Source organism: uncultured Tenacibaculum sp. (genome assembly GCF_947494125.1).
Lineage (GTDB): Bacteria > Bacteroidota > Bacteroidia > Flavobacteriales > Flavobacteriaceae > Polaribacter.
Genome location: NZ_CANLTU010000001.1, coordinates 461,371 through 519,041 on the forward strand (window position 1 = coordinate 461,371; position 57,671 = coordinate 519,041).

Below are 57,671 nucleotides of genomic sequence, written 5' to 3' on the forward strand. Positions count from 1 at the left end.
ATTGTGCAGGTTACTAAAAATGGAGGAGGTAGTTGGGAGAAAATCTCAAATACTTTACCACAAAATTTATGGGTAAGTAGAGTAATAGCTTCAAAGCATAAAAAAGAAAGAGTGTATGTTACTTTAAATGGCTATCGTTGGGATGATTTTAATACATACGTATACATGTCTGATGATTATGGAAAGACATGGAAAAATATAAGTAGCAACATTCCAGTTTCGCCAGCAAATGTAATTAAAGAAGATCCAAAAAAAGAAAATATAGTGTATTTGGGTACAGATAATGGTTTGTATGTATCATTCAATAACGGAACTGAATGGCAGTCATTCAAAAAAGGATTGCCAAATGTAGCCGTACACGATTTGGTAATTCAACCAACAGCAAAACATTTAATTGTGGGTACTCATGGTCGTAGCTTGTATAAAGCAAACGTAGCACCGCTGCAAGATTTTAAAAATGAAGAAACATTATTTTCGATAAATAAAATTAGAAAAAGTAATTTTTGGGGAAGTTCATGGAGTAAATGGTTAAAACCAAATACACCTAAAATATCGATTCCTTTTTATGTAAATGAAAATAAAAATGTTACAATAAACATTTATGCAGGCGATATCTTGGTAAATACACTAAAAAAGGATGTTGAAAAAGGATTTAATGAGGTGATTTATGATGCTTCTTTTTCTAAAAAAGGAAGAAAAGAGTATACAAAAAAGCATAAAGATGCTATTATAAAGAAAGCTAAAAACGGAGTTTATTATTTGCCAAAAGGAAAGTATTCATTAGAGTTTTCAGGAAAAAAGCAGATTTTAGAAATAAAATAAAGTGTAACATTTTTTAACTTCACTACTCTAATAAGTATAAAAAACAAAAGAAAATGAACAAACCATTAAATTACACCTGTCCAAAATGTAACAATCATACCTATGATGTAAGCGAAATGAGAGCTACGGGAGGAACGTTGTCTAAAATTTTTGATGTACAAAATAAAAAATTCACGAGTGTAACTTGCCAAAGATGCAGTTATACAGAATTTTATAAAGCAAGTACAAGTGCATTAAGTAATGTTTTCGATTTCTTTACAAATTAAGAAACAATAGTATCTTTGCCCGCATGGGAATTATAAGAGTAAACAATATTCGTTTATTTACCAATCATGGATGTTTAGATGAAGAAGGTAAAATAGGTTCAGAATATAGAGTAGACATTGAGGTAAAAGCAGATTTACAAAAATCGGCAAAAACAGATGAATTAGTTGATACAGTAGACTATGTTCATTTAAATCATATAGTAAAAGAAGAAATGGCTATTCGTTCTAAGTTATTGGAGCATGTAGCACAAAGAATTCTTGATAGAATCTTTAAAGAGATACAACTGGTTGAAGAAGCGGAGGTTAGCGTTTCAAAAATTAACCCGCCAATAGGAGGGAATGTAGGCGAAGTTGTTATCGTTTTAAAAGATGTGCGTAAAAGTTAAAAAAAGCTTGCAAAAAAGGATAAAAACTGTAAATTTGCAGTCCTTATCAATATAAGGTGTCGTGGCCGAGTGGCTAGGCAGTGGTCTGCAACACCATCTACAGCGGTTCGAATCCGCTCGACACCTCAAAAAAAGCGTATCTATTATAGGTACGCTTTTTTGTTGTTTTTATATGAATGTTTGTTGAGTATTAGGAAGTTATTTGTGTTTTAATATAATTGTTATACATTTGTATTGCTAAATGAAAAAATAAATTGCTAATTCAATAATAAACTTTATGAGAATATTAATCATAAGCATTTTTACAATGCTTTTATGTGTATTTGTTAATGCACAAGAATTACCTAAAATTATTCCACCTTCGCCAAACGCATCGTCATTGGGAGAATATGGTAAAATTCCAGTAGGACTGTTTTCAGGTACTGCTCAAGTAAATATTCCAATTTGTGGGCTTAAAGAAGGGGGATTATCAGTCCCAATATCTTTAAGTTATAGCTCCAATGGTGTTCGAGTTGACCAAACAGCTTCTAACGTGGGTTTAGGATGGAATTTGAATGCAGGAGGAGTTATTACAAGAGTTGTAATGGATGATGCAGATGAATCCCTAACAGCTACCATACCTAATAATTTTCCAGGTGGAGGAACCCAAGAAATACTTACTTATTTGGAAAATGCTTCAAATTCTGAAGATGGATATGATACTCTTTCTGATATTTATTCTTTTAATTTTACTGGATATACGGGGAAGTTTTTTTTAGATGAAAACAGAATACCTGTATTAATAAATCCCTCACCATTAAAGATAGAAAAAACGCCCAATTCAACTTATGCTTTTAAAATTACTGATCCAAAGGGAACAGTTTTTTGGTTTGGTAATGAAAATTCTACAGAAACAACTATGCAAAGATCAATAGGAGGAGGGCATAGTTTTTGGAGTTTAGAAAGTGCTAGTAGTTGGTATTTAAGTAAGATAGAGTCAATTTCTGGCGAAGAAATAAACTTTAATTACACCAATTTTAATAAAATATATTATGCAGGCTTGTCACAAAGTGTTAGTGCTTCTGGAGATGGGAACACTAATGTATTTCCAGGGCAAGGATTAATATTTTCAGAAGTAAATACCCGATTTGCCCAATTATCATCAATTATTAGTACAACAGGAAAAATAGATTTTACTTATTCTACAAATGTAACTGGGTTTAATAAGTTAGATATTATTGAATTAAGAAATTCCAATAATGATTTAATAAAAAAGCAGCAATTAGCTTATGATATTATAAGTTCAACATTATTGACTTTAAAAAATCCAGATAAACCATATGAAGATCGATATGGGAAGAGATTATTTTTAAAGTCTGTTACCGAAGTTAGTACACAAGGAGTATTAAAGAAACCTTATTTATTATCTTATTATGCCCCAGATAAAATTCCGCCTATGTTTTCATATGCTCAAGATTATTGGGGGTTTTATAATGGAGTTATAACAAATAGGTACTTAGTAAGCGAAGATGATTATTATCTTTATTCGGCAACGAATAATACACTTTTAAAAAATATATTTGAAAATGTTCAAGGAAATAAAAAACCTAATGGAACTTTTGGATTGAATGGAATATTGAAAAAAGTTATATACCCTACAGGTGGATTTAATGAACTTTTATATGAACCACATTCTTATTATGGAACTAAAACTGTTTACCCCCCAAAAACAAATAAAGCACTTAATATCCAAAATGGTGAAGATGGATTTGGAGGGGCTGCTAAAGTTATAACGACTAATGAAATTCCTTTTGCACAAGAAAAAACACCACTTTATTTTAGTGTAGGAAGAGCACCATGTTGGGAGAATGGTTGGCCTGATCATCATATAAAAGGAAGCTTAAGCGTTGAAGTGGCTGATGAAGGTTCAAGTATTTTTCAACCAAAAAATGTTTTATATAATGTGGCAGCAGATGGAAATATAGTTAATATGACTAATAGCATTAATATTTCAGAGAATAATGGTTCTAGTCAATTCTATATAAATTTAAAAAAAGGGGAAAAATATAGGTTTTCTTTACGAGTTACTTTTGAGTGTGTTCGAGGAGATTTTAATTTTTCATATTACGATCAGCCATTAACAGAAGTTGATGCAAATATAGAAGTTGGAGGACTAAGACTAAAACAAGTGATTACTAAAAATGGAGAAGGCAAAGAGGAAGTAAAAAAATATCATTATGGTGGTTTATCTTGTTTAAATTGTTCTAGTGGAAAGGCTGAAAATCCAATACCAGCTATTACTTATAATAGTAATTATTCTATAGAAACTGGACCTCTAGGTGGTACAACAGCTAAAGTTGTAGATCGTCTTACACTTTCATCATCAAATATGTATAATTTATATACAAAACAAGGTGGGCATATAGGTTATGAATCTGTCATTGAAGAATATGGAGATAATTTTGAAGGTGGAGGGATACTTCATAAATACAAAATATCTCCAATAATTAATGCTAACCCTATTCAAGGTACTGTGGTTGTAGGCACTCCTTTTACAAATAATTTTGGAACTGGTCAAGAATTAGAAACATTACAATTTAAAAAACTTGGAGATAATTATATACCGAGTCAAAAGATAAAAAATTTTTATACTACTAACCCTATTTTAAATAAACAGTACTCTTTTTATAATATTAATTTAAGAATAACATTTTCAGGAGGAATACATACGATAGGTGACAGGGTTTCTTATTATAATGTAACAGAATATTATAAAAAATCTCAATGGCATTATTTGAACAGAACCGTTAATACACAATATGATGTAAATGGTTTGAATCCAATCACGAGTACCACAAATTATTTTTATGAGAATACGAGTCATTTACAGCCAACAAGAATAGAAGTGACCAATAGTAAGGGAGAAGTTTTAAAAACAGAAACCGAGTATGCTCATGATGTAAATGACACAAGGTTAATAAATGAACACCGTATCATTGAGCCATTAGAAACGAAGTCTTATAAAAATGGGACACAGTTATCCTATCAAATAACGAAATATGCGAGTAATCATAATCCGTTAAATTTATACTTACCCAGTAAAGTACAAACATTAAAAGGAGTTGAAAATTTAGATAATCCTATAGAAGACCGTATAGTATATCATACATATGATGCTAAAGGGAATCCAACCGAAGTAAGTAAAAAAGACGGAACTCATATTGTGTATATCTGGGGGTATAACCAAACCCAGCCTGTAGCCAAAATAGAGAATGCAACTTTAGCAAATATTCCAAGTGCTACCATTACAAGTATACAAAATGCTTCGAATTTAGATAAAGATGCAGCAAGTGAAAATACTTTACGTACAGCTTTAAATGGGTTACGCGGAGTATCAGCCTTGTCAAAAGCACAGATAACAACTTTTACGTATGATCCATTAATAGGAGCTACGAGTATCACGGATCCGAGAGGACAAACGATGTATTATGAGTATGATGATTTTAATCGTTTACAATTTGTAAAAGATAAGGATAGAAACATATTAAAAGAAACCAAATACAACTATAAAAACTAGTAAGCTATGAAAAGACTAGAAAAACAATTATTCCTATTCTTATTGCTATTAGGGGGAGTAATTTACGGACAATTTGGAGGAGATCCAGGAATAGATCCAGGAGGCTCAGGATTTGGAGGGGGTATCGAATTAATACCTATAACAGGAGCTACTAATGTAGATTTAAACAGTACTCATATCTATACAGTAACAGCTCTTGGAGGCGACCAGCCCAGTACAGGAAGTTGGGAAGTGCCAGGAGCAACGATAATAAGTAGTTCAGCAACACGAGCAACTATAAAGTGGACGAGTGTAGGAAGTAAAGAAATGACTTATAGAGGAAGTTTAGGAACGCGTAACTTTTTGAGTCCATATTTTGTTACCGTAAATGCTTTACCAGTGGCTCCACCCACACCATCAGTACCTACCATATCGCAAAATAATTGTGGAAGTATGGTGTTATCTAGAGCAACACCACCAAGTGGAATAACATGGTATTGGCAAGGGACAAATGGAAATGGAACAGGAGCAGGTTATTCTAATAGTACTTATAATGTATCTAACTCAGGGCGTTATTATTTGAGAGCACGAGATAATAGTAGTGGACTATGGAGTGCAGCCTCTTCATCTATACAGGTGAGCGTAAAAACCATTCCATCAGTACCACCAACAGCATCAGTGGTAAATAATTGTGGAAGTTCAGTATTAACCAAAGGAAGTCAGCCAAGCGGCATTACTTTTTACTGGCAATCAAGCGCAAGTGGTACCTCTACTAGTAATTCAAGTACAAGCATTAATCGTACTAGTGGTTCGGTATACTATTTAAGAGCAAGAAATAACAGTAGTGGATGTTGGAGTTCAGCACGAAGTGTAAGTTATAGTATCAAAACAGTGCCATCAGTGCCACCAACAGCATCGGTAGTAAATAATTGTGGAAGTTCGATATTAACCAAAGGAAGTCAACCAAGCGGCATTACTTTTTACTGGCAATCAAGTGCTTCAGGTACGTCAACGAGTAATTCATTAACAAGTTTAACCAGAACCAGTGGTTCGGTATATTATTTAAGAGCAAGAAACAACAGTACAGGCTGTTGGAGTTCATCACGAACAGTGAGTTATAGTATTAAAACAATCCCATCAACACCAACCACACCATCAGTAGTCAATAATTGTGGAAGTTCAGTATTAACCAAAGGAAGTCAACCAAGTGGGATTACTTGGTATTGGCAGTCAAACGAAAGAGGTACATCAACAAGTAATTCATCAACGAGTATTACCAGAACTAGTGGTTCGGTATACTATTTACGTGCAAGAAACAACAGTACAGGCTGTTGGGGAGGTTCACGAACCGTAAGTTATAGTATAAAAACCATTCCATCGATACCGCCAACAGCATCAGTGGTAAATAACTGTGGAAGTTCGGTATTAACTAAGGTTAGTCAACCAAGTGGCATTACTTTTTACTGGCAGTCAAGTGCAGGAGGAGAATCAACGAGTAATTCAGCAACAAGTATTACTAGAACCAGTGGATCGGTATATTACCTAAGAGCACGAAACAACAGTACAGGCTGTTGGGGAAGCTCACGAACGGTAAGTTATAGTATAAAAACCATTCCATCGGTGCCAGCAGCTGCCTCGGTAGTCAATAACTGTGGAAGTTCGGTATTAACTAAGGTTAGTCAACCAAGTGGCATTACTTTTTACTGGCAGTCAAGTGCAGGAGGAGAATCAACGAGTAATTCAGCAACAAGTATTACTAGAACCAGTGGATCGGTATATTACCTAAGAGCACGAAACAACAGTACAGGCTGTTGGGGAAGTTCACGAACCGTAAGTTATAGTGTAAAAACCATTCCATCGGTGCCAGCAGCTGCCTCGGTAGTAAATAACTGTGGAAGTTCAGTATTAACCAAAGGAAGTCAACCAAGTGGCATTACTTTTTACTGGCAGTCAAGTGCAAGTGGTACCTCTACTAGTAATTCAGCAACAAGTATTACTAGAACCAGTGGATCGGTATATTACCTAAGAGCAAGAAATAATAGTACAGGCTGTTGGGGAAGCTCACGAACGGTAAGTTATAGTATAAAAACCATTCCATCGGTGCCAGCAGCTGCCTCGGTAGTAAATAACTGTGGAAGTTCGGTATTAACCAAAGGAAATCAGCCAAGTGGGATTACTTTTTACTGGCAGTCAAGTGCTTCAGGTACATCAACGGGTAATTCAGCAACGAGTTTAACCAGAACCAGTGGTTCGGTATACTACTTACGAGCAAGAAATAACAGTACAGGCTGTTGGAGTTCATCAAGAACCGTAAGTTATAGTGTAAAAACCATTCCATCGGTGCCAACAGCTGCCTCGGTAGTCAATAACTGTGGAAGTTCGGTATTAACCAAAGGAAGTCAACCAAGTGGGATTACTTTTTACTGGCAATCAAGTGCAGGAGGAACATCAACGAGTAATTCAGCAACAAGTCTTAGCAGAACTAGTGGTTCGGTATATTACTTACGAGCACGAAATAATAGTAGTGGTTGTTGGGGAAGCGCAAGAACAGTAAACTATACCATTCAGCAACCTTCAACATGGTATGCAGATACAGACGGTGATGGTTATGGAAATTCAACAAGCACCACAAGTGCATGTTCAAAGCCATCAGGTTATGTAGCAAACTCAAGTGATTATAACGATAGTACGACAAATATTACGAATATAGCCCCACAGACCTTTTATTTAGATGCGGATAATGATGGATTTGGAGACCCAAACACGAGTGTTTATTACAGTGTGAAACCATCAGGTTATGTAACCAATAATACAGATGCTTGTCCAAATACAGCAGGAGCAAATAACGGATGTAACTATACAGCATCAGTTTTTAGTAATGAAAATTATGTGTTTACTAGAGGGTATAGAAAAGCAATGACCAGCCCATCAGGAATAACAGATGCAAGCGATGTAGTAGAGAGCATTGTATATTTTGATGGTTTAGGAAGAGCCAAACAAAGTATAGGAATTCGTCAAGGAACCAGTGGTAAGGATATTGTAACCCATATGGAGTACGATGCTTTTGGAAGACAAACCAAAGAATATTTACCCTATGCAACAACGAGTCAAAACGGTTTAATAAGCACAGGAGATATCGCAACAGCTACCAAAACCTATTATCAAACAGCGTATAGCGAAGATTTTGCAGGAGTTCCATTACCAGCGATAAATGCCTATTCAGAAAAAGTATTAGAGAGCTCGCCATTAAATAGAGTGTTTGAACAAGCAGCACCAGGAAAGGATTGGGCAATAGGGAGTAGTTTCTCATCAAAAGGGTATACCAATAATAGTCATAGTATTAAGTTTGAATATAATGCGAATGAAGCGAATGAAGTAAAAATATTTGGAGTTACAACTACATATGCAAATAAAACCTATACCCCAAGTTTAACAGGAGGAGTTACGTTTTATCCAGCAGCAGTTTTGTATAAGACAATCACTAAAGATGAGAATTGGACAACAGGTTTAGATCATACCACAGAAGAGTTTAAAAACAAACAAGGACAGGTAATCCTAAAGAGAACCTATGATAATAGTCAAAAGCACGATACTTATTATGTATATGACGATTTTGGAAACCTAAGCTATGTATTACCACCAAAAATTGATGCTTCTGAAGTAGCGAATACTTTAGCAGTAATACAAACAAAATTAAACGACTTAGGCTACCAATACAAGTACGATGATAGAAACCGATTGATAGAAAAAAGAATACCAGGTAAAGGAAGGTGGGAGAATATTGTATATGATCGATTAGATAGACCTGTAATGACTTATGATGATTCAAAAGGTGAAGAATATTGGTATTTTACAAAATATGATCAATTAGGAAGAGTTGCATGCACAGGATTATGGGAAAATGAAGATGGTTTATCACGAAATGAAATTCAAAGAGATCTTATTGATAACTATCCTTTATATGAAACAATAGTTTTAGGATCTTATTCAGATGTAGCATTTCCAAATAATTCAGTGCCAAGTTCATCTATATTAAAATTATATACTATTAATTATTATGATACTTATGTAGATGTACCAGTAGGATTAAACCCAACGGTAACTACAAGCTATGGAGCAACATCAACAGCAACTACCAAAGGATTAGCCACAGTAAGTAAAGTGCGCGTATTAGGAACCAATAACTGGATTACTACCGTAAGCTATTATGATGAAAAAGCACGACCAATATATGTGTATTCAAAGAATGATGAATTACAAACAATAGACATTCTAGAAAGTAAGTTAGATGACTTTACAGGAAGAGTCTTAGAAACAAAAACTACGCATACAAAAGATGGAAAAGCAGCTATTGTAACGGTAGATAAATTCACCTATGATAATTTGGATAGAATCACCAAACAGACTCAAACTATAGGAGGAACTACCGAAGTAATCGCAGAAAATAGCTATGATGAATTAGGGCAGTTAACAGAAAAGCAAGTAGGAGGAAAAACAAATCAGTCTAGACTACAAACCGTAGATTATAAATACAATGTACGCGGTTGGTTAAAAAACATAAATCAAGATGCAAATAATGATAATGATTTATTTAACTTTACGTTAAAGTATAACGATGTAACCGATGCTAATAAACGTTTGTATAATGGAAACATCAGTGAAACAAATTGGAATACTTTAAGTGTAAACAATACACCAAACTCTGTAAGTAATAAGTATGTGTATACTTATGATGCTTTAAATAGAATTACAAGAGCAGATGATAATACAGGGAGATATGATATATACGGAATTAGTTATGATAAGAATGGAAATATTATCAATTTAAGAAGAGATGGACATACCGACCTAGGAGGAACCAGTTTTGGAGTCATGGACAATTTAGTATATTATTATAACGGAAACCAATTACACTCTGTTACAGATAGTGGAAATGTTACCTATGGATTTAAGGATGGAAATATATCAGATAGTAATTACAGTAATGGTGATGGCGATGATGATTTTAAATATGATGATAATGGTAACATGATTAAAGATGCAAACAAAGGAATTACAAACATTGTTTACAACCACTTAAATTTACCAACACAGGTAACTATAGGAGGTCAAAACATCAATTATACCTACGATGCCGCAGGTATGAAGTTAAAGAAAGTAGTGAATGGTATTACAACAGAATATGCAGGAAACTACATTTATGAAAACAATACCCTACAATTCTTTAACCACCCAGAGGGCTATATAAAACCCGTCTTTGCGAACGGTAGTACGGCAATCTCATCATTTGATTATGTATACCAATACAAAGACCACTTAGGAAATGTTCGTTTATCATATACAGATAATGATAATAATGGTGTTATTCAAACTGATGGTGCAAATTCAGAAATTGTAGAAGAATCTAATTATTATCCTTTTGGTTTAAAACATAAAGGGTATAATGGAGTTAAGAATATTGGGATTGGAAATGCTAGAGCACAGAAGTTTGGGTTTGGAGGTAAAGAATTAAATGAAGAACTAGGACTTCAATGGCATGATTTCGATGCTAGAAATTATGAAGCTAGTTTAGGTAGATGGATGAATATTGACCCTTTAACTGAAGATTATTATGAATGGTCTCCTTATAATTTTGTTTATAATAGTCCACTTAAATTTGTTGACCCTACTGGAATGGGGCCAGAGACAACTATTGTGGAAAAATTAAAAGATGGTAAATACAAAGTAGTTGATTGGGTAGATGATGGAAAAACAGATGTTACTCTAAAAGATGGAACTAAGGTAGGTGAATCACTAACTACACATTCTTTTGTAGATGAAAAAAATAAAGCGGTAAAAGGTGCTATTATTGATACAAAAAGTAATGAAGGGCAAGAGTTTATTGATAAAGAAATAATTAAAGATAATCCAAATGTTGTTAGCTATATGGTTAAAGCATATAAGGTAGGACAATCTTTGGATTTTAAATCAAGAGATTTAGATAAAAGTGGAAAAGAACTGAAAGTACATGCAGCAAGAGGTTCAATGACTAAAGATGGAAAAATGGCATCAGCAAGAGATTTTGGTAATATGGCTGCTGGAATTGTATCTGGTAGAGCTGGTATCTCTTCATCTCTAGCAAAGATAGCTTTTAATGCTTTGCAAGGAGGACAGGAGCCACCAGTTAGTGCAAAAGCTCAAGCAGTAGGATTAGAAATAGGAAATAAAATGCACAATAAAGCGTTACAAAAGATTATACCTACATTAAACCCAAAATGGAATATGAATCATGTTAAAAGAAAATAAAAATTATTTAAAAGGAGTATGTATATTATTTGCACTATTAAGTACAATAATGTCTTGTAAAAACGAAGATTGGAGAAACATTAAAATAATATCTCCTGATAAAATTGATACTATAAGTGTAATTACTATTAAAACTAAAAGGTATATTTTTAATGGAGGTTCAAATAAGATACCTAAAAATTATGCATTAGTAGATATTTCAGATGTTTCAGAATTAGGAGATGAGATAGGAGTATGCTGGAATAAAGACAGCTATAAATGGAAGCTAATTAGTTTCTATTCTAAATTTGAACATAATAATCTTGATGAGAAGAAGTACTTTATTGAAAGTAAACCTTTGACCGATAAAAATGGGATACCAAATCATGAAGAGTACTTTGAAGAAAATTGTGTTGTTGTGTATCCTAAAGGAGATTTAATTAGACCAAAAGAGAATGCTTCTTTAATTTATGAATAAGAATATATTATAATGTATGTTTTAATTTAAAAAGAATTTAATTAGCAAAATTATCGCAACAAGTAAAGATATAAAGAGAAATATGGTATAGTTTCTTTTAAAAGCAATGTACCAAATGCTACTGTAGAAGATAATTCTTAGTAGTGAAGTAACCCCCGCTCCCGCTAGTTTGTAACTAGTGGCGTATATGAGTAAGCAATAATAGTATTAAAATATAAAGCCATAACGGTAAGATGTTATGGCTTTTTTATTAAATACTGTTCGTTTTGCATAACACTAATCTCCTATGTCGTTTAAATAAACTTATTATACCTCTTAGGCTATTATGTTCTTGTTTTTAATTCTTGAGGTAATAGATTCTCTTCATTAGATAAAAGAAAAAACATACTTATTAAAGAGAGTAAAAAGACTTTAACAGAATTTGTAGTATGTAAATTAGAATAATTTAGAAGAGTTTTTATGGAGTCTTCAATTCCTGAGTTTAATCAAGTAGTATGAGATCCTTACTAATTCATTGGGCTTTTTCATCAATATCATTTAGTTTAAATAGTACTTGATTAAACAGAGGTGTAGTAAAGATGTAGTAATCTATTTTATTAGTAGTTTTTGTTTTTTTTGTAAAATTGCAGCTCAAAATGAAGAGTATTATTAACTTCTTGTTAGTAATAATAAAATTCCCTTAAATGAAAAAATGTTTTTTTATAGTGTTTGCTATATTCTCTGTTGTAAGCTTTTATGCGCAACAAGAAGTTTGCGAATCACCAGATGAATCATCCATTGATGTAAACAGTATTACTAAATGTACAATTGAACCTCTTAAAAACTCTAAAAAGAATTCAAATAGACAGATTAAAGTTAAAGTTTCTGCAAGCAAGCGATTTTTAAAAAGAAGAAGAGCAGCTAAAAAAAGAGTAGCTCAGAATGTAGGGGCTGTTAAAGCAGTAGGCGTTAGTCAAGATATTAGTGCATCTAAAACAGACGAAATAATTCAGAACCATAATCCAGAAAATAAGATTGTAACTTTAAAAAGTAGTATCGATGTTATAAAAGAAAGATTATCAAAGGAAGAAATAGCTAAGGCTTCTAAATTTTATAACGTAGATAAAATCCCTTCTTTTAATAATTGTGGAAAAGCGAAAAAAGGTGATAGGTTAGATTGTTTTAATACCGAAATGGTTAACCATATTAACAAATACTTTCGTTATCCAAGTGAGGCTGTAAGAAACCAAATAGAAGGAGAGGTTTGGGTTCGTTTTATTATTGACAAAAACGGATATGTAACTAACATAAAAACGTTGGGTCCAGATAATGGAGAAATACTTAATGATGAAGCAAAAAGAGTTGTTTCAAAATTACCACAGTTTAAACCAGCAAAAAGCAAAGGAGAACTAGTGTCGGTTAAATATGGTTTTCCTATTAACTTTTCATTAGAAGAATAATTCAAAAATATTATTTCAATAAAATTTTAAAAAAATGATAAAAAAGCAATTAATTATAATTGTTTTTACTTTGTTTGCGTTAACAAGTTACGCACAAGTAAAAATAAATGGAACTGTTTATGATGAATATTTAGAGCCATTTTATAATGCAAAAATTACAGATGGAAACAAGGTAGTTACATCAGACGTTGAAGGTGTTTTTTCAATTTCGTCAGATGGAAATTACCCAAAAACTATTAAAATTTCTGCTTTTGGTTATAGAACAGAGACAGTTGTTGTTACATCAGAGAAAAAAGTAAACATAGTTCTTAAAGAAAGTATTTTACTAGATCAAGTTGTAATTTCAGCGTCAAGAGTTCCAGAAAGAATTCTTGAATCACCGGTTACTATTGAAAGATTTGGAGCAGCAGAAATAAGAAAAACGGCTTCTAATTCTTTTTATGATGGATTAACCAATTTAAAAGGAATTAACTCAAGAGAAGTAAGTTATGGTTTCAAATCTATAAACTCAAGAGGTTTTGCAGATTTTACCAATACTAGATTTGTACAATTAATTGATGGTATGGATACTGCTGCTCAGGCATTAAGTTATAGTACAGGGAATTTTTCAGGAGTGTCAGAATTAGATATTCAAAGTGTAGAAGTATTACCAGGAGCAGCTTCAGCTTTATATGGAGCGAATGCATATAATGGAATTATGCTTATGAATACTAAAAACCCATTTGATTATACAGGAATCACTACAATGTTTAAATCGGGGTATACAAGCCAAGGCATTGCAGGTAACAACCCTTTTCATGATGCATCTATAAGAATGGCTTATAGATTTAGTAACAAGTTTGCAGCTAAAGTTAATGCGTCATATTTTGCTGTTAAAGAATGGTCAGCTGCAGATTATAGAAACAAAGAAGTAGATTCTAACGAGTTAATTAATGGAACTGAAGATACAACTCCCCAATACGATGGTGTTAACACTTATGGTGATGAAGGTTTTCAAAGTTTAGGATTAATAGATCAAGTTAGTCTTAATTTAGGGGTACCAAGAGCTTTACTTTCAAGAAGACAAGGTTATACAGAAAGACAACTTATTGGTGGAGATTTCACCTCTAAAAATATAAGATTTTCAGGGTCGTTATATTATAGACCTTTTGGAGATGAATCTTTGGAAGTTCAGTTAACATCAAGATTGTCATTAAGAGATAATTTATTTCAAGGAAATGATACTCGATTAGTTCAAAAAAATTATTTCATAGGGCAACATAGATTAGAAGTAAAAGGAGATAATTTTTATGTTAGAGGATATTATACCTCTAATGACTCAGGGAATAGTTATGATTTAGTTAAAACAGGAGATAATATTCTTAATGAGGCAGGAGTTTTTTATCGTAGATATGCAGAAGATTTTTATGAAAAGTTTTACGACCCTACAAATCCTTTATCAATAAGTGAAGCAAGAAAATATGCTTTTAGAAATGCCTATGTGCCAGGTACAGATGATTTTAAACAAGCTTTAAATAAAACGTCTAGTACATTAATTACCAATGGAGGAAGTGCTATCTTTGAGAAGAGTAATTATATGCATGCAGATGGTAATTATAATTTCAAATCACTTTTAAATAATTGGGCAGATGTTCAAGTAGGGGCATCTTATAGAAAATTTAATCCAAATTCCAGAGGTACACTTTTTAATGATGGAGAAGAAAAAATAAAATTAAATGAGTACGGTTTTTATACTCAACTTCAAAAAAGTATGTTGGACGATAAGTTAAAGTTTACAGGATCTATTCGTTATGATAAATCAAGAAACTTTAAAGCCAATTATTCTCCACGTATTGCCATCAACTATTCTTTAGGAGAAGATAGAAATCACGTAGTAAGAGCGTCTTATCAAACAGGTTTCCGTAATCCAACCTTACAAGAGCAATATTTATTCTCTCAATCAGGAATAAAAACGAATGTAGGTACAGTAGGAGAAAACTTAAATAGAATTTCTTATGAAAATGTTCCTTTCTGGAATTTTGATCCTGCCATTGGTTGGGTTTTAGATAGTAGAACTGTTAATGGTAATGAAATTCTAGATAATGCACTTTTAACTAGGGCTTATTATACTGAGGATATAGCAGATCGTCAATATATCAAATCAGATTATAAGTCTGTTGTTCCAGAAGTTGTTAAGACAATAGAATTAGGATATAGAAGTATCTTACGTTTAAACAATACAACTAATTTAGATTTAGACTTTAATACGTTTTATAGTAAACATAACGATTTTATTTTTACACAAGATATAGTTGTTCCTAATGCAGGTAAGGTTTTTCCTAATGGAAATACAAGATTAACAGATCAAGAAGTTGCAGATTTAGCTAATATTGGAACTAGTCCAGATGGTTTTTTAAGTAATGTTCAAGATAATGTAGTTGTTTTAGATCAACTAGCAGCTATTTCGTTTAATGATGCAATGTTTAATGGAGCGGCTCAACCACTTGGAGAGAGCTCTGGGGTACGTGAATTTAATATTGTAACCAATGCAAAATCAATAGTTGATTCTTATGGTTTTGGTTTTGGAATGCATACAAGGGTATTCAAAAACTTTGATGTAGGTTTAAATTATAATTTTATTGACTTTACTTTTGAAGATAAGGATAATGGTTTCTTTGAACCAAATTTCAATTCACCTAAACATACAGTAAAAGTACAGTTTGGTAATGAAAAACTATTTAAGAATTTTGGATTCAATATTGATGCTAGATGGCAAGATAAATACAGATGGATATCTACTTTCGTAAAAGGAGATGTTGATGCCAGAACAGTAATAGACATGCAGTTAAACTACCAAATAACATCAATGAAATCTAGAATTAAAGTTGGTGGAACAAACTTATTCGGAAAAGATTATTTTGTAGCACCAGGTTCAGGTCAAGTAGGACAGTTATATTACATTTCTTGGGTAATCAATAACTAAAAATAATAATTAATTTATAGTTGTTTATATAAAATACACCACCCAATATGGGTGGTGTATTTGTTTTATAATAGTATAAAAGTTAGTAATGTGGTAAAAATGACACTTATTAAAAATAAAATACTAAATGTAGTTAAAAGTCAATAGGTTAAATAGATGTACCCGCTCCCGCTAGTTTGTAACTAGTGGCGATTTATGTAAGCGGTAAGAGAAATAAAATATAAACCTGATTGTGCCGATAAAGAGTAAGAAAGTAAAGTTAAGAAACTACAATAAAAGGTGTAGTTTTTATAGCTATAACCATATCATAATAGAAGTAAATATAGCATAGGAAGATTAAATGCTTCGAGAGCATGTTATTTACAGTTACGAAAGAACAATATTTTGTGTCTAATGAAAGAAATAGGTTGCTTCTAATGAAAATAAAATTTAGTCTCTAATGAAAGTGTTGCTATGCGCCTAATGGAAGTAACAACATACCACTCGGTATAGAGTTACTATACCGAGTGGTATAATAATACAATACACTTCTGTATAAAGTAAGTAGGCTACTCGATATACAACCTTCTTCATTAGTGGTAAAATAAGTCTTTTACAAGGGAGGTAAAAAAGAAGTACTTAAGTTGTTTATGCTAGATTGTTTTTAAAGGTAGGTAAATTAAACGTAAGTTTATAGTATTAGTATATATGCAAAATTGTTTAGGAAGAACAAAAAGAGGCTTTAAACCAATGTTTTTGTTTTCCTTAACAAAAAGTTTCGTTAAAATTCTGCATCTTTGTAGCTATGCGAATTTATCCGATAGAAACAGGTAATTTTAAATTAGACGGTGGAGCCATGTTTGGCGTAGTACCAAAATCACTTTGGGAAAGAACAAATCCAGCTGATGAAAAGAACATGATTTCAATGAGTATGCGATGTATGCTTATAGAAGATGGAGATAGACTTACATTAATAGATACCGGTTTAGGTAATAAACAATCAGATAAATTTTTTGGCTATTATTATTTATTTGGAGATTTTTCTTTAGATGCATCATTAGCTAAATACGGATTTCATAGAGACGATATTACCGATGTATTCTTAACTCATTTGCATTTTGATCATTGCGGTGGATCTATTCAATGGAACAAAGATAGAACAGGTTATGAACCAGCCTTTAAAAATGCACGATTTTGGAGTAACCAACGTCATTGGGACTGGGCAATTCATCCAAATGCACGAGAAAAAGCATCTTTCTTACAAGAAAACATCTTACCAATAGAAGAAAGTGGACAACTTAACTTCTTGCATTTAAATGCAAAAGATTATGTAGGTTTTGATGTGTTGTTTAAAGATGGGCATACCGAAAAACAAATGTTGCCTAAGATAGAATACCAAGACAAAACGGTGGTTTTTATGGCAGATTTACTACCAACTGCAGGACATATACCATTACCTTATGTAATGGGCTACGATACAAGACCATTGCTAACATTAAAAGAAAAAGAAGCCTTTTTAAACGAGGCAGCAGATAAAGAATATTACTTGTTTTTAGAGCACGATGCTTATAATGAGCTAGTAACTGTAAAGCATACTGAAAAAGGAGTACGATTAAAAGAGAGTTATAAATTTACAGATATATTTAATTAAGATAGAGAATATGAGAGTTTTAAAGCCAGTATTTTATTCAGCAGTAGCTGTGGCAATCCTTGCTAGTTGTAAAACAGTTAGTAAAGTACCTGTACCAACAGGGTCTAATATCGTAGTGAACCTTCCAGCTAAAAAAGCAAAGTTAACTGATAGCGAAAAAGACAATTGGCAACACTTAGATTTAGCAACCGATACCATTCCAGGAATGAGTGTGCACAAAGCATATGATTTCTTAAAAGGAAAGAAAAGTGTAGCTGTTGTAGTAGGAGTTGTTGATTCTGGTACCGATTTAAAACACGAAGATTTAGTTGATGTTGCTTGGGTAAATACCAAAGAAATAGCAGGTAATGGAATAGATGATGATAAGAATGGATATGTTGATGATATTAACGGATGGAATTTCTTAGGGAAATCATACAAAGAGCATTTAGAATACGAACGTATTTTAATGAATCCATCAGTAGCCGATGCAGAAACTTTAGCAGAAGTAAAGGCATTTCAAGAAGAAAAAATTGAAGGAGCTAAAAAGAATAAAACACGTTATACTCAAATGTTAGCAGGAGTTACAGCATCAGATGCTGGTTTGGCTAAGTATTTTAAAAAACCTGATTATACAATTAAAGAAGTAGAAGCTATAAATACTACTGACCCAGAATTACTTAAAGCTGTAGGAATGGCAAAAAGAATGAATGGGTTTGGACTATCTTTAGTAAATGCTAAGAAAGAAATTTCTAAGTTAGTTGGTAATGCTCAAAAAACAATTGACGGAGAAAACTTAAAAACAGATTACCGTACAGTTGTAGGAGACAATGCGTACGATATTAAAGACAAGCCAGGTTCTGGAGATGGTAACACGGGGCACTCTGAAAAAGGAGAAGCACACGGGTCGCACGTTTCTGGTATTATTGGAGCAACTCGTAACAATGGTAAAGGAATGGACGGAGTTGCAAACAATGTAAAAATGATGGCAGTACGTTCTGTATCAGATGGTGATGAGTACGATAAAGATGTAGCTTTAGGTATTCGTTATGCAGTAGATAATGGAGCAAAAGTAATTAATACAAGTTTTGGTAAAGGATTTTCTCCAAACAAAGAATGGGTTTACGATGCAATTAAATATGCAGCATCTAAAGATGTGTTAATTGTAAATGCAGCAGGAAACGATGGTAAAAACATCGATGTAGAAAAAACATTTCCAAACGATGCTCCAGATTTAGTAAACGAAGTTGCAGATAACTTTTTAACGGTAGGAGCAATGAGTGCTAACTATAGTAAAGAATTACCAGCTGCTTTTTCTAACTACGGTAAAATAAATGTAGATGTATTTGCACCAGGAGTTCAGGTACATTCAACAACGCCAGATGGAGAATACAAAAAATTTAGTGGAACGTCTATGGCATCACCAGCAACAGCGGGAGTAGCAGCATTGGTACGTTCTTATTATCCACAATTATCTGCAGTTCAGGTAAAGCATATTTTAATGAACTCAGGATCTAAAATAGATTTAGAAGTTATCAAACCAGGAACAGGTGCTAGATACGGATCTAAAGAAGAAATTGTTCCTTTTGCAGATTTATCAGTTTCAGGTCGTGTTGTTAATGCATATAATGCAGTAAGAATGGCAGACAGAATGGTAAACGGAAGAAAATAATAATAGTATAGAGAAAACGAAAAGAGCATTATTATTTTGATGCTCTTTTTTTGTTATAAGCAATTGATGAAGTTAGCGTTTGATAAATTAAAAAAAGAAATAAGTATTAAAGATGATGTAGCCAATCATACATGGCTGATTATTATTTTAATGTTGGTAAATTTCTTTAATATGGGCTTTCAATTATCGTATATGAGTTTTAATAAAAACGAAGCCCTTTTTATTTTAATAGTAGTACTTGCACTAGTTTCAATAATTGTAATACTTTTCTTTTTTATAAAAAGATCATGGAGATCCAATTATAAATTGGAGCAGATAGAAGGTGTTGAAGTGAAAAAGATTTATGGAAAAGAGCGTATCTTTTTAAAATTAGTAAACGGAAAAAAACGAAGTTTTCCTATTTTAAAGAACAAAGAAGAAATAGAGAACTTAAAGAATACATTAATCAGAATGGGACTTAAATTAGTTTAAAATGAAAAAAATAATACTAGGACTTTCAATATTGTCGATAGTTTCTTGTGCTACAGCATCTAAAAAAATAGAAAAGGAGTATGCACAAAAACCAGCTTCAACAAGCAGTACATATTGGCAACAGCATGTAGATTATACAATGGATATAGATATGGATGTAAAAACATATCAATACAAAGGAAATCAAAAATTAGTATACACTAATAATTCACCAGATGCATTAAATAAAGTATTTTATCATTTATACTTTAATGCATTTCAGCCTGGTTCACAAATGGATGTACGTTCGAGAAACATAAAAGATCCAGATAAAAGAGTAGGAGACAGAATAAGTAAATTATTGCCGTCGGAAATAGGATTTATAAAAGTAAGTTCATTAAAACAAAACGGAGCTACTGTAAAGCACGAGACAGTAGGAACTATTTTAGAGGTAACGTTAAATAAAGCAATTCAACCAGGAGAAAGTGTAACTTTCGATATGGTTTTTGATGCACAAGTACCAAAACAAATTAGAAGGTCAGGTCGTGATAGTAAAGAAGGAGTAGCATTATCTATGACACAATGGTACCCTAAAATGGCTGAGTATGATTTTGAAGGATGGCATACGCCACCTTATTTAGGTCGTGAGTTTCACGGAGTTTGGGGTAATTTTGATGTAACATTACATATTGATAAAAACTATGTAGTAGGAGGTACTGGATATGTACAAAACGCACAAGAAGTAGGGCACGGATATGAAAATAAAAGTGAAGCATTAAACTTACCTTCAGGAGATAAATTAACTTGGAAGTTCAAGGCACCAAATGTACACGACTTTACTTGGGCAGCAGATCCAGATTATATTCATGATACTTATAAAATGGAAAACGGAATAGATTTACACTTTTTATATAAAAAGAGTTTATCACCATTTTACCAAGAAAACTGGAAGAAACTACAGCCAAAAACAGCTGAGTTAATGAACTATTTTAGTAAGAATATCGGCCAATACCCATACAAACAATACTCGGTAATCCAAGGAGGAGATGGAGGTATGGAGTATGCAATGTGTACTTTAATAACAGGAAAACGTAAGTGGGGAAGTTTGTTTGGTGTAACAGCGCACGAATTAGCACATACATGGTTCCAGTTTTTATTAGCAACAAACGAAAGTAAACATCCTTGGATGGATGAAGGTTTTACAACGTATATATCTAATAAAGCAGAAAACGATATTTTAAATAAAGGAGAGGAGAATCCGCATTCAGGATCATATAGATATTATAACTATGTGGTAAAGAATAATGCAGAGGAACCATTATCAACACATGCAGATAGATATCATACTAATACAGCTTATGGAATGGGAAGTTATTCGAAAGGAAATATCTTTTTAACACAGTTAGAATATATTATAGGAAAAGAAGATGTAGCGAAAACATTGAAAAAATATTTCACTGATTTTTCATTTAAACATCCAACACCAAATGATATTAAAAGAACAGCAGAGAGAGTTTCGGGAATGCAGTTAGATTGGTTTTTAAATGAATGGACACAAACTACACATACGATAGATTATGGAGTAAAATCTGTAGAAGGAAAAGAAGTAACTTTAGAAAGAATAGGACAAATGCCAATGCCTATAGATGTTGAGGTAACGTATACAGATGGTACAAAAGAAGCATTTAATATACCTTTACGTATGATGCGTGGAGAAAAACCAACAAATGCAACAACAATTAAAGACTGGACTTTTGCGCATCCAACATATACATTTACTACGTCTAAAAATGTAAAATCGGTAGAAATAGATCCATCAAAATTAATGGCAGATATTAATTTAGATAATAATAGTTTTACAAAAGAGTAAAGAAGATAATTATATTTATAAAAAAGGTTGAGAAAATTTCTCAGCCTTTTTTTATGAGTTCTTTTTGAAGATCAGAAGGGTTATAACCCGTTTGTTTTTTTACAAAAACACTAAAGTTAGAAGGACTATCGAAGTTATAATTATAAGCAATTTCTTTATGACTTAGTTCTTTAAAAGCTAAGTCACGCTTAATATTCAATATTAAAATATTATGAATGTATTTCAAAGGAGTAGTGTTTAATTCGTTTTTTACTAATTGGGTTAGTTTTTTACTAGAAACATTTAAAGCAAGGGCGTATTCATTAATAGTTTTTGAATTAATATGAATATCAACTAAGTCAATAAATTGAATAACAATTTTTGAAGTTTGTTTAAAATAATTGTTTGAATTCGTACTATTTTCTTCTAAAGAATACAAAAGAGTAGAAAGCAAGTGTATTGATTTTTCTTTATAAAATTCAGATTTGCTTTTTTGAATATTGAGAATGGTGTTTAATAAAGCAAAGAAAGCAGTAGTTAGTTTTGGGTTTTTATGATAAACAATAGAAGATTCAGAATAATTCTTCAGCAAGAAAAAAGCTTCAGAAAAAAGCATTTCTTTAGTAAACTGTATCATTAAACCATCAGCTTCAAAATGTCTTTTTACTAAGTGTAATTGCTTAGGTTTTATAATATAACAACTATTCTCTTCAATAGGAACCTTATTAAAATCGATAAGCTGATAACCACCGCCTTTTTCAAAAAACATAATTTCAAAATAATCATGTTTATGAATTGTATTAAAATCATAACTATTGTTATGAGAAATAGCTGCTACATTTATGTTATAAGCGGTAGTTAAACTATGAATGGGAATGTCATCATGCATAAATTCATAAGTTGTTTTCTGTTTTTAATAACTTTTAAAAGGAAAACGAACTATACTTTCGTATCCTATTTAAAAACTTAAAAATAATGAAAAAAATAATCTTATCACTTATAGTGTTAGTATCATTAAATATAAATGCGCAAACTACATGGAAGGTAGACAATGCACATTCATCAGTAACATTTTCAGTATCTCATTTTATGATTTCTGAAGTAACTGGTAGTTTTGGTAAATTTGATATTACAGCAATTAGTAATGAAAAATTTGAAGAACCTAAGTTTGATGTTACAATAGATGCATCAACAATAAATACAAATCAAACAGGTAGAGATAACCACTTAAAAAAAGCAGATTTTTTCGATGTAGCAAAACATGCTGCTATTGTATTTAAAAGTTCGTCTTTTAAAAAATTAGAAGGAAAAGAGTTTGAAACTAAAGGAAATATTACCATAAAAGGAGTTACAAAAGAAGTAGTTTTTAAAGGAAAGTTAAATGGTATTATTGAAGGAAGAGATAATAAAAAGAAAGCAGGTTTAAAGCTAACGACTGTAATTAAAAGAGAAGATTTTAATGTAGGAAAAGGAATGAACCCAGTAGGAAAAGATGTAACAGTAACAGTAAATGTTGAAATGAATCAACAGTAATAATTTTTTTGTCTATTAGACAAAATATTTTTCCCCTTTTAGGCAAGAAACTATTTAAGTTTTTTGCCTTTTTTATTTATTGTATTTTTAAAAAATGGAACAAGCAACATTTGATGTAGGTATATTAACTGTAGTAGATATATTATCAATAGCTACTGCTATTATGTTGGGTTTTTTATTTATAACATTAAAATCAAACAATAAAAAAGCAAATATATTTTTAGGAATGTTTTTATGGTCTTTGGCTATAGAAGTGTTAGAGTCTTTTTTAGAGTCGGTGAGTTTTCAAACCATAGAGATTCAAATGCTACAAACAACATTCGCAACCATTCCTTTGTTATTATTATATATACAAGCAACGTTAAAAATTAAATTCAAAATACTATACTTAATCTTGTTTTTACCATTTGTAATTTCAAACCTATTAGGTTTTCATGAAGAACTTATAAAATATATTGAATACATATTTAACCTTACGTTACTATATATTATTCTTAGAAAGATAAAAGAACACCAAAATAAAGTAACAGATTATTATTCAGATATTGAAAATAAAACGCTTTTGTGGATTAAAACAATTGTTTATATATTTTTATTCTTTCATGTATTTTGGATTCTAGAAGATATTATAGGTTTTCAAAGCGAAATAATAACTCAGTATTTTGCTTTTTTATCTGTAGTTCTAACGTTTTTTATGATTTATTGGATTGCTTATAATGGTTTTTCTCAGAAAGAAATTTTTACAACTTCTTTGTTTCAAATAGAAGAGAAAAAAGAAGTTTTTGTAGATGAGGATACTAAAGAAGAGTTTGAGCAAGTATCGGGAATTATTGAAAAGGATAAATTATATTTAGATGGTAATTTAAATTTAAGAACACTATCGGAAAAAGTAAATATAAAAGAAAGAGAACTTTCTAAATTAATAAAAACACATACCAATAAAAACTTTTATCATTTTGTTAACCAATTTCGAGTACAAGAGTTTAAAAAATTAGTAATATCACCTAAAGCAACACAATTATCATTGTTAGGCTTGGCTCAAGAGGCTGGTTTTTCTTCAAAATCAACATTTTACACAGTGTTTAAAAACATGGAAGGAGTTACTCCAAAACAATATCAAGATAGTTTAAAAGAGTCTGAGTAACCGAAACTCGGACTTCTACAGTGTTTTTCAATATACTTATGGCTATAATTTTGCAGTTTAAAGTTCAATATATAATAGAACTAAAACGTAGAGATTATGATAAAAAAAATGTTTTCAATAAGTATAATAGTATATGGACTTTTAGCTGCTAGTTGTATTTCTTGTTCAAAAAACAATACAATAGTTGAAGAAGGAACAAATACCAATTCATTAGAAACTTATTTAAAAGCCAATGCCGATTATGTGCATAATATAAATGGTTTCTATATCGTAGGAAGTGCAGTGAAGCCATCTTCAGGAGAAACAACAGCAGGTACAACAGGAAAAGATGTTTTTGAGCATAGTATTCGCTTATTTAGTAGCTTCTTAGATCAAGATAACGACGGGGTTATTGATGATGATAAGAAAGAATTAAATAAATGGTTAGCTCAAAAATTAGTTTTTATTTCGGGACCATTACCAATGGTTGATAAAATATCTGCTGCAAATTTAGTGGCAGGAAAAGGCTTGTATGGAATGAGCATGCAAACAGATAATTGGCCTTATATAAAAGATTATAATGGAAAAGGGTGGACAATTTCTAAATTAAATTCTTCTACTTGGAGACCACAAGCTTTTAATGCATTGTGGGAAGAGACATTTCATACAATAACTGAAGCATTTAGTAGAGTAGACCCAGAATTTAAATTTACAACAGGAGGGGTATTACGTAAATATATGGAGGATGATATTGCTGCAAAAACATATGATATTACTGAACAAAACACAGCAGAAAATGGAAATTATGATAAAGTAACAGCAGTAAATGAATACATACATCAAATTTGGGCAATCAATTTTGCAGGACATAGCGACAAATTAAATGTACATCAGAAAAAAGCATTGGAATTTATGAAAAAGAAGAAAGTACCGATGCAAGTAGATGCAGGATATACAAAAATGATAGGAACAAAAGTTAAATAATAGAAGGGTATGATGAAATTAATGAGTTTAAAAGTTTTAGTAACAGTGATAATTGTTTTAAGCAGCACATCCTGTTCAGATAATACTAACATTGCAACTCCAACAGGAGGAAATGTAAATGCAGGAAATGATCCAAATTTTAAAATTGAAGCAAATAAAGATACAGGGTTTAGTAGTTTTCCTAAAAAAGTAATGGTTTTTGGAATTCCAATATATGCTTTATCAGGAGTCGAAGATGTAAAGTTATTACACGCAGCAAATGTAATGGCACAGTATTTAGATAATAATGAAGATGGAGTTGTAGATAATCAACTAGTGTTGGATACAATGAAGAAAAATAAAGCTTTCTTATATATGTGGAAAACGCAAAATACTAATATTAATTTCCCGAGTGGACATGAAGGGCAAGATTTAGGAGCAGATGAAACAGTTCCAGTATGGCATACAAATGGTCATACAGGACGTTTTGATGCTTCATTAGAAGAAGTGTGGCATATTATTAACTTGGCAGGACACGCAAAAGCATATCCTACGGTGTTTGGTTTAAAAAAAGGAACTCAACTTGCGAATGCAATGGATAAAGCAAGAGGAGGTTATTTTCAAACAATTCCAGCAACTTATCCAAGTTCAGCTTGGTATACATATAACGATAGTACTTGCGATTATGCAAGTTGTCAAACAGTAGAATATTTTTACTGGTCAATGAGTTCTATATTAGGAGCGCAAACAAATAGATTAGGGGAGATACAACAAGAATGGAAGTTAAATACGAAAGCAAAAGTACAAGCAACAGATACAGCTATATACAGTTTGCTAATGGATGCAACGTATAAGCTGCCAACAGTATTACCAGATGGAACTTATAAAAGATAAATGTGTTTTAAGTTGAATTGATTGATGTAAATAAAATATTCCTTTTCAATTAGAGAAGGAATATTTTTAAATAAAAAATATGAAGAAAATAATACCTATAATATTCGTTGCTTTATGTCTATTACAAGCATGTAGAATAACTACAAAATCAAACGAAGGTCAGAAAAATCGAATAGAGTTCTCAGATAAAATTGGAGGATGTGTGTTTACAGAAATTCAGAACACCAATAAAGTCAGTCCTTTAAATTTAACTATTAAAATAGAGTCAATAAAAGGAGAGTTTTCAAAGAAAATGAATGTTTTAGGCTTAGATTTCATAGCAATGTATAAAGTTTCTGATGACTTTTTAAAAGATGTGGGACAAACGATGGAAGAGATGTTCCCACAGGATAGTACTCTTGACTTACCAAGACAACATAGAGTGTTAAATAATTTATTGCAATACAAAGCAACTATACCTGTAATAGTAGGACATCACGATTCAATGCCAGAAAAAGTAATGACAGAGATGGAGTATGTCTATGAAAAAGAGTGTAGTATTTGCGATGTAATTATGTACAAGCAACCAGGACAAACCATGGAAGTAGTGGAGCATTTATTACATTTTATAACAGATATAGGGTTGCATTATGAATACCCAAAAGAATGGGCGTTTAATACTACAAGCTCAGAAGTTTATATTGTAATGCAAGAAGCAATAGAAAAGGGGTTTTATGATGTAAATAGTTATAAAGATATGGAAAATGAAAAAGAAATACACCAAAGGGTAATAGTACAAGAATTCGCCTATTGGTTAATTAGTACGTATTGGAATTTACAAGAAAAATATGGACCACAAGAAGATGAGTGGATAATAAAAAATAAAGAAGATCTAAAAGATAGATTTCCAAAAGGGTACCAATTAGTAGAAAATACCGTTAATAAAATAATGAAGGCTCCGTCAAATTCTATTTTAGAAAAATTGGAAACATACGGCGAGTAAATAATAGAGTTTGTAGGTTTTTATTGAACAATTTTAAAGAGATTAATTATGGATAGGAAAAAGTTTTTAAAAAATTTAGGATTAGGAGTTGTTGCTGCCCCAATAGTTTCAACAACTTTAATAAGTTGCTCATCAAACGATAATATAAATGAAGGAGGAACAACGGCAAACTGTGGTGTTACAAAGTCGGACATGTTAGGACCGTATTATGTTAGTGGGACATCGAAAATTACGAATTTAAATACGCAAAATTTATCAGGGGATAAAATAGTAGTATCAGGAAAAATATATGGTACAGCAGATAAAAATTCTCCGGTTGCTAATGCAATGATTGAAGTATGGCATGCAGATAATGGTGGGATTTATCATCCAGTAGGAGATGGAAATGTAAGTAATTATCAACCAAGTCAAATAACATTAAGAGGGTTTATAGTAACGGACGCACAAGGGAATTATACTTTTGAAAGCATACGTCCAGGTTTATACCCAGGGCGTCCACGACATTTTCATTACAGAATTACTGCAAACGGGTATAAAATATTGGTAACGCAAATTTATTTTAAAGATGATCCAACAACTTCAAATGAAAATATTGAAAGTTGTAGAATTGTTGATTTTCAAAAAGATAGCAAAGGTGCTTATAAAGGGAATGCAGATATTCATTTACAAAAAAATTAAATTGTAACAAACATGTCACAAATGCGTCAAACAATACAAATAAAATACATACTTGCTTTCTAACATAAGGAAGAAATAGAGAAAGCGAGCTTATAATCTATGAAAAAACCATATACCTTATCTTTAAAAAGATAAGGTATATGGTTTTTTTTGTTTAACAGAAAATCATAATAAAATGAAAAAATCAGTAAAAACAACAATTATTTTAATGCTTTTAATAACAGCTCTAAATGTAAAAGGACAAGAGTTATCAGTTGTAAGATCTTCAAGTATTGCAATTAGTCAACTACCAGAATATGTAATAATAACATCTCAAAACACAAAGTTATTAGGAGGAATTAATATTATAATAGATAAAAAAAGATCTACTTACAAAGATCAATTAGAAGAACTAGAATCGTTATTGCAAGATGGTGATAAACTAAGAGTAAGAAACCAAACAGATTTGTTAAATTCGATGTCAAAATTAGGCTACGATTATGTAAACGCTTATAATGCAAATGCTATTATGCCTAGTAGTAGAGATAGTGATGGAGATGATATTTTAAATATAGTAGATGGGGGAGAAGGGACTTTTAAAGTGAATATGGTGTTTCGAAAGAAAGAAAAATTCAGAAATTAAATAACTTAAAAAGTAGCTAAATAATTTGTTCTAAAAAAGAGAGGTATAAATGAAGAGTTAAATAAAAAACACTTCAACAAATTTGTGTAATTTTGCACTTCAAATTCAACAGAAAATGTCAGAAGAAAAGAAATCATTGAATTTTTTAGAACAAATTATTGAAGAGGATTTGGCAAATGGAATGCCAAAAGAAAACTTACGTTTTCGTTTTCCACCAGAACCAAATGGTTATTTACACATTGGTCACACGAAAGCTATTGGAATTAGCTTTGGCTTAGGAGAAAGATATAATGCTCCAGTAAACTTACGTTTTGATGACACAAATCCAGCAAAAGAAGAGCAGGAATATGTAGATGCAATTAAAAAAGACGTTTCTTGGTTAGGGTATCAATGGGAAAATGAATTGTATTCATCTGATTATTTTCAACAGTTATACGATTGGGCAGTACAATTAATAAAAGACGGAAAAGCATATGTAGATAGTCAATCTTCAGAAGAAATGCGAGCGCAAAAAGGAACGCCAACAGAGGAAGGGAAAAATAGTCCATATAGAAGTAGAAGTATAGCAGAGAATCTTGATTTATTCAGTGGGATGAAAGCAGGAGAGTTTGAGGAAGGTACACATGTTTTACGTGCTAAAATAGATATGGCATCTCCAAATATGTTAATGAGAGATCCTTTAATGTACCGTATATTAAAGAAAGCTCATCATAGAACAGGAAATGATTGGGTAATTTACCCGATGTATGATTGGACGCATGGAGAAAGTGATTATTTAGAGCAAATTTCACATTCGTTATGTTCATTAGAGTTTAAACCACATAGAGAGTTATATAACTGGTTTAGAGATAATGTGTATGAATATAGTAAATTAGAGTATCCGAATCCGCCAAAACAACGAGAGTTTTCACGTTTAAACTTAAGTTATACCATAATGAGTAAACGTAAGTTGTTAAAGTTGGTAGAAGAAGGTGTTGTAAATGGATGGGACGATCCTAGAATGCCAACAATTTCTGGTTTACGTAGGCGAGGATATACACCCGCATCAATTCGAAACTTTATAGAAACGGTTGGGGTTTCAAAAAGAGAAAACGTAATAGACGTAGCCTTATTGGAGTTTAAAATACGAGAGGATTTAAACAAAACGGCGAATAGAGTTATGGGAGTTCTTGATCCAGTAAAAGTAATTATAGATAATTACCCAGAAGGAAAAGAAGAAATTTTAATAGCGGAGAATAATCCAGAAGACGAAAACTCAGGAACAAGAGAGGTGCCGTTTTCAAGAGAGATTTATATTGAGCGAGAAGATTTTAGAGAAGAGGCTAATAAAAAGTTCTTTAGATTAAAATTAGGAAAAGAAGTTCGACTAAAAAATGCTTATTTTATTACAGCAACAAGTTGTGAAAAGGATGAAAATGGAAATATTACAGTAATTCATTGTACGTATGATCCGTTAACAAAATCGGGTAGTGGAACAGAAGAGAGTATGCGTAAGGTTAAAGGAACATTACATTGGGTTTCTATAAAACATGCAGTAAAATCTGAGGTTAGAGCTTATGATAGGTTGTTTTTAGATGAAGCACCAGATTCACATAAAGACAAAGATTTTATGGAGTTTGTCAATCCGAATTCTTTAGAAAAAATAACAGCTTTTGTAGAGCCAAGTTTGCAAACAGCAAAAATAGGAGAACAGTTTCAGTTTCAGCGTTTAGGATATTTTAATGTCGATGATGATTCAACTTCAGACAATTTAGTTTTTAATAAAATTGTTGGATTACGAGATAATTGGGCAAAAAAGAAATAATCAAAAAAGCTAAAATTAACATAAAAAACCACCCCATAGTTTTATAAAACTATGGGGTGGTTTTTTTATAAAAGATTCCATTTTAAGTTTTCAGTAGAATATGTATCTTTACTGATTAAGGAAAGTTGTGATAAATTAAAACTTATCTAGCTGAAAATCAATAATAAAAAATATTTTTTGATACTGTAAACATATCAGGTTTAAGAAATATTTATAAAAATATACTATTTTATGAGTTGTAGCAGTTGCTCAACTAACAAAAGCGGTGTTCCTAATGGTTGTAAAAGCAATGGAAATTGTGCAACGGGTACATGTGGAAGTGGAAATAAACTTGCCGTTTTTGATTGGTTATCAAACATGACTTTACCAACAGGTGAAGCTCCATTTAATATATTTGAAGTTCGATTTAAAAATGGACGAAAACATTTTTATAAAAATACAGAAAAATTAACCGTTTCAATGGGTGATGTTGTAGCGGTTGAAGGATCATCAGGACATGATATAGGAATTGTTTCCTTAGCAGGAGAACTTGTAAAAGTTCAAATGAAAAAACGAAAAATTACTTCAGACAGTGAAGATGTTAAGAGAATTTATAGAAAAGCATCACAAAAAGACATTGATATTTGGCAAACAGCCAGAGATAAAGAACAAGAAACACAGCGAAAAGGAAGAGAGATAATTAGTCGTTTAGGATTAAAAATGAAACTTTCTGATGTAGAATATCAAGGAGATGGAACCAAAGCCACTTTTTACTATACAGCTGATGAACGTGTAGATTTTAGACAATTAATTAGAGATTTAGCAGGAACTTTTTCTATTCGAGTAGAAATGCGTCAAGTGGGTATGCGTCAAGAGGCAGCTCGTTTAGGGGGAGTAGGTTCATGTGGTAGAGAATTATGTTGTTCAACTTGGCTAACAGATTTTAGAAAAGTAAATACAGCGGCAGCACGATACCAACAATTATCATTAAATCCACTAAAATTAGCAGGACAGTGTGGTAAATTAAAGTGCTGTTTAAATTTTGAATTAGATACCTATTTAGACGCATTACAAAGTTTTCCAAAACAAGATAAGATACTTAATACAGAAAAAGGAGATGCTGTTTTTGTAAAAATGGATATTTTCAAAAAAATGCTTTGGTATACCTACAAAGAAGAAAGTTTTAAATGGTTTAGATTATCACTAGAACAAGTTCATGAAATTATTGAGTTAAACAAAAATAATGAACTTGCTTTACCGTTAGATGAATATGAACTAGAGATTACTGAAGAAGCAATAGTTGATTTTGAAAACGTAGTTGGTCAAGATAGTTTAACGCGATTTGATACACCTAAAAAGCCAAGAAGAAACAATAGAAGGAAATCAAAAAAACCAATTAATAAAAAGCCTGTAGCTAAAAAAGAAGGAAATAAACCTTCAGAAGAAAAACCAAAAAGGCGACCACAAAAAAATCAAACAAAGCCAGTAGTAGGTAACAAAAACGTTGCTAAGAAAAGAGTTGATAATAGGAAAGAAAAACCAAAAAACAATCCTAAAACAGCTAAATCAAAGACTCAAAAAGGGACTGAAGAAAATAAGACTCAAGCTCAAAAGAAAAAACCAAATAATCAAAGAAGAAGAAATAATAATCAAAAAAATAGAAAGCCAAACGGAAATAAGAACAATGAAACAAAAAATGATAAAGAATAAAATAGGGATATTTTTTCTAACCGTTTTTATGCTAATTTCATGTGATTCAGATAGGGTATATGATGAATATGTTTCACTATCAAATAGCACATGGAGTAAAGAGAATACAATTGCATTTACTTTTCCTATAAAAGATTCTATAAATAAGAAAAATCTATTTATAAACCTTAGAAATAATAAGGACTATAGTTACAGTAATTTGTTTTTAATAACACAAATGGATTTTCCTGACGGAGAAATAATCATTGATACATTAGAGTATGATATGGCTGATCTTACAGGTAAATTCTTAGGGGAAGGCTTTACAGATATAAAAGAAAATAAACTTTTTTATAAAGAAAATATAACATTTCCTAAAACAGGAGAATATACTTTAAAAGTTCGACAAGCTATGAGAAAAAATGGAGCAGTCGAAGGAGTAGAAGAACTAGAAGGTATTACTCAAGTAGGATTTAGAATAGAAAAAATAAAATAATGGCAGAGAAAAAAACAATTAGTTTCAGTAAATATATTAAATGGTTTTGGTCTATCGTTTTGGGAGGCTTCCTTTTTATATGTTTTATGTTTTTATTAGCTTCATGGGGAGTCTTTGGAGCGTTACCATCTTTTGAAGAGTTAGAAAATCCTAAAAGTGATTTAGCAACTGAGGTAATTTCTGCAGATGGAAAAACATTAGGGAAATATTATGTAAAAGCAAACAGAACACCAATTCAATATAAAGACTTACCACAAAATTTAATACAAGCTTTAGTCGCTACCGAAGATGAACGTTTTTACGAACATTCAGGAATAGATTTTAGAGGTTTAGCAAGAGCAGTAGCGAAGTTAGGAGCAGGAGGAGGTGCCAGTACAATTACTCAACAATTAGCAAAGAACTTATTTACTAAAAGAGCATCTAGAAATATAGTAAAAAGAATCATCCAAAAAATGCAAGAATGGGTAGTTGCAGTAAAATTAGAACGTCAATACACAAAAGAAGAAATAGCAACCATGTATTTAAATACACAAGGATTTCTTTTTAATGCAACAGGTATACGTTCGGCTGCACGAATTTATTTTGGTAAAGAGCCAAAAGAATTAGATTTACAAGAATCAGCAATTTTAGTAGCAATGCTAAAAAACCCAAGACAGTTTAATCCACATAGAAAGGTTTCAAAAAAGAAATCATTACAAAGAAGAAATGTAGTGTTTTCACAAATGGCAAAAAATGGACTCTTAACTGAACAAGAAAAGGACTCATTACAAAAGCTACCTTTAAAAATTAACTTCACTCCAGAAAGTCACAGTGATGGATTGGCTACTTATTTTAGAGAAAATTTAAAGCAACGATTAAAGAGATGGGCAAAGAATAACCTTAAGCCAAATGGAGAACCATATAATATATATAAAGATGGTTTAAAGGTATATGTAACTATAGATTCTCGTATGCAAAAATATGCAGAGGAGGCAGTAGAAGAACATATGGCCAACTTACAATCGTTTTTCTTTAAAGAGCAAAAAAAGAATAGAACAGCACCATTTTACGATTTAGATAAAAAGGAGATTTTAAATAGCATGAAACGAGGAAAACGAAGTTCAAATCGTTACAAGCGAATGAAAGCAGCAGGGAAGTCTGAGAAAGAAATAGAAAAATCTTTTAATACAGATACAGACATGCGTGTGTTTTCATGGAAAGGAGATAAAGATACTGTAATGACGCCGTATGATTCAATACGTTATTATAAACATTTCTTACGTTCAGGATTGGTGTCAATAGAACCACAAACTGGCCATATAAAAGCATGGGTTGGAGGAATTAATAATAAGTATTTTAAATATGATGCTGTAGAGCAACAAAAGCGTCAAGTAGGATCTACATTTAAGCCATTTGTATATGCAACAGCAATTAATCAGTTAAAAATGTCTCCTTGCGATAAGCTACCAAATGTTTTATACACAATTCCAAAAGAGAAATATGGAATGCCAGAGGATTGGACACCAAAAAATGCTGTTAATAAATACGGAGGAGAATTAACATTAAAAGCAGCATTAGCAAATTCAACAAATGTAATTACTGCCCAGTTAATAGATAAGGTATCGCCAATAAATGTAGCGCGTTTAGCAGAGTCTGCAGGGATAAAATCAAAAATAGAGGCAAACCCATCAATAGCCTTAGGAGCAATAGATTTATCATTAATAGAAATGGTAAGTGCTTATTCTACTTTTGCAAATAGAGGTTTACGAGTAAGTCCAATGATGATTACGCGTATTGAAGATAAAAACGGAACTATTCTTGAAGAATTTGTGCCAGAAACAAAAGAAGTATTAAGTGAAGAATCTTCGTATGTAATTCTTGATTTAATGAAAGGAGTTACATTAATGGGGTCAGGAGCTAGGTTGCGATCTAATTGGACAACTCATAAGAAAATATCAACAGGTTTTCCTTATAAATTTGATAATCCAATTGCAGGAAAAACAGGAACTACACAAAATCAATCAGATGGTTGGTTTATGGGGATTGTACCAAATTTAGCGACAGGAGTTTGGACTGGAGGAGAAGATAGAGCTACCCACTTTAAAGGTATAGGATATGGACAAGGAGCAACTATGTCTTTACCAACATGGGGATTGTTTATGAGAAAATGTTATGAAGATAAGACGCTTAACATTAGTAAAGAAGATTTTGAAAAACCAGAAGGAGAATTATCAATCAGTATTAATTGTGATGAGGTGAAAAAAGTTGAAGACGATATTGATGATAAAGAGAAGAAAGTAGAGGAAGAAGAAACGGATTTTTAATTTTATTTAGAAAAACAAACAACTAAAAATGATAAATAAAAAGATAAATAACGTACAAGAAGCAGTAGCAGGCGTACAAGACAGAATGACCTTTATGTTAGGAGGTTTTGGTTTGTGTGGTATACCAGAAAATGCGATTGCGGAGTTAGTAAAATTAGGAATAAAAGAAGTTACTTGTATATCCAATAACGCAGGAGTTGATGATTTTGGATTGGGTTTATTATTACAAAATAAACAAATCAAAAAAATGATTTCATCATATGTAGGAGAAAATGATGAGTTTGAACGTCAGATGTTATCAGGAGAATTAGAAGTAGAGTTAACACCACAAGGAACATTAGCAGAAAAATGTAGAGCAGCACAAGCAGGATTTCCAGCATTTTATACACCAGCAGGCTACGGAACAGAAGTGGCAGAAGGAAAAGAAACAAGAGAGTTTGACGGAAAAATGTATGTATTAGAACCAGCATTTAAAGCAGACTTTGCATTTGTAAAAGCATGGAAAGGGGATACAGCAGGGAATTTAATTTTTAAAGGAACAGCACGTAATTTTAATCCAAATATGTGTGGTGCTGCAACAATTACAGTAGCAGAAGTAGAAGAATTAGTGCCAGCAGGAGAATTAGATCCAAATCAGATTCATATCCCAGGGATTTTTGTACAACGTATTTTTCAAGGAGAGAAGTATGAAAAGAGAATTGAACAACGTACAGTAACACCAAAATTGTAATAAAATGGCTTTAACAAAACAACAAATAGCACAGAGAATTGCACAAGAATTACAAGATAAATGGTATGTTAATTTAGGAATTGGGATTCCAACATTAGTAGCAAATTATATTCCAGAAGGAATAGAAGTAGAGTTTCAATCAGAAAATGGATTGCTTGGAATGGGACCTTTTCCGGTAGAAGGAACAGAAGATGCTGATTTAATAAATGCAGGAAAACAAACAGTAACTGTTTTAGATGGAGGATCTATTTTCGATTCTGCAACGAGCTTTTCAATGATCCGTGGACAACACGTACAATTAACAGTTTTAGGAGCAATGGAAGTTGCTCAAAACGGAGATATAGCCAACTGGAAAATTCCAGGAAAAATGGTAAAAGGAATGGGAGGAGCAATGGATTTAGTAGCATCGGCAGACAATATTATTGTAGCCATGATGCATACGAATCGAGCAGGAGCATCAAAACTGCTTAAAAAATGTTCATTACCATTAACAGGAGTTGGTTGTGTAACAAAAGTAGTAACCAATTTAGCAGTTTTAGAAGTAAAAGAAAATGCATTTTACTTATTAGAAAGAGCACCAGGTGTTTCTATTGAAGAAATTCAAGCAGCAACCGAAGGTACTTTAATTATAAATGGAGAAATACCAGAAATGAGTATTTAAAATCAGATAAATCATCTTTTATTAAAATGAAAATAATCTCATACAACGTAAACGGAATACGTGCCGCTTTAAAAAAAGGATTTATCGATTGGTTACAAGCAGCAAATCCAGATGTGATTTGTATTCAGGAAACCAAAGCACATAAAGAACAATTGGATGTAACTGAGTTTGAAAATGCAGGATATCCATATCATTATTGGTTTTCAGCAGAAAAAAAAGGATACTCATCAGTAGCTGTATTTTGTAAAAAAGAGCCAAAGCATGTTGAATTTGGGACAGGAATAGAATCTATGGATTTTGAAGGGAGAAACCTTCGAGTAGATTTTGATGAGGTTTCAGTTATGAGTATGTATTTACCATCAGGTACAAATGCTGCAAGGTTAGATTATAAATTTAACTATATGGATGAGATTTTAGCTTATGCTACTGAATTACGAAAAACGATTCCGAATTTAGTAATCTGTGGAGATTATAATATTTGTCATGAAGCAATAGATATTCATAATCCTAAAATGAAAGGAGTTTCAGGGTTTTTGCCAGAGGAAAGAGAATGGTTAGGTAAATTTATAGATAGTGGATTTATAGATAGTTTTCGTTATTTAAATCCAGAAAGACAAGAGTATTCTTGGTGGAGTTATAGAGCAAATTCTAGAGCAAATAATAAAGGATGGCGTTTAGATTATGCAATGGTAACAGAACCTTTAAAAGATAAAATATCTAGAGCTTATATTTTGCCAGAAGCAAAACATTCTGACCATTGTCCAATAGTTGTAGAATTAGATATTTAAACCAAAGATGAAAAACGTATTAGTACTATTTTTTTTTACAGTATCAATTTTTGCGCAACAACCGGTTGATAGTACTTTAGTTCCAAAAAGTATAGAAATAGCAATTGATTCAACTATAGTAGCAAAAGATTCTATCAAAACAAAACAAGGAGAAGCTATGTTTTCTGATGCAGATTTGAAAATGATAGATAGTTTATTGATAGAAGAAAAGTTTAATTCATCATTATTTGATAGTATTCAGTATGTAATAAATGATAAAGATATTATAGGAAATACAACTACAATTCTTTCAACAGATTTATTAAAAAAGCGTTTGAACGATTTAGATTTAAAAACGCCATTTCATTTAGCATACAATCCAGCATTAGAAAAAGTAATAAACAGTTATTTAAAATACCGTAAAAAGTATTATCCAGCTTTAATGGCAAAGGCAAAATATTATTTTCCAATGTTCGAACAGCATTTAGATCAATATGATGTTCCATTAGAAATGAAATATTTGGCTATAGTAGAATCTGCCTTGCGACCTAATGCACGTTCAAGAGTAGGAGCAACAGGTTTATGGCAATTTATGTATGGTACAGGAATTCAATTTAATTTGAAAGTAAATTCATATGTAGATGACAGGCAAGATCCTGTAAAAGCAACAATAGCAGCGTGTAAATACTTGAGTCAATTATATAAAATATTTGGAGATTGGGATTTAGCATTAGCAGCATATAATTCTGGTCCAGGAAATGTATCAAAAGCCATAAAACGATCAGGAGGATATAAAAACTATTGGAATATTCGACCTTTTTTACCTAGAGAAACAGCAGGATATGTTCCAGCGTTTTATGCAACAATGTATATTTTTGAATATGCAGAAGAACATGGAATTTATCCAGAATCACCAAAAATATTTCATTTTGAAACAGATACAATTCAAGTAAAAAGAACCATCAGTTTTGATCAGATTTCAGAAAAAACAAAGATTGATACTGAGCTGTTATCATTTATAAATCCATCATATAAATTAGATATAATACCTTATGTAAAAAATAAGAATTACGCAGTTAGGTTACCTCGAAGGAATATGATTGAATTTCTTGATAAAGAAAAAGAAATTTATGCATTAGCAAACGAAGATGAAGCAAAGAGAGAGAAACCTTTGCCTAAGTACTTTGAAATGGATAAACGTATTCGTTACAAAGTACGTAGTGGAGATTATTTAGGGAAAATAGCAAATAATTTTGGAGTAAGAGTTAGAGATATAAAACGATGGAATGGTTTAAGAAACCATCGTTTAAAAATAGGACAACGTTTGAGTATTTATCCTAAAAAAATGGCCATTCCTAAGCAAACATCAAAAAGGAAGCATGAAGTGCCAAAAGGGAAACATGAAATTTATATAGTAAAGAATGGAGATTCTTTATGGACTATTTCAAAAAAATACCCATCAATTTCTATAGAACAAATTAAAAAGTGGAATAATATTTGGAGTGTGAAAAGTCTAAAACCAGGAATGAAGCTTAAAATTTTTAAGAGCTAAAATCTACAACTAAACATTAAAAACAGAAACTATGAGAAATATAGCAGTCATATTTGTTTTAGCATTCTTAGTAATTTCATGTAAAACAGGAAATGGAAAGAGTGGTTATACATTGCCAACATCTAATGGTAGTACCAATAAAATAATGGTAGTAACTAAGGCAATAGATTGGGAAGGTAAAATTGGAGATGAAATGCGTACTATCTTTGGTGAGCATCAAGTAGGTTTACCACAGCCAGAAACATTATTATCAGTAAGTCAAATAGACCCAGTAGGGTTTGCTAGTTTTATGCGACATGCTAAAGCTGTTTTAATAATTCAAAATGGGCCAGAAGAAGGTATTAAGGTTGAAAAAAATAGATATGCAGCTCCCCAAATTATAATTTACGCTACAGCTAAAGGAGAAGAAGGGCAATTAAAATTATTAAGAAATAGAGGGAAAGAGATTATTAAATTGTTTAAGGATGAAGATATTGAGTTTACGCAACGTATTTTTAAGAAAGAACGTATAGATGAAACTAAATATAAAACTATTCAAAATCTTGGGGTAACTATAGATGTTCCTAAAAGATTTAATTTAGTAGAAGACACAGGGGATTTTATATGGTTTAGACAACACTTAAAAAGCGGTATAGCAAGAGGAGATGGTACAAACAACATTCTTATATATAGCGTTCCTTTAGAAGATGAAAATACAGTAGCAGATAATATAACGGCAGTACGAGATACTATAGGGAAAAAATACATACCTGGAAGCAAAGAAGGTATGTATATGATTACAGAACAAGCTTATACACCATTTACTTTTGACGCAGAAATAGATGGTAAAAAAGCATATGAAACAAGAGGTAAATGGGAGGTTAAAAATGATTTTATGGCAGGACCATTTATAAATTATACTGTATTAGATAAGAAAAATAATCGATTAATAATTGTTGAAGGATTTACCTATGCTCCTTCGGTGAATAAGCGTAATTTTATTTTCGAATTAGAAGCAATAGCAAAATCAATGAAGATAAAATAGACTTTAATTACAAAAAAGTTATAAAAGCATCAAATATTTATTTGATGCTTTTTTTTGTTATATTTGATTGTAAACCAAAACTTTATATTTATGAAATTCGATTTTTTAATAATTGCAGTAGCAGCATTAATTCCAATGGTAATGGGATTTATTTGGTACGGTCCAATGCTTTTTAAAAATGCATGGATGAAGGAAGTAAACTTCACAGATGAATCAATGAAAGGAGCAAATATGGCTAAGATTTTTGGACTCTCTTATGTGCTTAGTTTTTTAATGGCATTTATTTTACAAACATTAGTAATACATCAATGGGGAGTGCAGTCAGTATTAACTGGCGAACCAGGTTTTATGGAGCAAACTGGAGGAGGATATGCGTATTTTCAGGAATTTATGTCCAATTTTGGAGATAGGTTTAGAACATTTGGCCATGGAGCGTTACATGGAACAATAATTGGATTATTTATAGGCTTACCAATTTTAGGAACACAAGCATTATTTGAAAGAAAGAGTTTTAAATATGTAGCAATAAATGCAGGATATTGGATTATAACATTAGCACTTATGGGAGGAGTTATTTGCCAATGGGCATAAATGTTTTAAGTGAAAAATAAATTAGTAAAAAAGCATCAATTTTATAAAATTGATGCTTTTTTGTGTAACAAATAATTGAAAAAGTATACATATAAGCAATCAATTAATAACTCACCAAATGATTTCACATTTTTTAAAGTTAGAATGGAAACAGTTTTTCCGCTCAGCTTCTTTTGGAAAAAGTATTGGACTAAAAATTATAATGGGCTTTTTTGCTTTGTATCTTTTAGCTACCTTTTTGTTAATGGGAGTAGGAGGGTATTTTATGTTAAGAAAAGAATTTCCAAATAAAGATCCTTTTTTATTGGTAAATCAGTTTATGATTTTCATGGTAATTTCTGATTTAATTTTTCGATATTTAATGCAGAAAATTCCAGTAATGGATATAAAACCTATGTTGCTTTTAGCAATTAAAAAAAGTAAACTAGTAAACTATGTGCTTTTCAAGTCGGTTTTTTCTTTTTTTAACCTAGGTTCTTTTCTTTTATATATTCCGTTTGCAGTAGTGTTAATTACAGAAGGATATGATGTCGCTGGAGTTTTAGGATGGACATTTTTTATAATTATTTTAGGACTTTGTTTGAATTTTCTAAATTTTCTAATTAATAAAAGTAATATAGCACTAGGAGCTTTAATAATATTACTAGGAGGTTTATGGTTTGCTCATAAATATGAGATGACAAATGTAGTTGGGTTTTTTAGAGGACTATTTTATTCGATGTATGAAAACCCATATTTATCAATAATTGGAGTTGTATTTTTAAGTACTTTATATTATTTAAATTTCAAACAATTATCTAAAATTGTATACCTAGATGGGGCTATAAAATCAGAAGAAAAAGAAGCAAAAACAGCAGATTTATCTTTTGTAAATCGTTTAGGAAGTGTTGCTCCGTTTATTAAAAATGACATGCGTTTAATTTGGAGAAATAAAAGAACCAAGACAGTGTTTTTTATGTCGTTTTTCTTTTTATTATTCGGAATAATGTTTTTTACATTAGAAGCATATAAAGATTCTTTGATTTGGCAATTGTACGGAGCTATTTTTGTAACAGGTGGGTTTGCAATAAATTATGGTCAGTTTATTCCAGCATGGGATAGTGAGCATTATAGAATGTTAATGAGTCAAAATTTATCATATCGTAAATTCTTGGAAAGTAAGTGGTACTTAATGGTTGTAATGACAATTATTTTATTTGTGCTATGTACACCTTATTTATACTTCGGAGTGAATAAATACTTATTAATTGTAGCAGGATTCTTCTTTAATTTAGGGTTTACACCATTTATAATGTTGTACATGGGGTCATTTAACAAAAAAAGAATAGATCTTAGTGCTAGCGGTTTTGGGAATACACAAGGTACAAGTGCAGCACAATTTATAGTAATGATTCCAGTATTGGTAATGCCAATGTTAATTTATGCAGTAGTAAATAAAATTTTAGGCTTTAATGCAGCAGTAATTGCTATTGCTTTAGTGGGAATTATTGCATTGTTGCTTAAAAATACCATGATGAATTTTATAGAAAAGAAATATCAAAAAAATAAATACGCTACGATTCACGGATTTAAACAAAAGGACTAACCAAACTCAAAAAAACATGATTACAATAAATAATATATCAAAAAAATATGGATCAACTCAAGTTTTAGATGTTGAGAATTTAAAAATATCAAAAGGAGAATCATTTGGGTTGGTTGGTAATAATGGTGCAGGAAAAACAACGTTATTTAACCTCTTATTAGATTTAATTCGACCTACTACAGGAGAAATAGTAAATAATGAGATTGTGGTAAATAAAAGTGAAGATTGGAAAAATTTTACAGGTTCTTTTATTGATGAATCTTTTTTGATTAGCTATTTAACACCTGAAGAATATTTCGAGTTTGTTGGAGATTTAAGAGGAATGAATAAGGCAGATGTAAAATCGTACTTGAATCAATTTGAAGAATTTTTCAATGGAGAAATATTAGGAAAGAAAAAATATTTAAGAGATTTAAGTAAAGGAAATCAGAAAAAAGTTGGAATTATAGCAGCAATGATGGGAAACCCACAAGTTGTAATTTTAGATGAACCATTTGCAAATTTAGATCCAACAACTCAAATTAGATTAAAAAAACTAATAAAAACATTAACAGATAATAAGGAAGTTACCGTGTTGGTGTCTAGTCATGACCTTAGTCATGTAACAGAAGTTTGCGATCGAATAGTTGTTCTAGATAAAGGAAATGTTGTGAAAGATATCAATACATCACAAGAAACTTTACAAGAATTAGAGAGCTATTTTTCAGCTTAGGCTAAAAATTATCTTTTTATTATTATTTTTACGCTTTTACGTACAATAACTTAACTATAATATTGTTGTACAGTAGAAGCGTAATTCTTATGAAAAAACTATACAAATTCTTAGTTTTCAATATTCTTTTAGCTATTGTGTATTCATGTAGCGTAAAAAAAGATGCTTTTTTAAATCGAAACTTTCATGCAATAACAACAAAATACAATGTGTTATTTAATGGAGAACAAGCTTATTTAAAAGGGTTGAAAGAAATTGAAGATAAACATCAAGACAATTTTTGGAGACGATTAAAAATAGAACCAATAACTTTTGATGAAAACAAAATAGCAGCACCCGCATTACAACCAGGAACAGGTTTTGGTGAAGAAGAGGAGGAAGAGAATAAAAAACTAACACCATTTGATAAAGCAGAAGAAAAGGCGGTAAAAGCAATTCAGAAGCATTCAATGAATATAAATGGGTATGAAAGAAATCGTCAAATTGATGATGCCTATTTATTACTTGGTAAATCAAGGTATTATACACAAAGGTTTATTCCAGCTATAGAGTCTTTTAATTACATAATAGCAAATTATCCAAATGCGAGTTTAATAAATGAAACTAAAATTTGGAGAGCAAAAACAAATATTCGATTAGATAACGAGAAGTTAGCAATAGAATCATTAAAGTTTTTGTTGGAAGTAGAAGAGAATGAAGAAGAATTGCCAGGTGAAATAAGAGAACAAGCGCATACAGCAATGGCAATGGCGTATCAAAAAACAGATACTATTCAAAAAGTAATAGAACATTTAACAGCTGCCTCTAAAATATTTAAAAATAAAGAGCAGGCTGCGAGAAATATGTTTGTTTTAGGACAAATTTATAGCGAATTAGATAGGAGAGATTCAGCAAGAATGGTGTTTAATAAATTAGCAGATTATAAAAAAGCACCTTATAAATACCGTATTAGAGCAAATATTGAATTGGCTAAAAACACTGAGAATGATTCAGCGTCAATAGTTGTTTTAGCAAGAATGAAAAAGTTAATAAGGAATTCAGATAACCGTAAATACCTAAATGCATTATACTACCAAGCAGGAGTTTTAGAGGAAGGAAGAAATAATCCAGAAAAGGCAATAGTCTATTATAAAAAATCATTAAAAGCAAAGAATAATAATGATTATCAAAAAACATATGCCTACGAACATTTAGGGAATATAGCATTTGAAAAAGAAAATTATCTGTTAGCAGGGGCATATTACGATAGTGTGTTACAGGTAACCTCTAAAGAGTTTGATCAAGAGAAAAGAATTCGTAGAATCCGCAGAAAAAATAAAGGATTAACAACTTTAAGGAAACACGAAGAAGTAGTTAAAAATAACGATAGTATACTTAAGCTTGTAGCAATGACAAAAGAAGAACAAAATTCTTTTTTTGAAAAATACATTGAAAAAATTAAGAAAGAAGACGAAGAGAAACAACAGCAATTATTAAATGCTCAAAATTTCGGAAGTACATTTGGAGGTGGAGCATCGGTAAATAACTCAAATAAGGGAAAGTGGTATTTTTATAATACTCAAGCCTTAGGTTTTGGTAAAGCAGAGTTTCAAAAAGTATGGGGAACTAGGCCGTTAGAAGATAATTGGAGATTGTCAGATAAATCAACAAATACGATTGACGATGTTGAAGAAGCATCATCTGAGCCAAAAGTAAATAAACGATATGAGTTGGCAACTTATATAAATGAAATACCAACAGATAAGAGTGAAATAGATAAACTGGTAGTAGATCGTAACGAAGCATTGCACCAACTAGGATTGATTTATAAAGAGCAGTTTAAAAATCCTGAATTGGCAATTAAAAACCTTGAACGTTTACAAGAAGAGCGCAAAGACAATAAATTAGAGCTACCTATTAGTTATCACTTATATCAAATTTATTCTAATTTAAATAATAAAGAAAAGGCAACTCAGTATAAAAATGTTATATTAAATAAATATGCAGATACTAAGTTTGCACAAATAATAAAAAACCCTAATAAAAAACTAACAGAAGAGAAAAAGGAAGATATAGTTTTAAATAAATATAAAGAAATTTACTATTTATATAAAGAAAATAAATTTGAAGAGGTTGTAAATGAGGTAGATGAATTTTTACCAACAATAAGTAATTCAAATTTAATTCCTAAATTTGCACTCCTAAAAGCTTTAGCTGTAGGTAAGTATAATGATAAAGAGGTGTATAAGAAAGCCTTAGAGTTTGTGTCAATTAGTTATGCAAACACAGAAGAAGGAAAGAAAGCAAAAGAAATAATTAAAAGGTTAGGTAAAAATTAATCCCCAAAACTCCCCAATATGTTTAGTAAAGAAAACAAGAAAGTAAAAGCAGGCGAAAAAAAAGTATCAGAAAGAAATATCATAGGTAAGAATACCAAGATAGCTGGAGATATTATTTCAGAAGGTGACTTTAGAATAGATGGAACTTTAGAAGGAACTATAAAAACAGATGGTAGAGTTATCATAGGTGATTCAGGTTTTATAAAAGGAAAGGTAGAATGTACAAATGCAGATGTAGAAGGGAAGTTTTCAGGAGAATTGATGGTTTCAAATACATTAACAGTAAAGTCTTCAGCAAATATTAATGGAGATGTAATTATAGGTAAGCTTTCGGTAGAACCAGGAGCAGAATTCAACGCTACTTGTGCTATGAAAGGAGCAGTAAAGGAATTAAATAAAGATGAGCAAAAAACAAAAGGGCAAACCGCTTAATAAATACATTCGGTTTACCACTATTGCTTTTCAAATGGGTTTAACCATTTATCTAGGTAGTTTACTAGGTGAATGGTTAGATACCAAATATCCAAACAATGGAGATTTATACACTAAAATATGCACATTAGCAGCTGTTTTTCTAGCTATGTTCTCCGTTATTCAACAAGTTACAAAAATATCAAAAGATAATGATTAAACGAATTTTGTTTTTTCTTGCTGCAGTACTTATCATCTTTGCAGTAAGTTACTTTCCTCATAATTATGTTTTAACATCAAAAGAAATTCAATTATCATTTTCATTATTTGCAGTTTATCTATTTCATGTAATTGGAGCAACAATTGTTTATGTAATAGTTGAATTTATCGCAGATAAAATTCCAAATCAAGCAGGTTACGCATACTTAGCATCTGTGTTTTTAAAAATAGGTTTTTTTGTGTTGGTTTTTCAAGCTTCGGTTTTTGCAAACGGACAACTTACTAAGCCAGAAAGATTTTCATTGGTAATTCCATTGTTTTTATTTTTAATTCTTGAGGCTATTGCTATTTCAAAACTATTGAACAGCAAATAGTTTACTTGTTTTTAGGTTAAAATAATATCCTAAAAACATTCTCAAAAAACTAAATAAAAAAACGGTTTGTAGTTTTAATTAAATGTTTACCTTTGCACGGAAATTTAGAGACCATAACCCTATATTTAAAAAGGTATGATGATAGCAAAAAAATCTATCAAATTTTTAACAGTTTTAGCATTAGTTTTTACTTCTTTTGGAGTATTTGCTAGTGGAGGAGAGAAGAAATCTTCAGATAACGATGGTGGAAAAGTAAACACCAAAGAAGAAATTAGCAGTTACATCAAGCATCACTTGGCGGATTCACATGATTTTTCATTGTTTTCGTACTCAAACGATGCAGGAGAACGTAAACATGTAGGTTTTCCGTTGCCAGTGATTGTTTGGACAAGTAGAGGTTTGAAAACTTTTATGTCTTCTAAGTTTCATCATAATGATGATGGGAAGTTAGTTGTTGATTCAGGAGGAGTTAAATTAATAAAAATTCATAGTAAGATTTATGAGTTAGATGGAGAAGCTACTGAGGTTTCTTTTGATGAAGCTCATCATGCAACGAATGCACATAAAGTTTTAGATTTATCTATAACAAAAAGTGTTTTCGGTATCTTATTAGCTGGTTTGTTAATGTTTTTAGGATTTGGGTCGTTGGCTAAAGGGTATAAAAAAGGAGCAATTCCTACAGGAGTTGGTCGTGTTTTAGAACCATTAGTATTGTATGTAAGAGATGAGATAGCAAGACCAAATATTGGAGAGAAAAAATATAAGAGATTTATGCCTTATTTATTAACGGTGTTTTTCTTTATTTGGATATTAAACTTATTAGGGTTAACGCCATTAGGTTTTAATGTTACAGGTCAAATTGCTATAACTGTAGGTTTAGCGTTGTTTACATTGGTGGTTTATATTACTAATGGGACAAAAGATTTTTGGGCACATACCTTATGGATGCCAGGAGTACCTAAGGTTTTAAGACCAGTTTTAGCAGTTTTAGAATTGGCTGGTTTTTTGCTGATTAAGCCATTTTCATTATTAGTGCGTTTGTTTGCAAACATAACTGCAGGTCACTCGGTAGTTATGGGTATTGCAGCGCTTATGGTGTTGTTGAAGTCTGAATTTGGAACTGTTGGAGCAACAGGAATTTCATTTTTGTTGACTTTGTTTTTAACAATTATTGAATTATTAGTAGCTTTTTTACAGGCATTTATTTTTACAATGCTTTCTGCCTTATTTATTGGAATGGCAGTAGAAGAGCACGATCATGCACATGATCACTAGAAGTTATAAAGTAGAATAAGAATTTGTTTAATTTAATATAAATCAATTAGTATGTACAATTTAATTGGAGCAGGATTAATCGTAATCGGTGGAGGAATCGGATTAGGTCAAATTGGAGGAAAAGCAATGGAAGGAATTGCTCGTCAACCTGAGGCTGCTGGTAAAATCCAAACAGCGATGATCATTATCGGAGCATTATTAGAAGGTTTAGCATTTGGTGCTTTACTTTTAGGAAAAGGATAGTCCGAAACAAAAACAACGAAAACATTTTCTGCAACGGTTGGTTGCAGAAATGTTTTTAAAATTAAACAACAAAAAGACAACAATTAAGTATTATGGATATTTTTAATGATTTTTCGATAGGATTATTTGCAATGCAATTAACTATCTTAATCCTATTATTATTTTTATTAGCAAAATTTGCTTGGAAACCAATCTTAAGCTCTTTAGATGAAAGAGAAGAAGGAATTCAAAATGCATTAGATCAAGCAGAGAATGCTCGTAAAGAAATGCAAAATTTACAAGCAGATAATGAAAAAATGATCAAGGAAGCACGTGCAGAGAGAGATGCAATGATGAAAGATGCTCGTGAAATTAAAGATAACATTATCGCTGAAGCAAAAGAAGAGGCTCAAGATCAAGCTTCTATTATGATTGAAAATGCAAAAGCAACAATTAAGCAAGAGCAACAAGCTGCAATTGCTGAGTTAAAGAAGAATGTAGCAGAGTTATCAATCAGCATTGCTCAACAAGTAGTAAGAAAAGAATTAACTTCACAAGACGATCAATTAAAACTTGTAGAAGGAATGTTAGAAGAGGTTACTTTAAACTAATCAAACAATGAAAGGAGCAAGACCAGCATTACGTTACGCAAAAGCAATATTAAATCTAGCTAAAGAGTCAGGAAATGAAACTTTAGTAAACGATAACATGAAGTTAATCGTAGAAACTATTGCAGGAAGTAGTGATTTAGAAACAATGCTTAAAAGCCCTGTAATTAAAGCTGCAGATAAACGTAAAGTTTTAGTAGCTCTTTTTGGTGATAAAGTAGATAATATCTCAAAAGGCTTATTTAACTTATTAGAAGAAAATAAGCGTATGGTTATGTTAGAGCCAATTGCAAAGCAATATTCTATCATTTACGATTACCATAAAAGAATGCAGGTTGCTAAGGTTACTACAGCAGTAGCTTTAACTAAAGAATTAGAAGATAAAATACAAGCGAAGATTGTAGAACTTACAGGAAATAGCGCAAGTATAGAAAATATTGTAAATCCAAATATTTTAGGAGGATTTATTTTACGTGTTGGAGATGTACAGTATGATGCAAGTATCTCTAATCAATTTAATGAATTAAGAAGAGAATTTGACAATAGTCATTACATTCCACAAATTTAATTATACATCAAAAGAAATAAGATGGCAGCAATTAAACCAGCTGAAGTATCAGCAATTTTAAAGGAACAATTAACAAATTTCGAGTCTAAAGCTTCATTAAATGAAGTAGGTACTGTATTACAAGTAGGTGATGGTATTGCTCGTGTTTATGGTTTATCTAACGTACAATATGGTGAGTTAGTTGAATTCGATAACGGATTAGAAGGTATCGTATTAAACTTAGAAGAAGATAATGCAGGTGTTGTATTATTAGGAGCTTCTACATCAGTAAGAGAAGGTTCTACTGTTAAACGTACAGAGAGAATTGCTTCTTTAAGAGCAGGTGAAGGAATTGTAGGACGTGTTGTTAATACTTTAGGTCAGCCAATTGATGGTAAAGGACCAATCGAAGGAACAACTTACGAAATGCCATTAGAGCGTAGAGCTCCAGGGGTAATTTATCGTGAGCCTGTAACTGAACCAATGCAAACAGGTATCAAGTCTATTGATGCAATGATTCCTGTAGGACGTGGACAACGTGAGTTAATCATTGGAGACCGTCAAACTGGTAAATCAACAGTTGCTATTGATACTATCTTAAACCAAAAAGAATTTTATGATGCAGGACAACCAGTGTACTGTATCTACGTAGCTATTGGTCAAAAAGCTTCAACTGTAGCAGCAATTGCTAACATGTTAGAAGAAAAAGGAGCTTTAGCATATACAACTATAGTTGCTGCAAATGCATCAGATCCTGCACCAATGCAGGTATATGCACCATTCGCAGGAGCTGCAATTGGAGAATATTTCCGTGATACTGGTAGACCAGCATTAATTGTTTATGATGATTTATCTAAACAAGCAGTTGCTTACCGTGAGGTATCTTTATTATTAAGAAGACCACCGGGACGTGAGGCATATCCAGGGGATGTATTCTATTTACATTCAAGATTATTAGAGCGTGCTGCAAAAGTTATCAATGATGACAAAATTGCAAGTGAAATGAACGATTTACCAGATTCTTTAAGAAGTATCGTAAAAGGTGGAGGTTCTTTAACTGCATTACCAATTATTGAAACACAAGCAGGGGACGTTTCAGCATATATTCCAACAAACGTAATTTCGATTACTGATGGACAAATTTTCTTAGAATCAGATTTATTTAACTCTGGGGTTCGTCCAGCAATTAACGTAGGTATTTCTGTATCTCGTGTTGGAGGTAATGCACAGATTAAATCAATGAAAAAAGTATCAGGTACTTTAAAGTTAGATCAAGCTCAATACCGTGAATTAGAAGCATTCGCTAAGTTTGGTTCTGATTTAGATGCAGCTACAATGAATGTGATTTCTAAAGGACAACGTAATGTTGAAATCTTAAAGCAAGCACAAAACGATCCTTTTACAGTAGAAGATCAGGTTGCAATTATTTATGCAGGTTCTAAGAACTTGTTAAAAGATGTACCTGTAAATAAAGTAAAAGAATTCGAAAAAGATTATATCGAGTATTTAAATGCAAAGCATAGAGATACATTAGATACATTAAAGGCAGGAAAATTAACTGATGAAGTAACAGATACGTTAACATCAGCAGCAGCAGAAATTTCTGCTAAATTTTCAAACTAAATTTATTTAAAATAGTATAATCTCTTTAATAAAAACAAGTAAGATCCGTAACTAAATGTTTAAAAAACTTTTCAAAGATATAATCGAAAAGAAAAAACAGCGCAAGATTCAAAAGGCGCGTTGTAAACCTTGGTTTGCGGTTAATGGAGATGAAACTTTACGTTTAGATTATGATTTATCAGAATCTTCTGTTGTATTAGATTTAGGAGGTTTTAAAGGTAATTTTGCAAATAGTATATATGAAAAGTATGCTTGTGAAATCTATGTTTTTGAACCCGTAAAATCATTTTATGATATTATAGAAGAAAAGTTCAAGAATAATGAAAAAGTAAAACCTTTTCATTATGGTTTATCGAATGAAGATAAACAACTTTCTATAAGTAATACTGGAGATGCCTCTTCTGTATATATAGAAACTGAGAATTCTGAAAAAATAGAATTAAAATCTATTGTAAATTTTATTAAAGAAAATAATATTACTAATGTTGATTTAATAAAAATCAATATTGAAGGAGGAGAATATGAGGTGTTAGAATCTCTTTTAGAAAGTGGATTAATATCCCATTTTAAAAATTTACAGATTCAATTTCACGATTTCATTATAGAAAATGCTAGAGAGCGAATGGAAAACATTCAAAAGAAATTAGCAGAAACTCATGAAATTACCTATCAATATGATTTTGTTTGGGAAAACTGGAAAATTAAAAGTTAAATTTTTTAGTGAACATTAAAAAAGCATACGCATAACTAGAAATTATGGCAAATTTAAAAGAAATACGTAATAGAATTACTTCAATTAAATCAACAATGCAGATTACCTCTGCCATGAAAATGGTATCGGCTGCAAAGTTGAAAAAAGCTCAAGATGCTATTACTGCAATGCGTCCGTATTCGTCTAAGCTTACTGAATTATTGCAAAGCTTAAGCGCTACTTTAGATAGTGATGCTGGTGGAGCATATTCTACACAAAGAGAAGTAAATAAAGTATTACTAGTTGTGGTTACTTCTAACAGAGGTTTATGTGGTGGTTTTAACTCTTCTATAATTAAAGAAACTGTTAAAACTATTGATGAAAAATACAATGGAGTTTCTGTAGATTTATTAACTATTGGTAAAAAAGGAAACGATATTTTATCAAAAGAGAATAATGTTATTGAAAATAGAAATGATATTTTCGATGAGTTGACTTTTGATAATGTAGCTAAAGTAGCTGAACAATTAATGGATTTATACGTTGCTGGTTCTTACGATAAGATAGAACTTGTTTACAATAGATTTAAGAATGCTGCAACTCAAATACCACAGGTTGAACAGTTCTTGCCAATTGAGCCAGTTGAAAGTGATGAGAATGTAAATTTAGATTACATTTTTGAACCTTCAAAAGAAGAGATTGTATTAGAATTAATACCAAAATCTTTAAAAACTCAATTATACAAAGCAATTCGTGATTCTTTCGCAGCTGAACACGGAGCTCGTATGACTGCAATGCACAAAGCAACAGATAATGCAACTGAACTACGTGATGAGTTATTATTAACGTATAATAAAGCACGTCAAGCTGCAATTACTAATGAAATTTTAGAGATTGTTGGTGGAGCAGAAGCATTGAATAATTAAGAGATAACAATTTATCTATATAAATAAAAAAGCGAACCAATTTGGTTCGCTTTTTTATTTTAAAATATTTTTAATTGTTTCTTGAATTGAATCTACATCTAAACCACATTGTTTTTGTAATTCATCTATAGTACCATGATGAATAAAATCATCTGGAACTCCTAAAATTTTTATATGTCCTCTGTAATTTGCCTCAGCGGCATATTCTAGAATAGCACTACCTAGTCCTCCTTTGATTGTTCCATCTTCAATAGTTATAATTTTATTGAATTTATTAAAGATCTTTAGAAGTAGTTTTTTGTCTAAAGGTTTTATAAATCGAATATCGTAATGAGCTATAGAATGTTTGTTTTTTGTCTTTTTTATAACCTCTGAGGTATTATTAGCAATTGTACCACTAGATAGTATAGCTAGATCATTTCCATCTTCTAAACAAATATTTTCGCCTATGCTTATTTTTTTAAAAGGAAGTTTCCATTTTTCTAATTTCCCTTTTCCTCTAGGGTAACGAATAGCTATAGGTTTTTCAATTCCTAATTGTACTGTATACATTATGTTTCGTAACTCTATTTCGTTACGAGGAGCGAAAATTATTAAATTAGGAATACAACGCAGGTAAGCTAAATCGAAAACCCCATGATGCGTAGCACCATCTTGTCCAACTAAACCAGCTCTATCTAAACAAAAAACAACAGGTAAACTTTGTAAAGCAACATCGTGTATTATCTGATCGTATGCTCGTTGTAAAAATGTAGAATAAATATTACAAAAAGGAATTATTCCTTGAGTCGCCATTCCAGCAGCTAAAGTTACCGCGTGTTGCTCAGCAATACCCACATCAAAAGTGCGCTCTGGAAATTTATCTAACATAAATTTTAAAGAGCTTCCAGTAAGCATAGCTGGGGTAATTCCTACTATTTTTTCATTCAATTCAGCTAATTCTACAATAGTTTTACCAAATACATCTTGAAACTTTGTAAACTTACTAGCTTCTTTAGGTAAAACATCACCAGATATTTTATCAAACTTACCAGGAGCATGATATTTTACTTGATCTTGCTCAGCTTGTCGAAGACCTTTTCCTTTAGTAGTAATTACATGTAAAAACTTAGGCCCTTCAATTTGTTTTAACCTATTTAACTCTAATAAAAGCTCTTCAAAATTATGTCCATCAATAGGACCAGAATAATCAAAATTTAAAGCTTCAAAAATATTGTGTTGCTCAATATCCGATCGCGTAGATTTTATTCGTGTTAAATAATGTTTTAAAGCTCCAACAGAAGGATCTATACCTATAGCATTATCGTTTAAAACAACTAGTAAGTTAGCATTGGTGTCTCCGGCGTGATTTAAAGCTTCAAAAGCCATTCCACTAGCAATAGAAGCATCACCAATTACAGCAATATGATGTTTATTTTTTCCTTGGAGTTTAGAAGCAATAGCCATTCCTAAAGCAGCAGAAATTGAGGTTGATGAATGTCCAACGCCAAAAGTATCATAGTCACTTTCAGAACGTTTAGGAAAACCTGAAATTCCGTTTAATTGACGATTGGTATGAAAAATATCTTTTCTGCCAGTTAAAATTTTATGGCCATAAGCTTGATGTCCTACATCCCAAACTAATTGATCTGTTGGAGTATCGAATATATAATGCAAAGCAATGGTAAGTTCAACAACACCTAAACTAGCACCTAAATGACCTTCTTTAGTAGCAACTACATCAATAATAAATTCACGTAATTCCTTAGCTAATAAAGGCAATTCATTATTTGCTAATTGTCTTACATCAGTAGGGAAATCAATATTTTTTAACAGCTTTTTTGGCATACCACAAATGTACTAAAACTTTGTTGTAGCTTTGCTGTATGAGTAAATTGTATTTGGTACCAACACCTATTGGAAATTTAGAAGATATTACGTTAAGAGCGCTTAGAGTTTTAAAAGAAGTTGATTATATTTTAGCTGAAGATACCCGTACTAGCGGAAAGCTATTAAAGCATTTTGAAATTAGTACGCCTATGCAATCTCATCATATGCATAATGAGCATAAAACAGTAGAAACTATTGTAAAAAGAATACAAAGTGGAGAAGTTTTTGCAATGATTTCAGATGCTGGAACTCCAGCAATTTCAGATCCAGGTTTTTTATTAACTAGGGCATGTGTTCAGCATAATATTGACGTTGAGTGTTTACCAGGAGCAACTGCTTTTGTGCCAGCTTTGGTAAATTCAGGTTTACCAAATGATAAATTTGTTTTCGAAGGTTTTCTACCTGTTAAAAAAGGAAGGCAAACGAGACTACAGTTTTTAGCTGAAGAAAAACGTACCATGATTTTTTACGAGAGCCCTCATAAATTATTAAAAACATTAACACATTTTGGAGAATATTTTGGAAAAGACAGACAAATTTCTGTCTCTAGAGAATTGACAAAATTATTTGAAGAAACCAAGCGAGGAGATATAGCAGAAGTGTTATCATATTATACAGAAAAGCCAGCAAAAGGCGAAATTGTGATTATTGTTGATGGTAAAAAATAATTAGACAAGTTTGTATTCTGGGTAATGCTTTTCTAATAGTTTCTCAGCTTTTTGAGGTAGAACAATTAAAGAAATATAGCCAACGATTATTATTATTGATGAAATTAAAGCTATAGGTATTGTAACATACCATTCAAAGTTTGCTATTCCCTCAATATTAATAAATAATTGAAAGATATATATCGGAACCAAAGCTGTATTAGCAGCTCCCTGTTTGAAAATAAAATCTTCAAGTAACCATAATTTACCAGACTTCTTTTTTCTTATTTTAACTTCTTTTTTTAATTGGTACAGTTTAATTGAAAGATAGACTATATATAAAATCCATATTCCCATAAAATACATTGAAGATAAGTTTGAAGTTAATAATGTATAAAAGAAAAAGAATAAAGTTATTGTGGCAATTAGGTTAGGTAAACGAAACCAATCTTTAACAAAAGATAAAATAATTTTATAATATTTTTTATTTAACTGTTTTTGCTTCTCTTCTACAACATCCATAAAACCAAAAATGCCAAATTTTTTAAAAGATATATCTCTAGCTTGTTCAAATGTTAAGGTAGATTTATCTTCTAAAATTTGTTCAATGTCATTCGCTAAATGATCTACTAATTCTGTTTGCACATCATAGTGTTCAACAAAATGCTGACGTGTAAATGTGTAAAGTTGTTCTATTTGTTGGTTTGTTAGCGTCATAGTTATTTCTCTATTAATAATGTATATTTCTCTTTTTCTTTTCTGTGCTTAAAGTTTAGAACAATTAAGTAACAGTTTGAAAAAGTGAATAATATTAGAATCTCTATTGAAGGAACATCAAACGAATACATAAATAATAGAATACCGCCAAGAAACAATTGAGTCTCTTGAGTTTTAATCAAAAAACTGTATACAGTTTTATTAATTTCCCTTCTAGATTTATAAATAATAAATCCAGAAATTATTGAAAAAACTGAAGCTATTAATAATCCTTGTGAATTGACAGCATCTAAAACAATTTTAAATAAAGATAGATTTAAAAGCATTCCTAAAAATATAGGTATAGAGATTAATAATGCAACTTTAGTATATAATTTTTTGTGAATCTTCTTAGCTTTTTTTATTACAGTTTTAGGTGATGAATATGCCCATCCTAATAAAAAGCTTGAATCTGTATTAAGTTGTTTATTCCATCCATCTGTTACTTGATAAAAGATAGTTTCAAAATTAGTATTTTCTATTTCTAATTTTTGCTCTATTTGAGAAATAATATGGTCAAAAATTTCTATTCTAAAATCAATTAGTTTAACGCCTTTAGTATCTAAGTAATTGCTAATTCTTTGTATTTGATTATCTGTTAATTCCATAGCTGTTATTTTAACAAGTGTTTGTATTTGTTTAAAATTGTTGTTCTCTTCTTCTCAATAATAATTAACCCAGCTACACTTAGACTAAAAGCTATTAACCAATAGATAAAAAATAATATTCTGTGAGTATTTAAATAATCTTTAACTAAAGTGAAAGAGAAAAGAAAAACTTGGGATAAACTCATAATGTTTCCCAAATATTTAAAAGAAATGAGCTGTCTTACTTTTTTATTTTCATGATAGGTTAGGTATAAACCGTATAGAATTTGAAAAACTATAGAACAGAAAAAAACTAAGTAGAGTTGAGAGTTATTTAAAGTAAAAGAAAGACTTAAAATGACTAAAGTACTTAACAAACTTATAGGAAGTGTTTTTAAATTTGTAAAAAAACGATAACTAGTTATCCATAGTTCTTTTTGATAAGCCCAGTGTATTTTTGAGCCTCTATCTTTACCATATTGGAATATGAAATTAGATTTGTCGGCTAAATATTGAGACAAATTACCATCTTTTGTAGTTTCTTCAAAATCACAGATAAGATGATCCATTAACTCATAACGTTCTTCTTCATCAGAAAAAGACTTCTTCTTTTTTAGATAATTATATAAAAAAGCTACTTGTTTTTCTGTTATAGTATATTTTTTTTTCATTTTATTCTAAGCCAAATTTAGGATTAACTAGTTGCTGCATTGTTTGTAAAAACTCTTGCATTTCTGCAAGTCTATTTACAGTTTCCTTAGTACCGCTTTCTGTCAATTTATAATACTTGCGAAGTCTATTTCCAACTTTAACAACTTCAACATCTAGCAAACCTTCAGCTTCTAGTTTATGTAAAGCAGGATATAGTGCACCTTCGGTAATTTTTAATTCACCTTTGGTTAACTCTTTTACTTTTTGAGTTATTTCATAGCCATACATTTTATCATTTTGTGCCAATAGCTTTAAAATAATAGTCTGTAATGAGCCTTTGTATAATTTTTGATTTCCCATAATTCAGATACCTAAAAAACTTAGGTATGCAAATATACATAATTTTCTTATGTATAAAATTCTTATGCATTATTTTATTTCAAACAGAACAAATCATTACCTCACTATTTCTTATTTTTGTGGTACTAAATAGAATAAATGTCTACATTTCATAAATTAATTATTGAAAAAATAATAAAAGAGACTGCTGATGCGGTTTCAATTTTATTTACAGTTCCTGCAGAATTAAAAGAAGCTTACGCTTTTGTAGCTGGACAGTATATTACCATAAAAACAAAGTTAAACGATCAAGAGATTAGAAGAGCGTACTCTATATGTGCATCTCCTAATACTAATCAAATAAAAGTAGCTGTAAAGGCTGTTGATAAAGGGTTATTTTCTACGTACGCAACTACAAAATTAAAAGAGAATACTTCTATGGAAGTTTCTGAGCCAGAAGGGAAGTTTATATTACAGCCTTCTGAAAATAAGAATTACATTGCTTTTGCAGCGGGTAGCGGAATAACTCCAGTTTTATCTATGATAAAAAGCGTATTAGAAAATGAGCCAACGTCTACCTTTACTTTAGTTTTCGGAAATAAAAAAGCAGATAGTACTATTTTTTACACAGAGTTAAATGCCTTAGCTGAAAAATATCCAACACAATTTAACTTACACTATATTTTTAGTCAAGAAGTAAGAACGAATACGAAGTTTGGTAGAATAGATAAAGGACATGTAAATTATTTTGTAAAAAACGTTCATGATGATGTTTCTTTTGATTCAGCTTATTTATGTGGACCGGAAGAAATGATTACTACAGTTTCTGATACTTTAAAAGAGAATGAATTTGATCAAGAAAATATTCATTTTGAATTATTTACTGCAAGTTCATCTGCTGATGAAGAAATTCCAATGCAATTTCCTGACGGAAAATCTGAAATTACTGTTTTATTAGATGATGAAGAATCTACTTTTACAATGGATAAAACAGATACAGTTCTGGCTGCATCATTACGTAATCAATTAGATGCACCATATTCGTGTCAAGGCGGTGTGTGTAGTAGTTGTATTGCTAAAGTAACCGAAGGAAAAGCTGTAATGACGAAGAATTCTATTTTAACAGACGATGAGTTAGAAGAAGGTTTTATACTAACATGTATGGCACACCCTACAACTCAAAAAGTT

Annotated in this window: 50 protein-coding genes and 1 tRNA gene (2 of these 51 only partly in view); 45 read left to right on the forward strand and 6 right to left on the reverse strand. The window is 31.2% G+C overall.

Annotation, left to right across the window (positions count from 1 at the left end; translation table 11 throughout):
• The 13 genes from Q0881_RS02045 to Q0881_RS02105 form a co-directional block, all read left to right on the forward strand.
• Window positions 1-822: the 3' end of a glycosyl hydrolase gene (locus Q0881_RS02045; protein ID WP_299156472.1), read on the forward strand. The gene continues 1,995 nt to the left of window position 1, outside the view; the window shows 822 of its 2,817 coding nt (coding positions 1,996-2,817); its start codon lies off the left edge, out of view; the stop codon is at window positions 820-822.
• 53 nt (window positions 823-875) lie between these two features.
• A complete protein-coding gene (locus tag Q0881_RS02050; protein WP_299156474.1) occupies window positions 876-1,088 on the forward strand; it encodes a zinc ribbon domain-containing protein in 213 nt (70 codons plus the stop codon).
• Window positions 1,089-1,111: 23 nt separating this feature from the next.
• A complete protein-coding gene (gene folB, locus Q0881_RS02055) occupies window positions 1,112-1,474 on the forward strand; it encodes a dihydroneopterin aldolase (protein ID WP_299156476.1) in 363 nt (120 codons plus the stop codon).
• A gap of 55 nt (window positions 1,475-1,529) precedes the next feature.
• Window positions 1,530-1,600: transfer RNA gene (locus Q0881_RS02060), tRNA-Cys, on the forward strand.
• A 151-nt stretch (window positions 1,601-1,751) separates the two neighbouring features.
• Window positions 1,752-5,030, forward strand: a complete 3,279-nt coding sequence (locus tag Q0881_RS02065) for a hypothetical protein (RefSeq protein ID WP_299156478.1) — start codon at window positions 1,752-1,754, stop codon at window positions 5,028-5,030.
• A 6-nt stretch (window positions 5,031-5,036) separates the two neighbouring features.
• Window positions 5,037-11,294, forward strand: coding sequence for a DUF6443 domain-containing protein (locus Q0881_RS02070; RefSeq protein ID WP_299156479.1), 6,258 nt, complete (start codon window positions 5,037-5,039; stop codon window positions 11,292-11,294).
• Window positions 11,278-11,751: a hypothetical protein gene (locus Q0881_RS02075; RefSeq protein ID WP_299156481.1), complete on the forward strand. Its 474-nt coding sequence runs from the start codon at window positions 11,278-11,280 to the stop codon at window positions 11,749-11,751. Before Q0881_RS02070 ends, Q0881_RS02075 begins: the two co-directional genes overlap by 17 nt.
• A gap of 683 nt (window positions 11,752-12,434) precedes the next feature.
• Complete coding sequence (locus tag Q0881_RS02080) at window positions 12,435-13,190, forward strand: energy transducer TonB (protein WP_299156482.1); 756 nt, start codon at window positions 12,435-12,437, stop codon at window positions 13,188-13,190.
• A 34-nt stretch (window positions 13,191-13,224) separates the two neighbouring features.
• On the forward strand, window positions 13,225-16,152 hold the full coding sequence (locus tag Q0881_RS02085; RefSeq protein ID WP_299156484.1) for a TonB-dependent receptor plug domain-containing protein: 2,928 nt from the start codon (window positions 13,225-13,227) through the stop codon (window positions 16,150-16,152).
• A gap of 784 nt (window positions 16,153-16,936) precedes the next feature.
• A complete protein-coding gene (locus Q0881_RS02090; RefSeq protein WP_299156485.1) occupies window positions 16,937-17,782 on the forward strand; it encodes an MBL fold metallo-hydrolase in 846 nt (281 codons plus the stop codon).
• A 10-nt stretch (window positions 17,783-17,792) separates the two neighbouring features.
• Window positions 17,793-19,433, forward strand: a complete 1,641-nt coding sequence (locus Q0881_RS02095) for a S8 family peptidase (RefSeq protein ID WP_299156487.1) — start codon at window positions 17,793-17,795, stop codon at window positions 19,431-19,433.
• Between the two features lie 66 nt (window positions 19,434-19,499).
• Window positions 19,500-19,904 carry a hypothetical protein gene (locus Q0881_RS02100; protein WP_299156489.1) on the forward strand — a complete coding sequence of 135 codons (405 nt, stop codon included), beginning with the start codon at window positions 19,500-19,502 and terminating at the stop codon, window positions 19,902-19,904.
• 1 nt (window position 19,905) lies between these two features.
• Window positions 19,906-21,753, forward strand: coding sequence for a M1 family metallopeptidase (locus tag Q0881_RS02105; protein ID WP_299156490.1), 1,848 nt, complete (start codon window positions 19,906-19,908; stop codon window positions 21,751-21,753).
• A 40-nt stretch (window positions 21,754-21,793) separates the two neighbouring features.
• Here the strand turns inward: Q0881_RS02105 and Q0881_RS02110 are convergent, their stop codons facing one another.
• Window positions 21,794-22,621, reverse strand: a complete 828-nt coding sequence (locus Q0881_RS02110; protein WP_299156492.1) for an AraC family transcriptional regulator — start codon at window positions 22,619-22,621, stop codon at window positions 21,794-21,796.
• Window positions 22,622-22,707: 86 nt separating this feature from the next.
• Here Q0881_RS02110 and Q0881_RS02115 point away from each other — a divergent pair, with 86 nt between their 5' ends.
• The 30 genes from Q0881_RS02115 (at window position 22,708) to atpG (ending at window position 51,634) form a co-directional block, all read left to right on the forward strand.
• Window positions 22,708-23,265 (forward strand): YceI family protein, encoded by a 558-nt coding sequence (locus Q0881_RS02115; RefSeq protein ID WP_299156495.1) that lies wholly within the window; start codon window positions 22,708-22,710, stop codon window positions 23,263-23,265.
• Between the two features lie 94 nt (window positions 23,266-23,359).
• On the forward strand, window positions 23,360-24,409 hold the full coding sequence (locus Q0881_RS02120) for a helix-turn-helix domain-containing protein (protein WP_299156497.1): 1,050 nt from the start codon (window positions 23,360-23,362) through the stop codon (window positions 24,407-24,409).
• Between the two features lie 96 nt (window positions 24,410-24,505).
• Window positions 24,506-25,372, forward strand: a complete 867-nt coding sequence (locus tag Q0881_RS02125) for a hypothetical protein (RefSeq protein ID WP_299156499.1) — start codon at window positions 24,506-24,508, stop codon at window positions 25,370-25,372.
• Between the two features lie 9 nt (window positions 25,373-25,381).
• The gene (locus Q0881_RS02130; protein ID WP_299156500.1) at window positions 25,382-26,245 is read left to right on the forward strand and encodes a hypothetical protein; all 864 of its coding nucleotides are present in this window, start codon (window positions 25,382-25,384) and stop codon (window positions 26,243-26,245) included.
• A gap of 79 nt (window positions 26,246-26,324) precedes the next feature.
• Window positions 26,325-27,227, forward strand: coding sequence for a hypothetical protein (locus tag Q0881_RS02135; protein ID WP_299156502.1), 903 nt, complete (start codon window positions 26,325-26,327; stop codon window positions 27,225-27,227).
• 48 nt (window positions 27,228-27,275) lie between these two features.
• Window positions 27,276-27,905: a hypothetical protein gene (locus Q0881_RS02140; protein ID WP_299156504.1), complete on the forward strand. Its 630-nt coding sequence runs from the start codon at window positions 27,276-27,278 to the stop codon at window positions 27,903-27,905.
• Between the two features lie 175 nt (window positions 27,906-28,080).
• Window positions 28,081-28,527 carry a hypothetical protein gene (locus tag Q0881_RS02145; protein WP_299156506.1) on the forward strand — a complete coding sequence of 149 codons (447 nt, stop codon included), beginning with the start codon at window positions 28,081-28,083 and terminating at the stop codon, window positions 28,525-28,527.
• A 115-nt stretch (window positions 28,528-28,642) separates the two neighbouring features.
• On the forward strand, window positions 28,643-30,331 hold the full coding sequence (locus Q0881_RS02150; RefSeq protein WP_299156508.1) for a glutamine--tRNA ligase/YqeY domain fusion protein: 1,689 nt from the start codon (window positions 28,643-28,645) through the stop codon (window positions 30,329-30,331).
• 231 nt (window positions 30,332-30,562) lie between these two features.
• On the forward strand, window positions 30,563-32,020 hold the full coding sequence (gene ricT, locus Q0881_RS02155) for a regulatory iron-sulfur-containing complex subunit RicT (RefSeq protein WP_299156510.1): 1,458 nt from the start codon (window positions 30,563-30,565) through the stop codon (window positions 32,018-32,020).
• Window positions 32,007-32,495: a gliding motility lipoprotein GldH gene (locus Q0881_RS02160; protein WP_299156512.1), complete on the forward strand. Its 489-nt coding sequence runs from the start codon at window positions 32,007-32,009 to the stop codon at window positions 32,493-32,495. The genes ricT and Q0881_RS02160 overlap by 14 nt, the downstream gene beginning before the upstream one ends.
• Window positions 32,495-34,798: a transglycosylase domain-containing protein gene (locus Q0881_RS02165; protein WP_299156514.1), complete on the forward strand. Its 2,304-nt coding sequence runs from the start codon at window positions 32,495-32,497 to the stop codon at window positions 34,796-34,798. Before Q0881_RS02160 ends, Q0881_RS02165 begins: the two co-directional genes overlap by 1 nt.
• Before the next feature lie 28 nt (window positions 34,799-34,826).
• A complete protein-coding gene (locus Q0881_RS02170; protein WP_299156516.1) occupies window positions 34,827-35,528 on the forward strand; it encodes a CoA transferase subunit A in 702 nt (233 codons plus the stop codon).
• 4 nt (window positions 35,529-35,532) lie between these two features.
• A complete protein-coding gene (locus Q0881_RS02175) occupies window positions 35,533-36,189 on the forward strand; it encodes a CoA transferase subunit B (protein WP_299156518.1) in 657 nt (218 codons plus the stop codon).
• A 26-nt stretch (window positions 36,190-36,215) separates the two neighbouring features.
• Window positions 36,216-36,977 carry an exodeoxyribonuclease III gene (locus Q0881_RS02180; protein WP_299156520.1) on the forward strand — a complete coding sequence of 254 codons (762 nt, stop codon included), beginning with the start codon at window positions 36,216-36,218 and terminating at the stop codon, window positions 36,975-36,977.
• Between the two features lie 7 nt (window positions 36,978-36,984).
• Window positions 36,985-38,508: a lytic transglycosylase domain-containing protein gene (locus Q0881_RS02185; RefSeq protein ID WP_299156522.1), complete on the forward strand. Its 1,524-nt coding sequence runs from the start codon at window positions 36,985-36,987 to the stop codon at window positions 38,506-38,508.
• Window positions 38,509-38,539: 31 nt separating this feature from the next.
• Entirely contained in the window at window positions 38,540-39,532 is a 993-nt protein-coding gene (locus Q0881_RS02190) for a DUF4837 family protein (protein WP_299156524.1), read from the forward strand.
• A gap of 90 nt (window positions 39,533-39,622) precedes the next feature.
• Window positions 39,623-40,123, forward strand: coding sequence for a DUF1761 domain-containing protein (locus Q0881_RS02195; RefSeq protein ID WP_299156525.1), 501 nt, complete (start codon window positions 39,623-39,625; stop codon window positions 40,121-40,123).
• A 118-nt stretch (window positions 40,124-40,241) separates the two neighbouring features.
• The gene (locus Q0881_RS02200; protein WP_299156526.1) at window positions 40,242-41,708 is read left to right on the forward strand and encodes a DUF5687 family protein; all 1,467 of its coding nucleotides are present in this window, start codon (window positions 40,242-40,244) and stop codon (window positions 41,706-41,708) included.
• Between the two features lie 16 nt (window positions 41,709-41,724).
• Complete coding sequence (locus Q0881_RS02205) at window positions 41,725-42,420, forward strand: ABC transporter ATP-binding protein (protein WP_299156528.1); 696 nt, start codon at window positions 41,725-41,727, stop codon at window positions 42,418-42,420.
• An 89-nt stretch (window positions 42,421-42,509) separates the two neighbouring features.
• Window positions 42,510-44,738: a tetratricopeptide repeat protein gene (locus Q0881_RS02210; RefSeq protein WP_299156530.1), complete on the forward strand. Its 2,229-nt coding sequence runs from the start codon at window positions 42,510-42,512 to the stop codon at window positions 44,736-44,738.
• 18 nt (window positions 44,739-44,756) lie between these two features.
• A complete protein-coding gene (locus Q0881_RS02215; protein WP_299156531.1) occupies window positions 44,757-45,170 on the forward strand; it encodes a polymer-forming cytoskeletal protein in 414 nt (137 codons plus the stop codon).
• The gene (locus Q0881_RS02220; RefSeq protein WP_299156533.1) at window positions 45,139-45,369 is read left to right on the forward strand and encodes an AtpZ/AtpI family protein; all 231 of its coding nucleotides are present in this window, start codon (window positions 45,139-45,141) and stop codon (window positions 45,367-45,369) included. Before Q0881_RS02215 ends, Q0881_RS02220 begins: the two co-directional genes overlap by 32 nt.
• Entirely contained in the window at window positions 45,362-45,742 is a 381-nt protein-coding gene (locus Q0881_RS02225) for a DUF6168 family protein (RefSeq protein ID WP_299156535.1), read from the forward strand. Before Q0881_RS02220 ends, Q0881_RS02225 begins: the two co-directional genes overlap by 8 nt.
• A gap of 135 nt (window positions 45,743-45,877) precedes the next feature.
• A complete protein-coding gene (atpB, locus tag Q0881_RS02230) occupies window positions 45,878-47,017 on the forward strand; it encodes a F0F1 ATP synthase subunit A (protein WP_299156537.1) in 1,140 nt (379 codons plus the stop codon).
• A gap of 51 nt (window positions 47,018-47,068) precedes the next feature.
• Window positions 47,069-47,260, forward strand: a complete 192-nt coding sequence (gene atpE, locus Q0881_RS02235) for an ATP synthase F0 subunit C (protein ID WP_299156539.1) — start codon at window positions 47,069-47,071, stop codon at window positions 47,258-47,260.
• Between the two features lie 92 nt (window positions 47,261-47,352).
• Window positions 47,353-47,850 (forward strand): F0F1 ATP synthase subunit B, encoded by a 498-nt coding sequence (locus Q0881_RS02240; RefSeq protein WP_299156541.1) that lies wholly within the window; start codon window positions 47,353-47,355, stop codon window positions 47,848-47,850.
• A gap of 7 nt (window positions 47,851-47,857) precedes the next feature.
• The gene (gene atpH / locus Q0881_RS02245) at window positions 47,858-48,415 is read left to right on the forward strand and encodes an ATP synthase F1 subunit delta (RefSeq protein WP_299156543.1); all 558 of its coding nucleotides are present in this window, start codon (window positions 47,858-47,860) and stop codon (window positions 48,413-48,415) included.
• 21 nt (window positions 48,416-48,436) lie between these two features.
• On the forward strand, window positions 48,437-50,017 hold the full coding sequence (gene atpA / locus Q0881_RS02250; protein WP_299156545.1) for a F0F1 ATP synthase subunit alpha: 1,581 nt from the start codon (window positions 48,437-48,439) through the stop codon (window positions 50,015-50,017).
• 55 nt (window positions 50,018-50,072) lie between these two features.
• On the forward strand, window positions 50,073-50,729 hold the full coding sequence (locus tag Q0881_RS02255) for an FkbM family methyltransferase (RefSeq protein WP_299156547.1): 657 nt from the start codon (window positions 50,073-50,075) through the stop codon (window positions 50,727-50,729).
• A gap of 44 nt (window positions 50,730-50,773) precedes the next feature.
• Window positions 50,774-51,634 (forward strand): ATP synthase F1 subunit gamma, encoded by an 861-nt coding sequence (gene atpG / locus Q0881_RS02260; RefSeq protein ID WP_299156549.1) that lies wholly within the window; start codon window positions 50,774-50,776, stop codon window positions 51,632-51,634.
• 54 nt (window positions 51,635-51,688) lie between these two features.
• On the opposite strand, the gene dxs is transcribed toward atpG, so the two are convergent.
• Window positions 51,689-53,461, reverse strand: coding sequence for a 1-deoxy-D-xylulose-5-phosphate synthase (dxs, locus tag Q0881_RS02265; protein WP_299156551.1), 1,773 nt, complete (start codon window positions 53,459-53,461; stop codon window positions 51,689-51,691).
• Between the two features lie 38 nt (window positions 53,462-53,499).
• Between dxs and rsmI the strand changes: the two genes are divergently transcribed.
• Window positions 53,500-54,171, forward strand: coding sequence for a 16S rRNA (cytidine(1402)-2'-O)-methyltransferase (gene rsmI, locus Q0881_RS02270; protein WP_299156552.1), 672 nt, complete (start codon window positions 53,500-53,502; stop codon window positions 54,169-54,171).
• Here the strand turns inward: rsmI and Q0881_RS02275 are convergent, their stop codons facing one another.
• From Q0881_RS02275 to Q0881_RS02290, 4 genes are read right to left on the reverse strand one after another with little or no spacing between them, the layout of a single operon-like run.
• Entirely contained in the window at window positions 54,172-54,867 is a 696-nt protein-coding gene (locus tag Q0881_RS02275) for a hypothetical protein (RefSeq protein WP_299156554.1), read from the reverse strand. It lies immediately after the preceding gene.
• A 2-nt stretch (window positions 54,868-54,869) separates the two neighbouring features.
• Window positions 54,870-55,514 (reverse strand): hypothetical protein, encoded by a 645-nt coding sequence (locus Q0881_RS02280; protein ID WP_299156556.1) that lies wholly within the window; start codon window positions 55,512-55,514, stop codon window positions 54,870-54,872.
• 5 nt (window positions 55,515-55,519) lie between these two features.
• Window positions 55,520-56,164, reverse strand: coding sequence for a hypothetical protein (locus Q0881_RS02285; protein WP_299156558.1), 645 nt, complete (start codon window positions 56,162-56,164; stop codon window positions 55,520-55,522).
• Between the two features lies 1 nt (window position 56,165).
• The gene (locus tag Q0881_RS02290; protein ID WP_299156559.1) at window positions 56,166-56,504 is read right to left on the reverse strand and encodes a PadR family transcriptional regulator; all 339 of its coding nucleotides are present in this window, start codon (window positions 56,502-56,504) and stop codon (window positions 56,166-56,168) included.
• 138 nt (window positions 56,505-56,642) lie between these two features.
• Here Q0881_RS02290 and Q0881_RS02295 point away from each other — a divergent pair, with 138 nt between their 5' ends.
• Window positions 56,643-57,671, forward strand: the 5' portion of a protein-coding gene (locus Q0881_RS02295; RefSeq protein WP_299156560.1) for a ferredoxin--NADP reductase. 24 nt of this gene lie beyond the right edge of the window; the window shows 1,029 of its 1,053 coding nt (coding positions 1-1,029); it begins with the start codon at window positions 56,643-56,645; the stop codon falls past the right edge of the window.

Coding starts and splice junctions, on each gene's coding strand:
- folB (WP_299156476.1), top strand. CDS start 1,112: ATGGGAATTATAAGAGTAAACAATATTCGTTTATTTACCAATCATGGA.
- atpG (WP_299156549.1), top strand. CDS start 50,774: ATGGCAAATTTAAAAGAAATACGTAATAGAATTACTTCAATTAAATCA.
- atpH (WP_299156543.1), top strand. CDS start 47,858: ATGAAAGGAGCAAGACCAGCATTACGTTACGCAAAAGCAATATTAAAT.
- Q0881_RS02115 (WP_299156495.1), top strand. CDS start 22,708: ATGAAAAAAATAATCTTATCACTTATAGTGTTAGTATCATTAAATATA.
- Q0881_RS02225 (WP_299156535.1), top strand. CDS start 45,362: ATGATTAAACGAATTTTGTTTTTTCTTGCTGCAGTACTTATCATCTTT.
- Q0881_RS02065 (WP_299156478.1), top strand. CDS start 1,752: ATGAGAATATTAATCATAAGCATTTTTACAATGCTTTTATGTGTATTT.
- Q0881_RS02175 (WP_299156518.1), top strand. CDS start 35,533: ATGGCTTTAACAAAACAACAAATAGCACAGAGAATTGCACAAGAATTA.
- Q0881_RS02050 (WP_299156474.1), top strand. CDS start 876: ATGAACAAACCATTAAATTACACCTGTCCAAAATGTAACAATCATACC.
- Q0881_RS02240 (WP_299156541.1), top strand. CDS start 47,353: ATGGATATTTTTAATGATTTTTCGATAGGATTATTTGCAATGCAATTA.
- Q0881_RS02215 (WP_299156531.1), top strand. CDS start 44,757: ATGTTTAGTAAAGAAAACAAGAAAGTAAAAGCAGGCGAAAAAAAAGTA.
- Q0881_RS02075 (WP_299156481.1), top strand. CDS start 11,278: ATGTTAAAAGAAAATAAAAATTATTTAAAAGGAGTATGTATATTATTT.
- Q0881_RS02145 (WP_299156506.1), top strand. CDS start 28,081: ATGAAAAAATCAGTAAAAACAACAATTATTTTAATGCTTTTAATAACA.
- Q0881_RS02200 (WP_299156526.1), top strand. CDS start 40,242: ATGATTTCACATTTTTTAAAGTTAGAATGGAAACAGTTTTTCCGCTCA.
- Q0881_RS02095 (WP_299156487.1), top strand. CDS start 17,793: ATGAGAGTTTTAAAGCCAGTATTTTATTCAGCAGTAGCTGTGGCAATC.
- Q0881_RS02165 (WP_299156514.1), top strand. CDS start 32,495: ATGGCAGAGAAAAAAACAATTAGTTTCAGTAAATATATTAAATGGTTT.
- Q0881_RS02150 (WP_299156508.1), top strand. CDS start 28,643: ATGTCAGAAGAAAAGAAATCATTGAATTTTTTAGAACAAATTATTGAA.
- atpA (WP_299156545.1), top strand. CDS start 48,437: ATGGCAGCAATTAAACCAGCTGAAGTATCAGCAATTTTAAAGGAACAA.
- Q0881_RS02110 (WP_299156492.1), bottom strand. CDS start 22,621: ATGCATGATGACATTCCCATTCATAGTTTAACTACCGCTTATAACATA.
- Q0881_RS02090 (WP_299156485.1), top strand. CDS start 16,937: ATGCGAATTTATCCGATAGAAACAGGTAATTTTAAATTAGACGGTGGA.
- atpB (WP_299156537.1), top strand. CDS start 45,878: ATGATGATAGCAAAAAAATCTATCAAATTTTTAACAGTTTTAGCATTA.
- Q0881_RS02275 (WP_299156554.1), bottom strand. CDS start 54,867: ATGACGCTAACAAACCAACAAATAGAACAACTTTACACATTTACACGT.
- Q0881_RS02210 (WP_299156530.1), top strand. CDS start 42,510: ATGAAAAAACTATACAAATTCTTAGTTTTCAATATTCTTTTAGCTATT.
- dxs (WP_299156551.1), bottom strand. CDS start 53,461: ATGCCAAAAAAGCTGTTAAAAAATATTGATTTCCCTACTGATGTAAGA.
- rsmI (WP_299156552.1), top strand. CDS start 53,500: ATGAGTAAATTGTATTTGGTACCAACACCTATTGGAAATTTAGAAGAT.
- Q0881_RS02280 (WP_299156556.1), bottom strand. CDS start 55,514: ATGGAATTAACAGATAATCAAATACAAAGAATTAGCAATTACTTAGAT.
- Q0881_RS02205 (WP_299156528.1), top strand. CDS start 41,725: ATGATTACAATAAATAATATATCAAAAAAATATGGATCAACTCAAGTT.
- Q0881_RS02080 (WP_299156482.1), top strand. CDS start 12,435: ATGAAAAAATGTTTTTTTATAGTGTTTGCTATATTCTCTGTTGTAAGC.
- Q0881_RS02135 (WP_299156502.1), top strand. CDS start 26,325: ATGAAGAAAATAATACCTATAATATTCGTTGCTTTATGTCTATTACAA.
- Q0881_RS02195 (WP_299156525.1), top strand. CDS start 39,623: ATGAAATTCGATTTTTTAATAATTGCAGTAGCAGCATTAATTCCAATG.
- ricT (WP_299156510.1), top strand. CDS start 30,563: ATGAGTTGTAGCAGTTGCTCAACTAACAAAAGCGGTGTTCCTAATGGT.
- Q0881_RS02105 (WP_299156490.1), top strand. CDS start 19,906: ATGAAAAAAATAATACTAGGACTTTCAATATTGTCGATAGTTTCTTGT.
- Q0881_RS02180 (WP_299156520.1), top strand. CDS start 36,216: ATGAAAATAATCTCATACAACGTAAACGGAATACGTGCCGCTTTAAAA.
- Q0881_RS02130 (WP_299156500.1), top strand. CDS start 25,382: ATGATGAAATTAATGAGTTTAAAAGTTTTAGTAACAGTGATAATTGTT.
- Q0881_RS02160 (WP_299156512.1), top strand. CDS start 32,007: ATGATAAAGAATAAAATAGGGATATTTTTTCTAACCGTTTTTATGCTA.
- Q0881_RS02125 (WP_299156499.1), top strand. CDS start 24,506: ATGATAAAAAAAATGTTTTCAATAAGTATAATAGTATATGGACTTTTA.
- Q0881_RS02140 (WP_299156504.1), top strand. CDS start 27,276: ATGGATAGGAAAAAGTTTTTAAAAAATTTAGGATTAGGAGTTGTTGCT.
- Q0881_RS02220 (WP_299156533.1), top strand. CDS start 45,139: ATGAGCAAAAAACAAAAGGGCAAACCGCTTAATAAATACATTCGGTTT.
- atpE (WP_299156539.1), top strand. CDS start 47,069: ATGTACAATTTAATTGGAGCAGGATTAATCGTAATCGGTGGAGGAATC.
- Q0881_RS02255 (WP_299156547.1), top strand. CDS start 50,073: ATGTTTAAAAAACTTTTCAAAGATATAATCGAAAAGAAAAAACAGCGC.
- Q0881_RS02120 (WP_299156497.1), top strand. CDS start 23,360: ATGGAACAAGCAACATTTGATGTAGGTATATTAACTGTAGTAGATATA.
- Q0881_RS02185 (WP_299156522.1), top strand. CDS start 36,985: ATGAAAAACGTATTAGTACTATTTTTTTTTACAGTATCAATTTTTGCG.
- Q0881_RS02070 (WP_299156479.1), top strand. CDS start 5,037: ATGAAAAGACTAGAAAAACAATTATTCCTATTCTTATTGCTATTAGGG.
- Q0881_RS02085 (WP_299156484.1), top strand. CDS start 13,225: ATGATAAAAAAGCAATTAATTATAATTGTTTTTACTTTGTTTGCGTTA.
- Q0881_RS02285 (WP_299156558.1), bottom strand. CDS start 56,164: ATGAAAAAAAAATATACTATAACAGAAAAACAAGTAGCTTTTTTATAT.
- Q0881_RS02170 (WP_299156516.1), top strand. CDS start 34,827: ATGATAAATAAAAAGATAAATAACGTACAAGAAGCAGTAGCAGGCGTA.
- Q0881_RS02290 (WP_299156559.1), bottom strand. CDS start 56,504: ATGGGAAATCAAAAATTATACAAAGGCTCATTACAGACTATTATTTTA.
- Q0881_RS02100 (WP_299156489.1), top strand. CDS start 19,500: ATGAAGTTAGCGTTTGATAAATTAAAAAAAGAAATAAGTATTAAAGAT.
- Q0881_RS02190 (WP_299156524.1), top strand. CDS start 38,540: ATGAGAAATATAGCAGTCATATTTGTTTTAGCATTCTTAGTAATTTCA.